This window comes from Salinivibrio sp. SS3 (genome assembly GCF_001722105.1).
Classification (GTDB): domain Bacteria; phylum Pseudomonadota; class Gammaproteobacteria; order Enterobacterales; family Vibrionaceae; genus Salinivibrio; species Salinivibrio kushneri.
In genome coordinates, this window is the sequence record NZ_MEBQ01000003.1 from 1 (window position 1) to 57671 (window position 57671).

The following is a 57671-nucleotide window of genomic DNA, read 5'->3' on the forward strand; positions in this document are numbered from 1 at the left end:
CCCTTGATCAAGCCAGCGTGCAGGATTTAGATGCCGGCGACCAGGTCACCGATACCATTACTCTCAATGCCTCTGACGGCACTCCGCAAGATATCGTGATCACCATTACCGGGACGGATGACGACCCCGACGTCACCGGTGAGTTCGTCGGTTCAGTGACCGAAGGTGACGTGGGCGATGCCGCGGTGACTGCCACCGGCACCATAGCGATCAGTGATATCGACGGTGACGATGCACCGAGCTTTGCGGATACCACCGAAGCGGGCGCCTATGGCTCGCTAGAACTGGTCAATGGCAGCTGGACTTACACCCTCGATCAGTCTGCCGTGCAGGATTTAGATGCCGGCGATCAAGTTACCGACACCATCACCCTGACGGCAAGCGATAACACCCAACAAGATATTGTTATCACCATTACGGGGACGGATGACGACCCCGACGTCAGCGGTGAGTTTGTCGGTTCAGTGACCGAAGGCAATGAAGGTGATGCACCTGTGACTGCCACTGGGTCGATTACGATTAGTGATGTTGATGGCGACGATGCGCCGACTTTTGCGGATACCACCGAAGCGGGCACCTATGGTTCGCTCGAGTTAGTGGATGGTACCTGGACCTACACCCTTGATCAGTCTGCCGTGCAGGATTTAGATGCCGGCGATCAAGTCACCGATACCATTACCCTGACCGCGAGCGATAACACCCAACAAGATATCGTGATCACCATTACCGGTAGCGAGGATGCGCCAGACGTCAGCGGTGAGTTTGTTGGTTCCGTCACCGAGGGTGATGTGGGCGATGCCGCGGTCACTGCCACCGGTACCCTTGCGATCAGTGATGTCGATGACGGCGATGCACCGAGCTTTGCCGATGTCACACAAGCAGGCAACTATGGCTCGCTAGAGCTGGTCAACGGTGATTGGACCTATACCCTCGATCAGACCAGCGTGCAGAACTTGGACGCCGGCGATCAAGTTACCGACACTATCACACTAACCGCTACTAACGGTGTACCACAGGACATTGCCATTACCATTACCGGTAGCAATGACGCGCCCACGTTGGCTCAGGCTGTTTCGACGCAAAATCTGCAAGAGGATTTTGTTAGCTACACCATTGATCTTAATACGGTATTTTCGGATATCGATAGCAACGATACGTTAAGCTTTGATGTGGCGAATGTACCTAGTGGTGTCTCCGTCTCTGTCGATGCGAGTGGCATCGCAACCATTTCTTCGGTCGCCGATTGGAGTGGGACAGAGACAGTGAGCTTCCGCGCCACCGATACCCAAAATGCGAGTCTCACGCACGATGTCACCTTCAACGTCGACGGAGTTGCTACCGCCCCCACACTCACGGTCAGTCGTGGCGATCAATCACTGACTTATATTGATAACACAGGACAAATCTCCGCCACTGACCCTGGAGCGGGCGGATCACGTGCCATTCTTTCGCCCTTAACAATCTCCGGCACCGCCAATGAAGCGGGCGAAACACTCACTTACCGAATCAGCGGCTTACCCGACGATGCGGTATTATCAGCGGGGACAAAAGAGGCAAGCACCGGCGATTGGCTGCTCACGGACGCGCAATTGAGTGGTCTTAATCTCGCCTCTCCCGCGGATATGACTGGCGTCACCCTATCCATTACGGCTATCAGTACCGACGGCACGGATCAGGCATCGACCACGGCCATGCTAAATCTAGAAAATGATAGCTTTGCGCTGACCGAAGGACAAACCACCAGCATTACCAGTGCCAATGGGCTGATTAGCAACGATACAGACACACAGGCCACGGTCACCCGCGTTGCCACCAATGCCAGCCAAGGAGAAAGTGGCAACAGTGAAGTTGTGATCGGCCCTGCCACCATCGCCACCGCACTGGGCGGCAGCATTACGGTCAGTGCCGATGGCAGCTTCACCTACACCGCACCAGCAGTGAATCATGCAGGCGGCGGTCAAGTCTATGACAGCTTCTCGTACCAAAGCAGCGAGAATGGCGAGTGGACAACCGTGACCTTTGATGTGAGCGACTCCGCGCCTGTCGCCCATGATGATAGCGACAGCGTGGCCTCTGCCGCCTCGACAGGGGGAAACGTGATCACTGCCGGCGCTGGCGCCGATACCCTTGGGGCGGATACCACCACGGTGACCGCGGTTAGCTTCAACGGTACCACCTATGCGGTTAACGGCAGTACTGTGATTGCCACATCGCAAGGGCAATTAACGATCCAGTCTGACGGTAGCTATGTTTACCAATCATTAGTCGCGTCGGCGACGGATGCCAGCACCCTGGATGATGAGGTATTCACTTATACCCTCACCGACAGCGATGGGGATATCAGTCAGGCACAGCTCACAGTCGGCCATGACAATAATACCCAGTTAAACGCCGATATCGCTTCAGTCAGCGAGCAAGGGTTAGTGAGCCACGATAATAGTCATTCCACCCAAGGCAACCTTTTGGATAATGACACCGGGATTGGTACCAATGTCGCTCTCGATCAAGTTAATGGACAAAGTTTTGGCAGTGACGGTGTCTTAACCCTCACGACCGCCAGTGGCACCTTGACTGTTTATAACCAAGACAACAACCAAGGTTATCGCGCGGGTGACTATACCTATACACTCAACAGCGCCACCAGCGGCGATAACGTGAGTGAAGCCTTCACCTACACGACTTATGATCCAACAGCGGCCACCGCTTATCGCTCATCGGCTTTAACTGTCAATGTGCAAGATGATACGCCGACCTCTGACAACATCGAAAGTGCCTTATATGCGACGGCAGAGAGTAGCGCGACCTTTAATCTGATTCTTACCGTTGACCTTTCGGGTAGTATGGCCGATCCGGTTGATCCGAATGACCCTGATTCACCCACTCGGATGGAAGTCACCAAAGCCGCACTAAAATCCATGGTAGAGGAATACGATAAGCTTGGCGATCTCAACATCCAAGTTGTGTCATTTTCGAGTGAAGCCCAGTCTTCAGGTTGGATACTTAACGATGTCAGCAGCGCATTAGACGCAATCGAGGGCCTATATGCCGGTGGTGCCACCCGCTACGATAACGCGCTAAACGAGATCATCAATACTGTCGATACCTCTGGGACCTCCGCAGATAAAACCGTCTCCTATTTTATCTCGGATGGGATACCCAATGATGACTTTGAAAATAACACCAGCCTGCAAAGTGCATGGCAAAATTATATCAGCGCGCAAGGCATTGATGAGTCCTTCAGTGTCGGGGTCGGGGATGGCATTACCACATCGCCACTGACTCCTATAGCAGCAAGTAGCTCAGGCAATACCAGTGACAATGTGTTGCTGGTGACCGATGAAAATGAACTCGCTTACTCACTGCTACAAACCATCAAGAGCGGACAAGTTTCGGGTGGCATGGTTCTGATGGATGATGAGGGTAATACTGTCTCCTTATTCGGCGCTGACGGTGGATACGTTTCTACGCTCACCCTAGATGGGCAAACGTACAACTATGATCCCGCCACGGACAGCGCGCAGCAGACCTTTGAAACCGCCAAGGGCGGGATCCTCACCATCAATTTTAATACCGGCGAGTACGACTACCGCGTGGCGGTCGACAGAGATATTCTCAACGAACAAGAACAAATCGCGCTGACGCTTACCGATAACGATGGCGATACCAGTGATGTGAATGTTGCCATTGACCTCTACTACGAGGCACGGCTCGATGCTAATCACGATATAGTGATCACCAATGTTCATGACGGTAGCCCAATCGTGATCCCCGGTTTGGCATTAACCCATAACGATATTCCGTCAATGGACAGTACGATCACGGCGACCAGCAACGGGGTACAAGGGTCAGTAACGGGCACGGATGACGTCACCTTCACACCCGATAGTGCGATGAATACGCAAGCTTTCCTTGACCCCATCGGTAACGACTCTAAATTTATCGCAGAATCCGAACTCGGTGATTACGCTGGTTCATTTGCTCAGGCACAGAGCCTAGACCGCGGTAAATTCGGGACCATGACCCAGGAGGTGTGGCCACACATTGATGTTGGTAACTTCGGTGCCAATGCCGCCCTGACGGGGACGGTACAAAACGGTACCGACAGTGACATGACAAAAATGGATCTCTACCAAAACGAAAGCTTACTCTTTGATGATGACAATTGGACGAATAATCTGAGCGTAAGAGTGTATGACGAAAACCAACAGCTATTGGACACTCTCAACCCAGATACGGGCAGTAATAGCTTTACGGCCGGTCAGCAAGGCACTTACTATTTTGAGGTCGTGTCCAACAATATATTAAATACGACCGAAAGCTACGATATTTATCTCACCCTGGATAGCGCTAATGCGGTGTTGCCAGAGCCTGAACATCAATTTGAATACACCTCCTCTAATGGCAGTTATATAGATAGTGCACTGGTCGATATTATTGCGATTGATGAGCAAACGCTGGAAGGTACTTATCAAAGTGAAGTTCTCGCGGCCGGTGCAGGTGACGATACCCTGATTGGCAACGCGGGCGATGATAGTTTACTCGGGAACCACGGCGACGACACGCTTGATGGCGGCCTTGGCGATGATCTGCTAGTTGGCGGGAAAGGTGACGATACACTGACCGGAGGGCTTGGCTCTGATACCTTCGCGTTTTTAAGCGGCGATCAAGGGTCGGTCGGCGCAGAAGCAGTTGATCGCATTACTGACTTTGATGTGCAAAAAGATACACTGGCTCTCTCCGAGCTGCTGATTGATGAAGACCAAGCCGGAGAGAGCCTTGAAGACTATTTGACGCTTGAGGACAACGACCAGGGTGAAGCCACTTTATACATCGCCTCTGCGGGCGATAATCAAATCGACCAGCACGTGGTGTTTGAAAACCTCAGTGTGGCAGACATGGCTAGCGCATACGAAATTGATATGAGTGGCCTCAGCAGCCAAGAGCTAAGCGCTTCCGTGATAGATGCCATGATCCAACAAAACAAATTGATGACAGACTAATCGGACACCTGACGCGTATATCTGATGCGTGGGAGTAAGTTTATGTTCTATTTTGCTTAACAAAGGGGCAGAATAGCGCCAAAACTTGCCAGAAGCATGATGGGAGTGATTTTGTTATCTGAGTTGAAAAATATCGCCCAACTGTTGGTCGAAAACAAACTATTGACCACCATTGGTGTTATCGTTTTTGTTAGCGTGATCCGCCGAATGATTTTACGTCATATTCGCGGCGACAGTAACTTCCTCAGTGAAGATCAACGCAAGTGGATCTCACGTACAAAAAACGGGGCATTTAGCCTGCTTTTACTGTTTTTGTTCTTATTTTGGAACACAGAAATTAGCGAGTTTGCCCTGTCGCTCACCGCCATTGCAGTCGCGGTGGTGGTGGCCTCCAAAGAGATCATCCTATGCTTTACCGGCTCAATTCAACGCGCCAGCTCACGGTCATTTCGTATCGGTGATTGGATTGAGGTCGGTAACTCTCGTGGCGAAGTGATCGAGCACAACTTAATGGCCACCAAAATTCAAGAGATTGATACCCACCATGGTCACTATTGCTATACCGGTAAAACAGCGACCTTACCGAATAGTCTGTTTTTCTCTACCACAGTGAAAAACCTGAACTTTATGAAGCGCTATGTCTATCACCATTTTCACTTGGTGATCCGGGGCGATATAAATTTATATCCCCATATTCCGGCGCTGCTGGCACGCATCGACGATCATAGTGAGGATTTTCTCGATATCGCTCGACGTTATAACCATGTGATTGAACGTCATGCGGGGGTGGATTTGCCTGGGCCTGAGCCTCATGTCTATTTGTCTCATACCGATACTGGAGAGCAACATGTCCACGTCCGCCTGTTCTGTCCGACCGAACGCGCCGCCGAACTCGAACAATTAATACGGGAAGACATTATGACGCTTTATTGCGAAAAGCTGCTCCCCGCAGCAGACGGCAAACTGAGCGAAAAAACCGAGTTGACAGCGGCCGAAACGACCGCGCCTTCAACACCCGCTTGAGAGAATAAAGCGCTCGTGAGGATCACGCGCGCTATCAAGCGATCAACTGAGTGACGACGCATCACGTCCAAGTAAAACTCACAGTAAAAACAACGTCCCTAAGCCCAAGAAAGCGACAAAGCCGACGATGTCCGTCACTGTGGTTAAAATCACTGAGCCTGACAGTGCCGGATCAATCTTCAGCTTCTCTAATAACACTGGCACAAAAATCCCCGCCAATGCCGCACTGATGATATTGGCGACAATCGCGGCACCGATAACCGCACCAAGTCCCCAGCTTTCAAACCAGTAACCCGCAATGGCACCAATCACAAGCGCCCAAAGCACACCATTAAGCAGCCCCACTTTAAATTCCTTGCTCAAAAGAGGCTTTAGGTTAGCTTTAGAGATTTGCCCGAGCGCGAGGCCTCGCACGATCAGCGTCAAGGTTTGACTACCGGCGATCCCCCCCATAGAAGCGACCACGGGCATGAGTACCGCCAGCGCGACAACCTGCTGCAACGTTGCTTCAAATAGACCGATAAACCATGACGCGAGAAAGGCTGTCATCAGGTTCACCCCAAGCCATAACGCACGGTTGCGCGCACTTTTCATTACCGGGGAGAATAAATCTTCATCTTCATCCAAGCCCGCGGTGGCCATAATTTGCGCTTCTGCCCGTTCCGCTTGCATCTCATAAGCCGTGCCCAAATCAAGTCGCCCAATCAACATATTACCGTCATCCAGCACGGGCAGTGCGATTTCTTCACTGCTCGCGACTTTGTCAGCGCTGGTATAAATATCATCACGTGCGTTCAAGCTGGGGAACTGTTCACGGACCAGCTCACTGATTTTTAGCACCCCGTCCGCGCCGAATAGCTTATGAATAGGGACAGCCCCGACCCAGATGCCTCGACTGTCGACAACGAAGACATGATCACAATATTTGGGCATCACACGGCGCAGTAAACGCAGTACCACATTGACTTTTGTTTTGGCGGGCACCACTAAGGGTTGATGATCACACCAATGCCCCACTTGGTTATCCGCATACTGTTGTGCCGAGGCATAGCGTTGCTTTTGCTCCGAGTCCATACGACCGAGCGCTTCTTCTAGCAGCGGTTCGGTCAACACATCTTGCAACTCCAACAAGGTGTCCGCGTCGAGATCAGCAAAAAGCGTATGGAGTTGTGCCTCATCAACGGCACGGATCACCGCCTCACCGGCGTCATCACGCATTTCCGCCAACACTGGCAGTTGTAACGAGGGAGAGAGTTGTTCCCAAAAGTCCACACGATCGTTGACGGGCAAGGCTTCCAACAACAGAGCGAGGCTATCCACACCGTGTGCTTGCTCTATCTCTTGTATCGTCTCGGGCGCATCTTGATCGACTTTTGATAGCAAATCGTCAATCACTTCTTGTCTATCACTCGTTTGCATGGTATTTCCTTCTCAACGGTCATCATGTGCACAGTAGTCCAGCGAACCGCCCCCGGCAGGGGCCCTCAGCTGTCTCCTATATGCGATGCTAGTGCCGTTTCCAGTGTGCGATGGTTATCACATATCATCGCCGATTTTTCAGATTCTTACCACGAATAACCGCTATCACTTCTATGGTGAAAGCAAGGCAGAGCACTAACGAGTAATGATAACAATGCCGGTTCAATCAACGGAAAAAGTGTGTGTAGGTTGGCGTGAGTGGATTAGCCTCCCCGACCTCAATATTGCGCGTATAAAAGCCAAAATTGATACGGGCGCGCGGACTTCATGCTTACATACCTTCAAAATCGAAGAGTTTGAGAAAGGAGACGTCACCTGGGTTCGTTTTTGGATCCATCCTCACCAAGGCGATGACGAGCATGTGATTCAAGCAGAAGCGCCCGTGCTTGCGCGTCGCGTCGTGCGCGACTCTGGCGGGCATGAGCAACTTCGCTATGTCATTCAGACCACACTTAAAGCCAGTGAACTGTGTTATCCCATAGAGATGACACTCACCGCACGCGATAACATGCGCTTTCGTATGCTGTTAGGTCGTACCGCAATGACGGGAAACGTCATTGTCGATCCTATGCATTCATTTCTGCTTGGCAAATAGGAGCCCTAACCATAATGAAAATCGGTATCCTTTCCCGGAATAAAAACCTCTATTCCACTCGGCGCCTGATTGAAGCGTGCGAACAACGTGGCCATGAGTATAAAATTATTGACGCACTACGCTGTTATATGAGCATTAACTCGACACAACCGTCGATTCACCTCGCTGGCGAGGAGTTAGAGGGGTTTGACGCCATCATTCCGCGTATCGGCTCCTCAGTCACCTTTTATGGCTGTGCCGTATTGCGCCAGTTTGAAATGATGGGGGTTTTTCCTGTTAATGAGTCTGTGGCCATCACCCGCTCTAGAGACAAGCTAAGGTCAATGCAATTGCTGTCGCGCAAAGGCATAGGTATGCCGCATACTGGGTTTGCCAGCAAGCCGGGTGATGTGGGTGATTTGCTGGAAATGGTGGGCGGTGTCCCTGTGGTCGTCAAGCTGCTGGAAGGCACCCAAGGCATTGGTGTCGTCCTCGCCGAAACCAAAAAAGCAGCTGAAAGTGTGATTGAAGCCTTTATGGGCTTAAAAGCCGATATTTTAGTGCAGGAGTACATTAAAGAATCCAGCGGTGCTGATATTCGCTGCTTTGTGATTGGTGACAAGGTGATTGCGGCAATGAAACGTCAAGCCCAGCCAGGCGAGTTTCGCTCTAATTTACACCGCGGAGGCTCAGCATCCTTGGTTCGGATCACGCCCGCAGAGCGACGCACAGCCATCGCAGCGGCCAAAGCTATGGGGCTCAATGTCGCCGGGGTTGATCTGCTGCGCTCAGAACGTGGCCCGCTTGTCATGGAAGTTAACTCCTCTCCAGGGCTAGAAGGCATTGAAAACGCGACCGGAAAAGATGTTGCTGGCATGGTCGTGGAATATATCGAAAAGAACGCTTACTCAAAAAGGACACGCACTCGTGGGAAGGGCTAAAAAAAACAAGGCCATCGAAATCGGTGGCGAGACCGTTAACCCAGGTGATCGTCTCAGCCTAGAGCTGGAAATCGCCAAGCTTTATACCCACGCACCGCTCAACGTGAGTATCGAGATCCTTAACGGCAAATTATCGGGCCCCACACTGTTAATATGTGCGGCGATTCACGGCGATGAGCTCAATGGTATCGAAATTGTTCGCCAAATCATGGCCAGAACCGATACAAAAAAATTGCGCGGAACCATAATTGCCATTCCTGTTGTGAACGTGTTTGGGTTTATTCATAAATCTCGCTATCTACCAGATAGGCGAGACTTGAATCGCTCTTTTCCAGGTTCAGAACGTGGCTCTATTGCCGGGCGCATGGCGTATCAGCTTTTTAATGAAGTGATCAGTCAATGCACCCACGTGATCGATCTCCATACCGCCGCCATCCACCGCACCAATCTACCGCAGATCAGAGTCAACCTGGAGAATCAAGAGGCGGCGGCGATGGCGACTGCATTTTCCGCCCCTGTGGTTGTCGACGCCGCATTAAGAGACGGATCCTTACGCGCAGAGGCAGAAGCGATTGGCATTCCGGTGATCACCTATGAGGCCGGCGAAGCACTACGCTTTGAGCCTTACGCCATTAACGCAGGTGTTAGGGGGATCATACGCGTGATGCGCCACTTAGGCATGCTGCGTCAATCGCGGCGGAAATTACCGTACAAACCTGTCACAGCCAGAACAAGCCGTTGGGTACGTGCCGATGCAGATGGCATATTCCGCAGCCATATTGCCCTGGGTGAGATGGTCTCCAAGCAACAAGTCATCGGTATCATTTCTGATCCAGCAGGCAGTCAAGAGGTCGAGGTCATCGCTCCCCAGAGCGGCATCCTCATTGGGCAGCAAACACTGCCCGTGGTCAATGAAGGTGACGCTATCTTTCATATTGCTTTTTTCTCACAGTCTGATGATTTGATTGAACAACACTTGGAAGGTTATCGAGATCAAGTCAAAGACGACCAAGATGATGAGCTAAAATGGGGAATTGGCACCCTATCAACATGATCGCGTCACGAGAAACAAACCGTACTACTTGCATCGAGCCATAAGATTCATAACACTACGCGTTTTGTAGCACGGGCAGCCGCCCGTTCAATAAGAGGAACGACATCATGCTGACATGGCAAGACATCGTCGCTCGCAGTGAAAACGGTAATCTCACGCCGCCGTCGCGGGTTGAGAAAACAGACCAAGAGTGGCAAGCACAGCTCAGTGAAGAGACCTTTCGTGTTACCCGCCAAAAAGGCACAGAGCGCGCGTTTAGCTCAGGGATGTGCACGCTCTTTGAACCAGGGCGTTATGGATGTACATGCTGCGGCACCTTGCTGTTTGATGCGCATGAAAAGTTTGATTCGGGGACAGGCTGGCCGTCGTTTACGCAACCTGCGCAAGATGATGCCATCGCCTATCATAAAGATGGCAGCCACGGAATGACGCGAATTGAAACCACCTGTGCCACCTGTGACGCTCACCTTGGCCATGTATTCCCAGATGGCCCCGAGCCATCTGGCTTACGCTTTTGTATGAACGCCGTCGCGTTGAAAAAGCTCGATTAACCGTACCTTCCCCACTAAAAAAGCAGAGTCCAACCGCGGCTCTGCTACACTTAGCCATAAGCGAACTGCCACTATCAACCACTTTTCCATCCTATTGCATCGCACGACGCAGAGGTGACATGCTACTGGGGAGTTCTTTACCTGCCGCTCGCCACATATTGTTGTGGAGCCTCATTTACGGGGCGATCGTCTGGCTGGATATGCGTTATTTATCCGCGATACTCGATATCAATACGGTCACCTTACTCAATATTTCCAGTGGCCTAGCCGTGGTATTGTTCCGGCATCTAGGGCTGGGTTTACTGCTCCCTCTTATCTTGGCCGGTTCGTTGGGTCATGGCCTGGCGGCGGTTACGCGGATCGAATCGCTGCATCTCGCTACTGGCCTGTTTTTTGGTATATTTCTGACCCTCACCTCCGCATTATCCGCTTGGCTATGGCAGAAATACTATCCACATTGCCTGGATACCGTGCGGGCTCTTTTTCGATTTGTGCTCGTCGGATGCCTGTTCCCCGCGATAGCAATGATGGCCATTGTCGCCATTCCTCTTTATATCGATGAGCAGTTAGTTCATGGGCGCCTACAATTCTTAACCATTGAATTTACCATGACTTACACCACATCAACGCTACTCTGGGTAAGCTTGTACACGGCTTGGCAAAGGCAGGGGTGTGACTGGCAAACACTCCGTTGGCAAAACGTAGCCTACGTCGCTGCCATTATGGCACTGACACTCATCAGCTTTTCCGTGTTTCCAGGCGCTATTTATATTGAGCTTGCTTTGCTGATTTATATCGCGTTCTCCGGCCATTGGCGTACGCTACTGGTTGGCCTTTGTGGCTTAATCATCGTGTCTATCTTAAGGGTACCATTCGATATGGGGGCATTCGCGATCCCTGACCTCTATGACGGCGTGTTAGCACTGCTTATTTTTATCTTCACCACCGTACTGGCCAGCATCAGTATTTCTATCCAAGTGATGGAATATAAAAATGCCGTTGCGGCAAGAGACAGCTGGCAACGAAAAGCCAGCCTGGATCCACTGACTGGCACCGTTAATCGCTACGGCCTATTGCCTGAATTAGCGATTGAGTACGAACGATCTCGGCGAACGCGATACACCTATACGGTCGCCGTCATCGATGTCGATAACTTTAAGCAATTTAACGATACATACGGTCACTCCGCCGGCGATCGCGTCTTGCAAGATGTTGCTGCTGAGATAACACGCGCCGTTCGCCAAACCGACTTGGTGGCTCGATATGGAGGGGAAGAATTTGTGATTATCTTTCGCAATACTGACAGCCACGATGCGTACTACGTGGCCGAGCGTATTCGCCAACGTATTGCGACGAATACCTCACAGTTTGATAACCAATCGCTCACCTATACGGTCAGCTGTGGCTTATCCGAAAGCTGCCCAAACGATAGCCATCCTGAGCAGGTATTTGATCGCGCTGATGATCACCTATATACCGCCAAAAGCCTTGGGCGCAATCGTGTGGTGGTTGCGCCCAAGGAGGACCCGTGAAGCGCATTACTCGGCGATGCCGCCTTTAGTGAGCTTGGTTGGATCAAGCAGCTGCGAAAGCTTCTCTCGACCCAGATCGGTCTCTTCTTCGGCAACGTCGAGAATCGGGCGTCCTTGTTGATACGCTTTTTTAGCGATTTCAGCCGCTTTCAAGTACCCAACAACAGGGTTGAGGGCGGTGACCAAGATAGGGTTACGAGACAACGCAGCTTGCAGGTTATCTTCTCTCACTTTAAAGCTGCGAATCGCTTTATCGGCAAGCAGTCGGCTTGCGCCAGCGAGCAAGTTGATACTTTGCAACACATTCGCGGCAATCACTGGCAACATCACGTTTAGCTCAAAATTCCCCGACTGACCCGCCACCGTCACCGTGGTGTCATTGCCCATCACCTGCGCGGACACCATCGCCGCCGACTCGGGAATAACGGGGTTGACCTTGCCTGGCATAATTGACGATCCTGGTTGCAATCCTTCCAGCTCGATCTCACCGAGTCCCGCAAGTGGCCCCGAGTTCATCCAGCGCAAATCATTGCTTAGTTTCATGGTTGCCACCGCGGTGGTTTTTAATTGACCATGAAGGGCCACCAGCGCATCTTGGCTGCCAATGGCAAAGAATGGGTTCTCACTGGCCGTAAAACCCGTCTTGCTCAGCGCGGCTACCGCTTCGGCAAAACGCTCAGCAAACAATGGGTGAGCATTGATCCCTGTGCCGACCGCTGTCCCTCCCTGAGCCAACGCGCGTACCGGCGACAAACTTTGGGTAATTTGTACCATGGCATGTTCAATTTGCTGCGACCAGGCATCCAGTTCTTGCGCCATGGTAACTGGCATGGCGTCCATTAAATGGGTACGCCCGGTTTTGACAATCTCGCCGACGGACTGTTTCTTTTCTTGCAAGGCATCACGCAAATGAGCGAGTGCAGGCAGCAGTTTTTGCTCGCAGCCTAACGTGGTACTGATCTGAATGGCCGTTGGTACGGCGTCATTGCTGCTTTGGCTCATGTTGACATGATCGTTGGGGCTAACCATCTCACCGGATTTCTCTGAGGCTAAGGTAGCAAGTACCTCGTTCATATTCATATTCGAACTGGTGCCCGACCCGGTTTGAAACACATCAACAGGAAACTGATCCAAGTGATTACCCGCCATGATTTCTTGTGCGCTCTCACAAATGGCATCGGCAATCTTACGCTCTAACAATCCCAGTGACTCATTTGCTTGTGCCGCACCGTATTTCACCATCGCCAGTGCGCGAATAAAGTCTTCGGGCATGGTCTGATCACTGACCGCAAAGTTATTCACCGCACGTTGCGTTTGTGCCTGATACAAAGCCTGCTCAGGCACTTCAACGTCACCCATACTGTCTGTTTCAATACGTGTTTTCGCCATGATCATATCCTTTTATGTCGCCATGCCATTTCGATAATGGTTATCATTAACACATTAAAGTAGCTAAATGAAGTCAGTCACTGCATCCGTTGATAAAAAATCCGTGCCTCTTCGTCGTGCATCTCCTAGTATGGCGTCATTGTCACCCATAACGAGCAACATCATGCAAGACGAAACCAATACCAGTATCGCTAACTTGATTGAAGTGGTTGAGAACCAGATTGCCGACCAAGAGCCTAAAAAGGTAGCAGAAACCTTGATGCGCCTACGTATGACCGGCTATTCACGCGATGAAGCTATCGAGTACATTGCCTGTGCATTAATGGTTGAGATCTACGACGTCAGCAATCACAACGGACAATTTACCCTGTCCCGCTATGAAGCCAACTTGGATACCCTGCCAGACATGCCATGGGCCGATGAAATTAATTTGGATATCGGTGAGTAACGCCTTCAGTTAAGCAATTACCCTAAAAGCCGCTCAGCGCGGCTTTAATTTTTAGAGTGGATAGACTTTCTCAAACTCTTCAAGCACCACATCCGAGTGCTCATCAAAATGCAGGCCGTGTGTTTTGGCGTACTGGGAGAAGTATCCCCAATGCGCTTCATGCCAACACTGGTAAGAACCATCGCCCTCCCCTTCTCGTGCCGCAAATTCGGCGCTGACTTGGTTAAATGGGCAATAACTCACTTTAGTGGTTTTCACAATACAAACGGGCCGTTGGTGACCATTTAGCACGATTTTGTATTGACCTTTCTGCGGGGCCACCGCATTTTTCTCTTCCAAAGAGCTGCGCAACCGGCAGTGCGCTTTCTTTTTATTCAAGCTTACCAAGGTCGCGACTTCATTCGCTCTCACCGTATGATGGCTTAAGGTGTCCACCACCACGTACTCATCGGCTGGCCGTTGGTCCGAGGGAAGGGTCGCAAGATATTGATGCCAAAAGGCGTTTTGTTCTTCAGTCATGGGTCTCGCCTTGATTCTTATTGGTTTCTTTTTAAATGATTTCTTTATGAACAGTTTCTTGGACAACACTAACAACGGTGATCATAACGTGCAGACGCGCATTCGCCTATGCGCTGGCTAACGTTTCTAAGTTGCTTTGTGAATAAATTACACTTAAACATCAATCAAAGCCAATTAAAACCCAAAAAAAGCGGCCCTTTTGGCCGCTTGAGACAATCATTCACCTTAATCGCTAATAAATGGCAATAAGGCTTGGTGTAGCCGATCAATTTCATCAACCGTGTTGTAATGCATCATACCGATGCGGATCACACCGCCCTTGTCTAAAACATCAAGCTGTTCACACAAGCCTTGCGCATAAAAGTGGCCGTTCCAGACACAAAAATTTTGCGCGCCGAGTGCTTGCGCAACCTCAGCTGGCTCAACCCCCTCTATACGTATCGCAAAGGTAGGGGTACGTTTATCGAGCAGATGATCGTCAGTAATGCCATAGATACGTACTTTGGGATAAGCGCGCATCAACTGAATAAAATGAGCAGACAGGGCCCGCTCATGTGCTTGATACTGCGCATAGCTTGCCGCTAGTCTTTCTCGTAGTGAAGACGTTGGGTCGCCCCATTGTGCAAGATACTCAACCGCGGCGATAAAGCCCGCAATGGCTTCAAAGCTTTGCGTGCCCGTTTCGAACCGGCCAGGGCCTTGATTAGTCGCAGGTTCTACTTTGTACGGTTTTAATGTCTGTACCCACTCAGGCGCGACATACACAAAACCAACATGGGGCCCAAAAAACTTATACGCCGAACAGGCAAGAAAGTCGCATCCGAGCGCTTGTACATCCACCAAGTGATGGGGCGCGTAATGCACCGCATCGACATACACTTTGGCGCCCACTTTTTTCGCCATCTCGACCACTTTTGCCACATCGACCAAACTGCCTGTGGTGTTTGAGGCGAGTGTCACCGCAACCAACTTGGTTTTATCGGTCATTAGGCTGGCAAGATGTGCCATATCGATAGAATACGTCGACTCGTCAACACGTACTTGTTTCACCGTCGCACCCTTATCGTGCGCCGCTTGCTGCCAGCTAGACACGTTTGAATAGTGGTCTAGCGCGGAGACAATCACCTCGTCCCCCGCCTGCCAGTCGCGACTGATTGCGCGACTCAACGAGAAAGTCAAGGTGGTCATATTAGGCCCGAATACCATGCTTTCTGACGATGAGGCATTCACAAAGGTGGCCGCCACATCCCGTGCCCGCTGCATAAGCTCGGTCGTGTAACGACCAGAGAAAAACTGGCCACCAAGGTTGGCGTTGTAGTGCCCTAAATAATCCACCATGGCATCAAGCACCGCACTCGGCACTTGTGCGCCGCCCGGACCATCGAAAAATGCAACGGGTTGACCGTTAATCAATTGCGCAAGCGCGGGAAAGTGTCCCCGAACAGCATGAGGTGAAAAGCCTGCTGGTGTCATCGTTACTTCCTTGTTGCTGTGAGTACAAATACATCCATCGTGCCCGGTTTCTGGTTATCCACGGGCGTAATTGGCTCAGCGTAATGCCACAGTGTACGGTCATCAAGTGCTGCCATTTGTCCCGGTGCCAGCGGCAAACTAAACAGCGGGGCGCTTGTTTTGTGACTAAATACCTGAAAGTCCCCGCCATCAATATTATCGCGGCCAATGCTCACAATGGCGATATGATCGAAGCCATCTTGGTGAACCCCCTCTGGGGCGACTTGTACCGACTGATTATCCGCCTGAATACGAATTTGGTGGATTTCAATATCGTTACCGTCGCTTAACTGATACATATCGCGGAAAGTGCGACACATGGCATGAAAGCCAGGCTTTTGCACGGTTTCTGATTCAATATCTTCAAATGTCCTCGCCACATCGCCTTGGAACTCGTTGATATCCGAGGTTTGCATAAACGGCCGTGGTGGTAGTTTTTCGACACCTTCATTGAAAACATGAACCACCGAGTAACGACGAAGTCGATAGCCGCCGTCTGCATGTGAAGTGCCAGGGAGATTATCAAACGAGGGTTGAAGCTGCTTGATGTCGTTATCATCCAGTTGATTGAGCTGCATGAGTAGTGAAGACGTAGTCATGGCGTTCTCCTTTTATCCGTACCGAAGCACGCATTGATGCCAGGGCCATTGCCAAGCACAATATTAACAAATGCGTTACATGTTATGTTTAACTAAATCCCCTACCATTTCCAGTTTCGACCCTAGATTTGTCGACTTTAAAACCATCAATCAGAATGATTACCTACTAATAACCCTTAAGCCATTGAAAACCTCCAACCCAAAAGTTAACAATTAGTAAACATTAGCATTAACCACCAATTAAAAGGCAATGATCAATATTTTAAGTCGCACTCTCGGCAGTTTACTGTCACGAAAAGTTGCCATATCCGATAAAACAGGATCTTATAGATAACGTTTTCGCGTGATTGCGACGGTCTATATCCGTTTTATCGCAAACGTCTAAACACATAATTCGCGCTATACTGATGAGATAGGCTCTGCAACGAGGGGAAATAATATGGCACGTCTTGCCATTCGGTGTTCATGTGGGCAAATGACAGGCGAGATCATTGATGCACAGCAAAGCCAACGTTGTGTGTGCTTTTGCAGTGATTGCCAGGCCTATGCGCAAACACTGGGCTACCATACTGAACTCGAGCCAGGCGGCGGCACAGAAGTGCTACAAATTACGCCATCGCAGCTCCGCATTTATCGCGGCCGAGATCAATTAACCTGTTTGAGACTGAGCGAACGAGGTCTATACCGCTGGTATACCCATTGTTGTCAAACGCCTATCGCCAATACCATTCATGCCGATATTCCTTTTGTTGGCGTGGTGAGCGCTTGCTATCAGATTGAAGGCGATAATGAAGAAGAAATCGGCCCGGTTCGCTGGTATGTGCAAGGACAAGATGCTCGCTCAACGCCTACAGCAAACAAGGTTCACGCAAGATTTCCATTGCGCCTGATGGTTATCACTGCCTTAAAGGGCTTGTGGGCACGGCTACTGGGTAAACATCGTCCGAATGTCTTTTTTGACCGTGAAGGGCGTCCGCGTGGCCTGATTCATCATGTGGAGCAATCAGCCCCCTCATCGAGAAGGAAACAGCCTCTGCCGTGACAAGATAAGGTAAGACCGATGGGAGTGATAGGTTGTAGCGTGATAACAACGCTTTAACTTCATCATCAGCCCATTTACAATAGAGCTGTTAAATCAAGCAATCCCCCGAGCGAGGCGACAGCCTTCTAGGCAAGGTCGCCTCTCTTATTCACAATAACGGACAAGGGGAGGCATCCGTGAGCAACCCATCTCAACACCCAGATAGTTTCAACACCCGACGTACTCTACATGTCAACGGTGAAACCTACGACTACTACCGCCTGGACGCACTGTCCGATAATTTCGAGATCAGTCGTTTACCCTACTGCTTAAAAGTCCTGCTAGAGAACTTGCTACGTAAAGAAGATGGCAAGAATGTCTCCGCAGACGACATTCGTACGCTTTGCCAATGGCAAGCCGATAAAGCTGGGCAAGATCAGGTAAACTTCACGCCTGCTCGTGTCGTGCTTCAAGACTTCACTGGCGTACCTGCGGTGGTTGATTTAGCGGCGATGCGTGCCGCCATGCGCGAATTGAAAGGAGATCCAGCCAAAATCAACCCGCTTGGTGCGGTTGATCTTGTCATCGACCACTCGGTCATGGTGGATGACTACGGCAACCCTGATTCCTTGCAGAAAAACACTGAGATTGAGTTTGAGCGTAACAGCGAGCGCTACCAGTTTTTGCGCTGGGGTCAGCAAGCCTTCTCTAACTTCCGTGTGGTGCCACCTGGCACTGGGATTGTGCACCAAGTAAACCTTGAGTATTTAGCCCCGGGTGTATTAGTGGAAGAGCAAGGCGGCAACAAGTTAGCCATGCCAGATACCCTGGTAGGTACAGACTCACATACCACCATGATCAACGGTTTAGGCGTGCTCGGTTGGGGCGTGGGGGGGATCGAAGCAGAAGCGGCGATGCTCGGCCAGCCTATCACCATGCTGATCCCAGAAGTGGTTGGTTTTGAGCTAAAAGGTGAGCTGCCTGCTTCCGCTACCGCCACTGATTTAGTACTCACCGTCACCCAGATGCTACGTGAACGCGGTGTGGTGGGTAAATTTGTTGAGTTTTATGGCCCCGGGCTCGCCAAATTACCGCTGGCTGACCGTGCGACCATTGCCAATATGGCGCCCGAGTATGGTGCAACCTGTGGCATCTTCCCGATTGATAATGAAACCCTCAACTATATGCGCCTGACAGGCCGTACTGATGAGCAAATCACACTGGTCGAAACCTACGCCAAAGCACAAGGCCTGTGGCGTGATGACGACGCACCCGTTGCCGATTACAGTGACACACTCCATCTCGACCTCGGCGATGTGGTACCAAGTCTTGCTGGCCCCAAACGCCCACAGGACAGAATTGCATTAACCGACGCCAAAGCCCAGTTCGATCAGCTGTTGGAAAAAGAGCAAGCGGCAGCCAATAACCTGATCGCCAGCTTTGCCAGTGAAGGCGGACAAACCGCGGTCGATAATCCTAGCCTTCGCGAACAAGGTAAAGTGGAGGTCGACTATAACGGTGAGCGATTTACGCTTGAGCATGGGGCCGTTGTGATTGCGGCGATCACCTCCTGCACCAACACCTCGAACCCGGCCGTATTGGTGGCTGCAGGGTTGGTGGCACAAAAAGCACGTGAGCGAGGCTTAAACACCAAGCCTTGGGTGAAAACCTCTCTCGCACCCGGTTCTCAGGTGGTGCCTGCCTATCTGGAAAATGTTGGCCTACTTGAACCACTTGCCGAACTTGGCTTTAACATTGTTGGCTTTGGCTGTACCACCTGTATTGGTAACTCAGGGCCGCTACCTGAGCCTATCACTGAAGCCATTCGCTCGGCGGATCTGCTTGCGACCAGCGTGCTTTCCGGTAATCGCAACTTTGAAGGCCGTATTCACCAAGATGTGAAAGCCAACTATCTCGCCTCACCACCGTTAGTGGTGGCCTATGCACTGGCGGGTAATATGAATGTCGATGTCCTTAAGGAGCCATTAGGACAAGATGAAAACGGTAAGCCTGTTTACCTCAAAGACATTTGGCCAACCCCGCAGGAAGTGGCGCAAACTATCCAATCCGCAATGACGGAAGGGCTGTACCAAGACAAATACGCGGATGTGTTTGCCGGCACAGACGCATGGCGTAAACTGCCGGTGCCTGAAGATGAGATTTATTCATGGCCTGACTCCACTTACGTTAAAAAACCAACCTACTTTGACGGCATGACCATGGCACTGCCGGAAATGAAACCGATTAAAGGCGCACGCTGTGTGGTCAAAGTCGGTGATTCGATCACGACCGACCACATCTCACCCGCCGGCGCAATTAAGCCAGATAGTCCAGCGGGCGAGTATTTGAAATCTAAAGGCGTTGAGCCAAAAGATTTCAACAGCTACGGCTCACGCCGAGGCAACCACGAGGTGATGGTACGTGGCACCTTTGCCAACGTGCGCTTGAAAAACCAAATGGCGCCGGGCACCGAGGGCGGTATGACTACCTATTTGCCCACCAATGAGCAAATGAGCATCTATGAAGCGGCCCAACGCTATCAAAAAGATAATACGCCATTAGTCGTGCTTGCGGGTAAAGAGTACGGGACAGGGTCGAGCCGTGACTGGGCCGCCAAGGGTACCAACTTGCTGGGTATCAAAGCCGTCATTGCTGAAAGCTTCGAGCGTATTCACCGCTCTAACTTAGTAGGCTTTGGCGCGTTGCCACTACAATTTAAAGAGGGTGATTCCGTCGAATCACTTGGGTTGGATGGGACAGAAGTGTTCGACTTTGACGAGATCAAGGGCGAACCCTCTACCCTCAAGGTACGTGCAGTTCGGGATGATAAAACCATGGAGTTTGACGTCAACGTCCGCATCGATACAGCCGTTGAATGGGATTACTACCGCCATGGCGGCATTCTCCACTACGTGCTGCGCCAACTCGCTAGCTAATACTGGCACCAATACCCAAAAGGCCCCGCGGGGCCTTTTTTATTGCGTCGCCATCATGGTTTCAAACGCGTCGATCACCTGCTGAGTGTCGATGGCGGCCATCACATGATCGCCTTTCACCCGTGTGCTCCATGCTAGCTGCTCAACGGGCTTGCCATGTTGCTGTTCAGCAAAAGTTTCGTAAACACTGACCACATCCGCGAGATTATTATAAGGGCCGGTGCGCTTCGGGTTGCTATGGCCATAAAGGCCTAAGACGGGCGTGCCTTGTGTGGTTGCCATGTGCGCGGGGCCGGAGTCGGGGGCCAGCACCGCATCGGCGCACGCGAGCACCGCAGCCAATTGTTTGAGACTGGTTTGTCCCACCAAGTTAACCAGTGGTACGTTGGCGTCGGCAATAATGCGCGCGGCCAGCGTTTTTTCACGCTCGGCCGGTGAACCACAGAGGGCCACCTGATACCCTTTACCGACCACGTAGTCGGCGAATTCAGCGTAGCGCTCTGGCAGCCAGTTGCGCTCATCTTTACTCGCGGCAGGACTGATCACGACAGTAGGCTTGTCACCCAGTTGCGCGTTGGCAAAGGCATGATCGTCTTCAGAAAGTGGTAGTTGCCACTGCGGCGGCGTAACCGGCACGCCCAAGTATTGAGTAAAGGCGAAAAAGCTGTCTAACACATGGCACGACTGGGTGTCGGGGATCCGTTTATTGGTAAACAGCCACTGCCCCTCTTTCGCTCGGTGACGATGAAACCCCACGCGATGGCGCGCGCCGATCCCCACAGTCAATAAGCTAGCGCGTAAAGCAAGCTGCATATGCACTAGCGCATCAAACCGGCGCCCTTTCAGCTGCTGCCAGACGTGACGCATGCCTGCCAAGCCTGCCTTTTTGTCAAACACCACCAGCTCCACTCCTTCAAGCCCGGCTAAAAGCTGTGCTTCGACTTTACCAACCACCCAAGTGATCTGCGTCTGTGGCCAATGACGCTGCACGGCTTGAATCGCTGCCACCGCATGGCAAACATCGCCAATCGCAGACAGGCGTAAAAAACACAGGGAGCGTGGGGCGTGAGTAAACAGAGGCATAACAAATTCCAATTAAGTTATCGCGCCGATTATGCAGTTGGCTCGGTTAAATGTAAAATGCCAGCCTATCAATCAAATTGTTACGAGAATGTATTTATGGGCGCTAATACATCCCCCTCAGAAAAGCCGCGAGGGATCATACGTATCATTAAAGCCACCGGCTATTCTTGGGCTGGATTAAAAGCGGCATATCACCATGAAGCGGCGATCCGTCAAGAAGTTGTATTATTGGCTGCGGCGCTAGTCGTATTACTCTGGCTGCAATTACCGCTGACGGAATCCTTGATGATGTTCGGCGTCATTGTGTTAGTGATTATCGTCGAATTACTTAACTCCGCCATTGAAGCCGTGGTCGACAGAGTGGGTGAAGAGCGTCATGAGCTAAGTGGCAGAGCCAAAGATATTGGTTCTGCGGCGGTATTTGTCAGTTTGCTTTTGGCGGGTGTAGTCTGGCTTGCCACCCTTTGGCATCACTTCGGCATGCCACTTATTCAGTCATACACCTAAATACACAACCCGGCAACGCGCCCAATACGTTGCCGATTGATTCACTCAACTGTGATGAGAAACCATGTCTTTTAAATCGCGACTTCAAACACATAGCTGGTTTATTGCCATTAACGCCCTTGTATTGATGGCAATAGCCAGCCGCTATTTTGCGTTTCTACCGAGTTTTCCCACTGAGCCACTTGGCATCACCTTTATCGTGGTCAGTATCTTTAGCCAAATGGCCTTACTCGCCGCCATTGTTGGCTTGGTGACACTTCCACTTTTACTCCTGCCAACCAAGTTGCGCCAACCATTGCTCGCCTTGATTGCCTCGGTGGGTGTGATCACGCTTTTCATTGATACCATCGTGTTTGCCCAATACCGATTCCATATTAATGCTATGGTGCTGGATCTGATCCTCGCCGGACAGATCGTTAGCTTCCCGCTCATTACTTGGCTGATGGTGATCGGGGGCGTGATTGCCTGCCTCGCGGCGCAATGGGGATTGCTCACTGGGTTGTCGCGGACACGTTTTTCCCAGCAGCGCAAAGTCGGCAAAAAATTCGCGCTGCTCACGTTTCTGACCTTGCTCGCCACCCACGGGATTCATATTTGGGCCGCGGCCTACGCGTACCAACCCGTGACAACGGTGAAACGTTATTTGCCACTTTTCTATCCAGCCACCGCCAACAGCATGATGCGCAAAAACGGCTGGATTGATGAACAAGCTCTAGCGCGCCAAAAAGCCATGGATGTGGATCGCGAAGCCGATCTTAACTATCCCCTTTCACCGCTGAACACGACCGAGGTTGAGCAACCGGTGAATATCATGTTTTTGGTGGTTGACTCATGGCGCGCAGATACCTTCAATGCCGACAACACGCCCAACCTTTGGGCACTGGCGCAAGATGGCCGTACCTATTCACATCATCTCGCGACGGGGAACGCCACTCGAACCGGCATTTTTGGCCTGTTTTATGGCATGCCTGGCACCTATTGGCACAGCTTTCTTGCCAATCAACAATCACCGATGCTGATGGATCGCCTACAGGCGCTCGATTATCAACTGGGTGTGTTCACCGCGACACAATTGGAAAAGCCGGAATTCAATCAAACCGTATTTGCTAAGGTGTCCGATTTACGTAACGGCTCTGAGGGCGACTCTCCCGCCGAGCTAGACGCGGATCTCACCCAAGATTGGATCCGTTGGCACCAGCAGCGTGACCCCAATCGTCCCACCTTCTCGTTTTTATTTTACGATGCGCCACATGGCTATGATTTTCCTGCGGACTTTACCCCCAAGTATCAGCCGATGTTGGATGAAATTAACTACCTCAAGTTGGACAACGAGACAGATCCGACACCGTTTTTTAATCGCTACAAGACCAGCGTACGTTACGTTGATAGCTTGGTGGCCAAAGTGGTTGAGGAGCTAAAACAAAGCGGAGAATTCGACAATACTCTGCTGGTGCTCACTGGCGATCATGGACAAGAGATGAATGACAACCAACTGAATTTTTGGGGCCACAACAGCAATTTTACTGACCCACAAATTCACGTGCCTTTCGCGATGATAGGCCCCGGCATCAATGCCAAACAGGTCGATACTGGCAAGCGGCTGACCAGCCACCAAGATGTAGCGCCCACCCTGATGAAGCATTATTTGGGCGTCACGTCCGATCCAGCCAGCTACGCAATCGGTCATGACTTGCTTGCACCCAACCCCGGTCAAGATTGGGTGTTATCGTCAAACTATAGCGGCTATGCGTTAGTCACCGACGATACTATTTTAGAAGTGGGTGCAGGGGGGCAATATCAATACATGGATAATACCAATCGACCCATAGAAAACGCGTCACCTGACTTTGCGCAAATGGAAAAAGCCCTCGAGCAAATTAGCCGTTTCCGCTAGTCCACTGTTTGCGCGTGACCCCCATTCGCGAGCCTCTGTCTTCCAGAGGCTCATCTATCCGTTTTTGCAGGCTAGACCCAGTCAAAAAACTGCACAAACGCTTGCCATTGCGCCGATGCATCCGCCAGCCTCGCCGGATAAAAACGCACGGCCTGACCGGGTCGCGTTTGCGCCAACATGCTCAAGCTGGCACGAGTTAAACAGCCAAGCTTAGGATAACCACCGAGTGTTTGCCGATCGTTGAGTAATACAATCGGCTGACCGTCAGGGGGCACTTGCACGGCCCCGAGCGCAATGCCTTCGGAGACAATACCCGGTTGCTTGCTCACGACGCTCGGTCCATTGAGCCGCACGCCCATACGATCACTGCGCTGATCGACCGTGTATTCGCCATCAAAAAATGCCGTTAGCGCCTCGGCGCTGAAGCTATCAAACTGATACCCCGGCACAAGCGCCAGTGGAGTCAGGGCATTGTAGTCAGGAATAAAACGTGTCGGTACACCGCGCCCCCTCGGCAACAGCGCATGCGGTCGGTAAGGCAATACATCTCCTTTGGTGAGCGCCATGCCTCCCGCCTGTTCACCTAATCCGGAATGCAGGCCGCCGAGTTGATTGCGCATCACCGTCGCCGCACTGCCAAATGCGCCATCGACCGTCCACCCGCCACGCACCGCGAGATAGGCCCGCAAGCCACGGCGCGCGTAGCGTAAACGCAATTCATCTCCCGCATTTAGCGTCAAGGTCTGCCACATACCCACGCGCTGACCATTAATACAAGGTTGCATGTCTGCGCCGGTAATAGCGATCGAAATAGCTTGCTCAGCACGAAAACGTGCTTGGCCCATGGTTATCTCGACCAGCGGCGTCTTTGCGGGGTTATCGAGTAAATAATTCGCCCAAGCAAATGCGTGGCAATCGACCGGCCCGCCTTGGCTTAAGCCAAGCTGGCCCACCCCATAGCGCCCTGTGTCTTGCACCAAACTCAATACGCCGGGATCAAGCACCGTTAATCCTGCCACCATTGACCTCCTGCCGCGCGGTAATCAGACTCTGACATCGGCTCAAAACGGACGGTATCACCTACATCAAACGACATCATGGGCGATTGACGGGGATTGAATAGCTCCTTGGGGCAGTTACCAATAATTTGCCAGCCTGCGGGTGACGCTGCCGGATACACCGCGGTTTGCTGTTGTGCAATGCCCACACTGCCGGCAGGGATCTGATGACGAGGCGTGGTATGACGGGGCATAGCTATCGTCTCATCCACCGACGCAAGAAAGGCAAAGCCGGGCGCGAAACCAATCGCACAAACGGTGTAAGTATGTTGACTGTGTCGCGCAATCACCTCTTGCTCACTCACGCCAGCAAACTCGGCGACCGCAGCCAGATCGGGCCCAACCGAGGGGTGATAATACACCGGCAACGTCACCTGTTTTCCGCTCCCTGAGTCACGGGTGACTCGCAGTGAGTCGCCTTGATTCATCACCCACGTTTTCAATCCTTCTGGTGAGAGTAAGCGAACATTCACTTCCACCAGAACGCTGGTGTAGGCGGGAATTAACTCAACCACACCACGACCAAAATGTTGCTGGATTCGCTCACATAGCGCAGATAACTGTGGGACTAAGGCAAGATCGATCTTATTGCCCAACCGGATCATTACCGTGGTTTCACTGACCTGCTCAACCCTGAGTGTCATGGTGTTAAGGCCTTTCTGAGTTGTTTTATCGCCTCGACCGATTGTGGGTTATCGCCATGCACACACACCGTATCCGGCGCAAGCGAGAGCGTTTGTCCCTCAAGGGTTGTCACCGAGCCATGCTGAGATAACTGCAACACTTGGGCAATCATCGCGTTGGCGTCATCTAACACAGCGCCCGGTCGACTGCGCGGCGCCAATTGTCCTGACGCCAGATAGGCTCTATCGGCAAAGGCCTCAAAAATCAGCGGTACACCGGCTTGTTGGGCAAGCTGGCGATGCGGACGGTTATCAGGCAGTGCCAGTACCATTAATGGTGTATTGGGCAGCGTATCAGCCACCGCAGCCAACACCGCTTCAAAGCAATCATTGTCCACCATCATGGTGTTATACAGCGCACCATGGGGCTTCACATAATCAAGGCTCGCATTAAAGTGTGCACAGATCCCTTGTAATGCGCCGATTTGATAGCGAACGAGGTGACTAATTTGTGCTGGGGTATGATCAATATGACGACGGCCAAAGCCCTGCTTATCGGCGTAGCCGGGATGAGCACCAATACTCACATTGTGCTGTACTGCGAGTGCCACCGTGGCCGCCATCACATCAGGATCAGAGGCATGAAAACCACACGCAATATTAGCCATATCAATCCACGGCATTAGCGTGCTATCCATTCCCATTGTCCACGCACCAAAGCTTTCACCCATGTCTGCGTTTAGTTTCATCATTCCCTCGATTTCAATGACTTTGCTTTACCTTACGGCTTTTTAACCCACGGATAAACCAACAAAATCGTCAGGGTGTGAGGCTTGTGTCGTACTCATAAGACTGATAGCTTAAACCACTATGAAAACGGTATCTGCTACACAAACTCTATTGATTTTTCGCACCCAGTGGTGGCGCGCGCTTTAGCGTGCCATTGAGTCTGGGTATTCATTGGCCGCCGGTAGGCAGTCAATGAATCGTTTTCAACTTCCCTGTCTCCGTCGGCTTTTATCCTCAAGGAGACACCAATGCACACCCCCTACTCTATCGACAAAAGCTCTATCGACAAAAACGACGTTATTCTGACCGGCGATCGCGCCACAGGGCGCTTACATCTTGGTCATTACAGTGGCTCACTCAGCCAGCGACTTGCCTTACAAGGACAGTGTGCTCAAACCATTCTAGTCGCAGATATGCAGGGGTTAACCGACAATGGCCATCAACCAGGTCACGTCGCAACGCATATTTTAGGCTTGGTCGCAGACTATCTCGCGGTTGGGCTTGACCCTGACAAGGTCACAATTTGTCAGCAGTCCCAACTTCCTGCGCTCGCAGAACTCACCATGTTTTATAGTAATTTAGTCAGTTACACGCGGCTGGTCCGCAACCCCACGGTAAAACACGAAATCAACGACAAACAGTTTGGACAGCAAGTACCCGTCGGTTTTTTAACCTACCCAATCAGTCAAGCTGCCGACATCACCGCATTTGGCGCTAACCTCGTGCCTGTAGGCGATGATCAACTTCCTATGATCGAGCAAACAAACGATATTGTGCGCAAATTTAATCACGTTGTCGGCGAGCCTGTATTACGCGAATGTCGCGCACTCACCAGCAAAGCCTCGCGCTTGCCGGGTGTTGATGGCAAAAGCAAGATGTCAAAATCTTTGGGTAACGCCATCTATCTTAGCGATGACAATGACACCATACGTGACGCGGTACGATCCATGTACACAGACCCTCAACACCTACGCGTCTCAGATCCCGGTCGAGTCGAAGGCAATGTCGTTTTTACCTATTTGGATGCTTTCCATCCTGACGCTCAACACGTCGCCGAACTCAAAGCACATTATCAGCGCGGAGGTCTGGGGGATATGACAGTGAAAAACGTGCTGACCGATAGCTTAGTCTCCCTGATATCACCCATTCGAGAACGGCGAAAAGCACTCATGAACGCTCCTGATTACTTGTCTGACGTCCTAAAAGATGGGCAGAAAAAGGCGCGTATACAGACAGACCAAACATGCCAGAACGTTAAGCGTGCGTTGGGCCTACTTGTCGGATAAAGAGGTAAGAGGTAAGAGGAGTGAGTGAAAAATAGCTTTTATTTACTTACCAGTGATGAATCAGATAGTTATCTCAACCTCTTATGCATAATAAGTTGGACAGATGTGATAGATTGCAGGATGTTTCCCAATCCACATCAAATAAAAGGGCTTTTTGCACGGCAAACGGAAAAAATGTCTTCCATACTTTAGCGAAATCGAAACCATCATTAACACAAGGTATCCGGTATGTTGAAGTTAATGCTGCGCGGAAAGCTCTTAGTGCTTGCCATCGTACCCTTGGTATTATCCATTCTCGTTACGTTGTTTATCACTACCTACTACGAGCGTGAGCTGGTCGACGAGAACATTGCCACTTTTCGAACCAAATTAATTGATGAGCGAAAAATGCAGCTTCGCGAAGCCACAGAAATTGCCGCGACTGTGGTAAAAAACGCACAGCAAGCGGGGGGCGATGCTACGCAAAATGTCAAAGACGCACTTCGCGAAGTGACCTTTGGTAAGGCGGGCTACTTTTATATTTACGATCGTCAGGGAACCAATATCTTTCACGCGCTGAAACCTGAAGTCGAAGGACAATCGTTAATTAACCTTACTGATCCCAAAGGCAACAAAATTATTGTGGGTCTGCTCGACGCGGCGCAAAGTGGCGATGGCTCCTTCACCTACCTCTATCAAAAACCGGGTACCGATGAACTGATCGAAAAGATTGGCTATGCCGACATGGTTAATAACGGCCAATGGATGTTGGGAACGGGGGCCTACATTGACGATATTGAGGCGCGCGTTGCCGATTTCCGGGAAAATGCAGAAGAGGCATTAGCGGCACAAACTGCTCGAATGATCATTGCAGGTATCATTATTCTGGTCATCACCTTCGTTGCCGTCGCTTTTGTTGCCCAACGGATGTCAACACCAGTGAAAGACATGCTGGACAACCTCAATGATATTGCCGACGGCGATGGCGATCTAACCCAACGCCTGAAAATTAAAGGCAGTGACGAAATTGCGCTGCTTGGGGATGCGTTTAATCGCTTTATCGACAAGCTGCAAACCACCATCCACAGCGTCGTCGAGGTCACTGAAAAAGTAAGCCAATCTGCCAATGATATAGATAGCCAAGCCGCACAGTTTGCTAGCCAATTACAAACGCATGATAACGAAACCGAGCAAGTAGTGACTGCGGTGACCGAAATGAGTTCTGCCGCACAAGAAGTCTCTCAAAGTGCCACACAAGTTGCAGATGCAACCAGTGCCGCCACCGGTGATGCACGTCAGGCACAAGACAAAGTCGAGTTTTCAATCAACTCCATGAAAACACTTGTGGAGCAAATGAATACATCGAGTAATAACGTTGATTCGCTCAACGAGCAGTCTCATAAAATCACCGGTGTGCTCTCTGTGATTGGTGACATTGCCGAACAAACCAATCTATTGGCATTGAATGCGGCGATTGAGGCTGCACGGGCAGGAGAACAAGGCCGAGGCTTTGCGGTGGTGGCTGACGAGGTGAGAACACTCGCGAGCCGTACGCAAAAGAGCACTCACGAAATACGCGAAATGCTGGATGAATTACAGTCTTATGTGAATCAGGCCGTAGAAGGCATGAAGCAAAGTAACGAGACCTGCCAGCAAACCTCAGAGGCATCCAACGAAATTGGTAGCGGCATTGATTCCGTGAGTAATGCGATCACCCAAATCAATGACATGACCACCCATATTGCCTCTGCTGCCGCAGAACAAACCACGGTTACCGAGGATATCCACCGTAATTTAATCTCTATCCGAGATATTGTTAGCCAATTACTTAGTGCCAGTAATGACTCCGCACACACTGCCTCAGACTTAAATAATTCAGGCGATGAGCTAAAACGCTTAGTCGGCCAGTTTAAGGTCTAGCAATGCATGTGTCCCGTCATAATAAAGGCGCTGTGTTTACGCAACGCCTTTTTTATTTAAAGGAGAAGCACTAAATAGTCATTTAGCGTTCGACTTCTGGGAGCATACGCGCCATATATGCCCCGAATAAGCCTAATACGGACAACACCGCAATCACCACCATTAACCCCCACTGGCTCAACCATGCCGTGACGCCGCCCATAAATAAGAGCACAAAACCAATCAAAGTATTGCTGACCGAGACATAATCGGTGCGCTGATTGCCCTCGGCCATGTTCACAATGTAGGTTTTACGCCCAAGGCGCACACCCTCGTGAGCAATGGTCAGGACAAAATAGACGCCAGGCAGTACCCACGCCAAAGAAAAAAGCGCGGGATACCATTGACTGATACTGACCACCACCAGCCCCAATAATGCCGTCACTACAGCTGCCATTATAATCACTTGGCGACTGGAGCGATCGGCAAACAGCCCCCAAAAAGGGGCCGACAACAAACTTGCGATACCGCTAATCGCGACAAAGCTTGCGGTTGTGATCGCCAACGCTTGGCTATGCTGACTGGCTAACAGCACATAATAGGGCGCGGATAGGGCCGAACACAGTAACAGTGAACGGGTGATCACAAAGTGGCGTAGGCGCCTATCATCCACCAATAAACGCAGTTTAGAAAGCGCATGCGTGAGCGCATTGGCTCCGCCTTCTGTGGCCCCTTCATATTCATCAACTTGGCTGTAAAACGCTGCGGCAACCCACCAAAGCACTGCACCGAACGCCAATAGCGCGCAATACACCCACACATGTTGCTGATCCGAGACACTGAATAATCCGATACCGGCGGCAATCGTCACCGCCCCCGCCAAGCTTGACGACCATCCATTCAAGCGTCCTCGTTGCGGCTTAGGAATGGTTTTCCCTAACACATCTTTCGAAGCGACCGAGCACAGGCCTCGTGCCAGACTAAATACCACCAGCAAGCCAACAATGCTCCAACCGGCTACTTGACCGGTTAAAAGCAATGCTGCGATCGCCATTGCTAGGATACACGTCCCTTGAATGACAGAGCCCGCCACCCATGCCCACTTACGTACCGCAAATTGACGGACATAACCGGCGATACCTAACTGAGGCACTAACGAACCCGCCTCTCGGATTGGCACCAATAAGCCAATTAACGCTAACGGGGCGCCCACTGCGGTGAGCAGCGCTGGCAAGACAATTTTCGGGTTAGACACCGCGTCGCCAATTTTGGTGAGTCCTTGGCTAACGATGATGCGGAAAAAATTGCCCGGAACCTCACGACACGCACTGCCATCAATGTCTTTACAGGCACGCGCATCTTCTTCATTAAAAAGTTTTTGGTGTAAGTCATCCGCGAGTTTGTGCACACTTTCTCCCAGTCTCTTTTGTTTTTAGTCTGGCCTTATTGGCAAGGCACCGCAAAATCAATGTGATAGTGTTCATCATGGCGAACCCAAGACCGCCGCGTTGAAAACTGAATATGTTGCTTTAAATACTGTATCCCCTACGTATCGTACTGGCGATTAATCAGCATGGTCTGCCTGCCAAGTGGCTTTTGATATCGCGTATAAGACATGCGTTGCGAGCGGATGATCTGCCGCCAAATGAGGATGCGAAAAGGTAAAGGGAGCAGCCGGTGTCATCCCGAGTTTTTTCATCACCGCTTGTGAGGGAAGGTTACTCTCGGTGGTAAATGCGTAAATCGCCGGGAGCTCAAAGTCCTCAAAGCCGATGGCAAGTGCTTCTTGTGCCGCTTCAGTGGCATAGCCTCGCCCCCAATGTGCCGACGCTAAACGCCAACCAATTTCAACAAACGGCTGATGGCCGAGGTCGAAGGTGGGCCGGTTTAACCCCACAAAGCCAATGAAATCCCGTGTCTCCGTCAGCTCTACCGCCCAAAAACCAAACCCGTTGTCCGCCAGTTTGGATTGAATATGCGCCGCCATCGCATCACTTTGGGCGCGTGAGAGCACGCTGGGAAAATAGCGCATAACGTCTGGGTCTTGATTGAGTGCCGCAAAAGGGGCCAAGTCGGACGCTTGCCATGCGCGTAGCGTCAGTCGCGCCGTTGAATACATCACCGATACCGTTCTTCGTTAAGGATCACACTGCACACCGCCGACCCCGTTACTGCAAATCTCTATGGCGCAAGCGCGTGAGCCAATATTCACGATAGCGAAAATAGCAATAGGTCGAGGCAAACAGGAAAAATAAATACGAAAGCGAAAAGACCAAAGGCGAGGTGATCAAGGCATGTTTTAACCCGAGCAATACACCCGCGGCCGTCACGGCAATTTTAGCGACCACCCCGAGCAACAACAAAAATAAAGCAAACTGCGGGTAATGGCTGCTACGAAACGTGATCCAATAGCAAGCCCCCACCGCTGTACTGGCGACGCCCAACCCAAGAAGATAAGAATGGAAATGCTCACCCGCCAACAATCCACCTAGAATGCTGAGCACAATAATCACAATAAACGTCATGAGTTCCCACCTTTTTTCTCAGTATGGCACTGACGCAAACCGCCAAGAACAAGCCTCTTAAGAGAGTGCGACCTTGCTTGCAGGCTCTATGCACGCGGTTGAAATCGACGACTGGACGTTTGCTATCAAAGCACCATAGCGGTGATTAAGCGCGTCGACAGTGACGATCTGCCCTTGCCGGCGGATACTCACTTTAGTGCCCAAATCCACCCCTGTGAAACGCATCTGCTCATTGCCGCCACTCACAAAGTGGAAGCAGTCAATCGCCAAGTCAACGAGCCGAAAGTCTCGGCGACGACAGTTCAATCGTGCTACCCAACGTTTCGCCGATAGAACTTGCGCGGGAGACAAGGCGCGCACTGCAAACTGCCAGCCTTCACTCTCGCCATAAAAATCCATCGGAAAATGCCGCTTAAATTTCTTCTTATCGTAGTAAGATTTCATTACATTATTTCATTTTATTCGCCATGGACTGGCACGCGAGTCTACACAGCTATGATGCCGTATAAGCTTTCGCTTGCCCAATAAAATTTATGTGTCAAGCAGCGGCAATCTAAACCAATGACAGACAATGATAAACCTACCGCAATCAAGCGTATACATATGCGCTATCCTTAACACAGATGGCAAATGGAGAGGAGCCTTCCCTACATGTGTAGAAGACTGGTTTTGTGGTGTGTTGTTTCTGTATACATGCTGTTCAGTATCCACGCTCACGCTGAACAGGCCCAGCCCCGTGTATTATTTATTAACCCTGGTTATGCAACGGAAAGCTTCTGGCAGGACGTGGATGAATATGCCAATGCCGCAGCCTCTGCATTGAATGTGGATCTAACGATTCGTCACGCCGATCGCAATCACTTCGCGGTGCGTCAAATCCTAGCCGCTACCTTGAGTAAACCGACCCACCCTGATTACATTATTATTGTGAATGAAAAGCTGGCGGCCAAAAACCTACTCCCCATACTGAGCAAATATCCCATTTATGTGCAACTTATCTTGAATGATGTCGATCAGCAGACCAAAACTAAACTCTATCAAGATCCACATTGGCAACAATACTTATTGCCAAGCATTATTCCTAATAATCATGCGATAGGCTATGCGATCGCCGAAGCCATGGTGCGAGCAGGCGATAACGCCCCTGGCGAAGCCGTCATGATTTCAGGTGATCTCACCACCCCCGCATCCGTAAAACGCGAAGCAGGCGGCAAACGCTTTTTCGTTGAACGCTCAGACATTACGTTACATCAAGTCGTTCATGGTCAGTGGGATGAGTCCATTAGCCAAGAGCAAATGCATACCTTATTGCAACGCTATCCCAATTTACGCTACGTGTGGACGGCTAACGACCATATGGCATTTGGTGCGATGAAAGCCGCACGACAAGCGGGAAAAACGCCTGGCGATGACATCTATTTTGCCACGGTCAATACCTCCGAGCGGGTGCTCTCTTTGCGAGAAAAAGGCGACATTTCCGCGCTTGGAGGCGGACACTTTAAAGCCGCTGGCCTTGCATTGAGCCGTATTTATGCTCACGATAAAGATTGGCCGTTACCACAGCAATGCGCTGGACAGTTATTTCACTTAATTGAACCTGGCTCCGCTTTTTTCCTACAGTTGCGCGAGCAGGCGTGGGATAAAATCTCGTTTTTGAACATGGCGAAAGGGATTGAAAGCCATTGTCATTCAACCACAAATCAAATGGATAACTAAGTGATAAAACGCGATCTAAACTTACGCGGTCTTCAAGCGCGCGTCGCCTTCGTTGTGCTCGCGATCAGCTTACTTTTTGCGGTAGGGAGTACATTGACGCAGATGTATATCAACTACCAACGCACACTGGCTGCTACCACGCAGCTGGTAGAGAGCCGGAGCCATAACTCGGCTCGCGTGATTAGCCACGCCTTGTGGGTCGTTGATTTAGAGCTTGTACGCCGCAGTGTAAAGGGGTTATCGATGCTCCCCACCATTTGTCGCGTTGAGGTAAAAGGTTTTGATGGCACACATATCACTGAAGTCAATAGTAGCAGTGAGGATTGTGACGCCAATCATCAGTCATTGTTGAGCGTTCAAGGAAACAATATTGGCACCCTGAACATTGTGCTCGATCGCAGTGCGATTAAACGCGATGCCTTCACGGGCACCGTGCCTGTCGCTCTCGTCCATTTTACTGAAACCTTGCTCATTACCCTGCTCATTCTGTGGGTCATCCATCGGCTGTGCTCGCGCCCCCTCCAACAACTATCAAATACGCTGGATTACTACCAAACTGACAAGACCAACCAAACGAGTGTGCCACTCTCGTTGATTCAACGTAATGACGAAATAGGCAAAGTGTCTCGCTCAATCAATGCGATGCAATCGCGTATCAGAGACGACTTTCTACAAAAACGCGTGACAGAGCGTGAACTTCGCCAACATCAAACTTTATTGAAAGAGCAAGTTGAGCAACGCACCAAGGCACTAAATTGGCAATCAAACGCTAGCTCGTTACTCGCTGATATTTCAATTCAATTCTTACGCGCAGACTCGCAATATATTACCGAAGACGTAGAGAAGATTTTTCCAGATATGGTGTCATTACTCGGCGTTGAGGCCATTGGTTGGTATGCCTTTGACGCATTCCGCGCTGAACGCCGTTGTTATTGGCCACAAGAGATTGATTTTGCGCCCCAGACCGTCGATTTAAGCGATATGCATATGATAAAACGGTGGCTGGCTGATACCGACGCACTGGTCGTGCCCCATGTCGGACAACTCGGCGATGATGCAACTAACGAGCGCTCTTGGTTGCGCCAACGGCATATTTTATCGTTTGCCGCTTTTCCGCTAACCGACGGTAGAAAAAGCTTTGGGATGATTACAGTGGCGAATCGCCGTTTACCCTTCATCTGGGATAACAATAAAACGTTGCTTTTAAAACGTTTCGCTACTGCCATCAGTGAAGTCATGATCCGCGAGCGGAACCATTACGCCATGGAAGAGCTGCAAGAAGAGCTGATTGTCGCCAATGAAAAATTGAAAGTCCAAGCAGAAACCGATGATCTAACTCGATTAAGTAATCGAAGACCGTTCAAGCGTGAGCTAAAAAATCATATCCAACATGGCATCGCCAGCCGATTACCTGTCGCCGTCATGATGATCGACGTCGATCACTTTAAAGCATATAACGATGAGTATGGTCACCTAAAAGGCGATGACGTTCTCACCCGAATCGCGCGCGTGCTACTCACACAAACCGAGCGCTATCAAGGCTCGGTTGCTAGGTTTGGAGGCGAAGAATTTGCGATTACGCTGTCCACACGCTATGCCGCCAAGTTAACTCAACTGGCCGAAACCATTCGCGCTGAAATTGCCAAGCTTGATATCGAGCATAAGAAAAACCCAGATGGTGACAGAATCACTGTCAGCATCGGTGGCATTATCACCCTACCGACTCGTGAGACCACTGACTCTTACCTGCTTGAGATGGCCGACCAACGTCTCTACCAAGCCAAAGAGGAAGGTCGCGACCAAACTAGGATCCTTGACCAAACAGCGGAAAAATAGCGAGCTTGCTCACGCCCTACTGTCAATGCCACACGTGAGTCATGACAGTCCGATGACGGTATGCTACAACCCTTGTCAGCGATATGTCGGCCTCCTGCCTAAGCGGGTGCCGCCTCATTATCCGGATAATAAAATGTCACTGACCCAAGCAGCAGCGCTTCAGACGCTGTAGACGCAGAAAAGGAAGCCCTATGAAAGTCGTCTTTGTCCGTCACGGAAAAACCGATTACTCATTGGCCGACGCTCGCCAAATGAGCCAACTGGAAAAAGACTATGCGCCACTCCAACGTGCGTGTATTCCGGCCATTCAATCGCTAGCCCATCACCCGAGTATACAACAAGCGGATATCATCCTCTCCTCGCCCTACACACGCGCCTTACAAACAGCAGAAATCCTCAACCGTCAATTGCAAAAAGAACTGTTTGTCGAGCATGATCTCCGCGAGTGGCAAGCGGATGTCAAAGGGAGCTATATCCCCCTTTCAGAACGTGATAGACGCTGGCTTGAGTATCGCGAGCTGTTTGCCAATGGAAATGAAGTGACCAATGCAGGTTATGAGTCCGCGACCGCGTTATATCGCCGGGTGACATCTGTGCTCGACACCTATCAAGACTACAATACGATTGCGGTTATCGCGCATTTTAACGTGATTGAGAGCTTAGTAGGTTATCGTGAGCAGGGGATTGAGTATGGAGAAGTGATTGAGGTCGACTACCAACCCAACCTCTAACGTCTCCCCCCCCTTCTTGGGCGAGGCTTGACGCGCTAAAAAGGTAAAAATCGCGTACCTCGATGCAATGACTTTACCGATAATTATAAAAGGGACGCAATAGGCGTCCCTTCTCGTCTTACTACGACTCGACCAAAGCCATCACTCGGTCAAGCCATTGTTATTAATCACATTTTTATACCAGTAAAAGCTCTTTTTACGATGACGAGAAAAGTCACCACTGCCGTCATCGTGACGGTCAACGTAGATGAAACCATAGCGCTTGCGGTATTCGCCCGTGGTAAAGGACACGCAATCGAGACAACCCCATGGCGTGTAACCAATCACCTCAACGCCATCTTGCCAAATGGCCTCTCCGAGTGCCTCGATATGTTGTGACAAATAGCTAATGCGATAATCATCATTGATTTCCCCTGAGGTTTCACGCTTATCTGTCGCGCCCAGCCCATTCTCCACCACAAAAATCGGTTTTTGGTAACGCTCATACAGTTCAGAAAGCGCAAAACGTAGACCTTTGGGATCAATTTGCCAGCCCCAGTCAGAAGCGGGTAGATGCGGATTCAATCGGCTTGCGCTAAACAAAGCATTTTCATCTTCTTCTGGCGGGTTGGCATCGACAATATTGGTCATGTAGTAGCTAATCGCCAAAAAGTCCGCACAGCCGTTTTTAAGAATCGTCGCATCCTCTTGATGCATGTTGACCTCAATCCCTTTGCTGGCCCATTGCGGCCAAATGTAGTGTGGATAGTGGCCTCGCAACTGCACATCGCTGCATAAATATTTGTCACGCATCGCTTGCTGTGACGCCAGCATATCATCAGGGTGACAACTTGCCGGATACAACGGCATCATGTGGATCATACTACCCACTTTGAAATCAGGATTAATCACATGCCCCAGAGACACCACTTTGGCACTGGCGACGAATTGGTGATGTAGCACCTGATAAAGCACCTGCTCGGGATGATCGTGCTCGGTAAAAACCACACCTGAATTACAATAGCCAAATAGCGGATAATCCCAGTTGAGCTGGTTGTTGATCTCGTTAAAGGTAATCCAATAAGTCACTTTGTCGCGATAGCGCGTCATTACTGTTTCGCAAAAACGCACGAAAAACTCAATCACATCTCGATGCGCCCAGCCTCCGTATTGCGTCACCAAATGCTGGGGCATCTCAAAATGAGAAAGCGTAATGACAGGTTCAATCCCCTTCTCTAATAGGTAGTCAATAAGGTCATCATAAAAGGCAAGGCCCGCTTCATTTGGCGTAAGCTCATCACCATGAGGAAATATTCTCGACCACGCAATAGACGTGCGAAAGCACTTAAAGCCCATTTCCGCAAAGAGATCAATATCGTCACGGTAGCGGTGATAAAAATCCACAGCATTATGGTTTGGATAGGCTTGATGTTCTTCCACCCGCTGGGTCATTTTGCGCGGGATACCATGGGCACCTTTGGTCAGCACATCCACAATGCTGACGCCTTTACCGTCGCAATCCCATCCTCCCTCAACTTGGTGAGCCGCCACCGCGCCACCCCATAAAAAATGCTCAGGAAATACCGTTTTCATTGTTCACCTCTTTGTCTCGTCTTCCGCTAGGCTAACGATTTCCACTCAGCTGAAGTGTGAACTGACTCGAAAAAGCATAGGAACATCACGGTCAAATTAGAGACTAAATGAATAGAAAAACACATATAACGAAAAATTATGCTATTAACCTATCGAGTAGTTAGTGCTAAGCTGTCTCAATAGGCAAGTCCATGCGATTATTCTTCACTTATCAGGAGCTTTCATGAGTCGGTTTAGTAACGTTGCTATTGTTGGTGGTACCCATGGTAACGAGTTTAGCGGTATTTACGCACTGAAACAGTGGCAATCCAACCCAGCAATCACAGCCCGCGATAGTTTTTCCACCGAACATGTGTTTGCGAATCCCTCTGCTTATAGCGCCAACAAACGCTATGTAGACTGCGATCTTAACCGTCAATTCGATCCTAAACTGCTGGCTGACTACAGCTTGGCAAACTACGAGCAAAGTCGCGCTAAAGCCCTTAACCAACAATTAGGCCCAAAAGGGGATCCGCGTGTCGATTTTATTATCGACCTGCATAACACCACCAGCAACATGGGCCCCACACTGATACTCTTGACACTTGATATGTTCAATAAGCAACTCGCCGCTTACATTAGCGAGCGTATGCCCGATGCCATCATCTTAGTCGAAGATCATATTGAACCTATTCAGCACGCGTTTTTATGCTCAGTCGGCAAGCAAGGTGTGATCGTTGAAGTGGGTCCACAGCCCCAATCGGTGCTACGTCATGATGTGATGGAATCGATGCAAGAAATGACAACACACATTTTGGACTTCGTGCATCTGTTTAATATTGATAAGGTGCCAGCGCTGCCTAGAAGCATCACCGCCTACCGTTACAAAGAGACACTGCATTTGCCACAAAATGCGCATGGAGAGCGAATTGGTATGGTGCACCAGCACGTTCAAGACAAAGACTTTCAGCCAATACAGCCCGGTGAACCCTTGTTTATGTGTTTTGATGGCACTGAATTAACATGGCAAGGCGACTACACGGCCTATCCGCACTTCATTAATGAAGCAGCCTATTACGATAACAATATTGCGATGTCGATGGCCAACGTGTTTACCTTGACAGTATAACCCGTTTCACAGCCTCACACGCTCAGCGAGCACGAGCTTCTGGGATTTGTACTACGCTTAAAGTAAACTAAACAGCCGTATAGAGTCCAGTAGTGAACCAGTCCAATGACCAATATATTACCGCCATACTGCCCTCGCTTTTTCGCCATCTCGATACGGCGGTTGTTATTGCCGACACAGATCGCCGTATCCAGTTTTTTAACCCACAAGCAGAAGCTCTGTTCGGTTGCAGCCTAGCCGATGTCAAAGGCGCTAGCACGCGCATTCTTTATGCCGAACAAGAAGACTTTACCGCGACGGGTAAAGATCGTTTTAATACACACTCAGTTCAAACATACTATGACGCTTATGTGGTGAGGTATAAAACCGCCGATGGCCATGTGTTTTTAGGTGAAACACATGGTGGGCCAGTATGCAATGAGCAGCAAGTTGTCACCATGTACGTGGCTTTTATTCAAGACATTAGCACCCGCGTAGAAGTAGAATCCGCTCTCAACCAGCTCCACTCAATCACTTCAGCACGCAATTTAGATTTTTGCCGCCGCGTGGAGCGCATTCTCTCTCTCGGGTGTAAACACTTTAATTTGCCTATTGGCATACTAAGCCAAATTAATGGCCAGCGTTATATCATAAAATACGCGCAGCATCCCGACAACGCCCTGCAGTCTGGGCAGGTGTTTGATCTGAAAGAAACATACTGTTATCACGTCTACGAGACTAATGAGGCGCAAGGTTTCCACCATGTTTCGCAAAGCGATATCAAAACCCATCCCTGCTACGAACACTTCGGCCTCGAAGCATATATCGGTGCCCCCATTTTTATTGATGGCGAACGCTATGGCACGTTAAATTTTTCAAGCCCAGAACCCACTCGCCCCTTTGTCTCACAAGACTACGAATTGGTGCGACTCTTTGCCGAGTGGGTCGGCCATGAACTGGCGCGTCTACGGGACTGGGAAGCACTCGAGCAGGCACAGCAATTGCTCGAGATACAAGCAAATACTGACTCGTTGACGCAACTTTATAACCGCCACTATCTCAGCAACGCACTCGTTCAGGAATTGGCACGCTGCAAACGGTACAACAATCCCTTAACGCTGGCGATCGTAGACTTCGATAATTTCAAACGCTTAAATGATACCTATGGTCATCGGGCAGGCGATATCGCCTTACAACGCTTTGGCAATATTGTACGGGAAGAATCACGGACCAATGACATATACGGCCGCTGGGGCGGAGAAGAGTTTCTCTGCTTGCTTCCTGAAACAGATTTAAGTGGTGCGGAAGTTGTACTAAAACGTTTGGTGGAGCGCGTACATGGTGAAGAAATTCACGTCGACGGACAAACCATACGCTGTACCATCAGTATCGGTTATACGGGCTTCTCGGCAGGTGATACACAAGACAGCATCATTCAACGTGCCGATACCGCACTCTATCTCGCCAAAGAAAACGGCCGCAATCGAATCGAAAAGCAATGATTCATCCTCGCTGTTTGCGTGCCCAGTGGATGTAGTCTTGGATCACAGGCTCAGCGAGTAAAAGGTCGAGGGTGTGTAATGCGCGACCCAGGTGTTTTTCACTGAATTGGCGATGGATAAAAGCGTGGCAAGGCCGGCATACCCAAATACCGTGTTCGCGCATGTAAGGTCGGGAAAAACGTTTAGTGAACCATTTGTTGTTGTGACAAGTTTTGGGGATCAAGTGATGGAAGGTCAGCGGCCTTAGATGCTGACACAGTGCACAGGGCGTTGAAGAAGGCGGAGAGGCAGGCATACAGGCAATAACACTTAAAAAGAAGGCCGCATCGATAACTGCGACCCTCGTAACCAGTATCTGGTTCAATTACGCGAAGTTGTCACGCAAGTATTCAATAATGTCGTCCGATTCATACATCCACTGGGTTTCGCCGCCTTGGTCAATACGCAAACAAGGCACCATGCCTTTGCCGCCTTCGGTCTGTAGGCGTTGCCATTCTTCGGCGTTAGCGTTCATATCCACCAGCGGAATATCTAACTTGAGCTCTGTCATGACTGCACGCACTTTATGGCAAAATGGGCAGTGCTCTTTGTGATACAAGCTTAATCCGTTCAAATCAGCCATTATGTTTCCTTCTAGGTCATCAGGCGGCTCTTCAAATACCACCAACTGTGTGAATTCACTCACGTAATGATGGCATTGAACTGGGTCCCAACGCTAGTCGTTAGCCTGTTTTATTGGCACTACATGAGCAACTAAGAGCTAAATGACAATTAATCTATCACCTCAAGGTATATTGCTCATCACTCAAACGCTGGATAATGTGTTGCGATAACAAAGACAGTCAATCAATTCGCCAGCCACGTGTGCCATGTTGAATTTTTTATCGCATAGGTTAAACCCGTTCCGCTCCAACACTGTTTGCGATGCCATGTTGGTCGTAGACGCCATGGCGTTAAGTGTCACAAGTCCGTATTCGCGCGCGATCTCTAACGCATACTTTACCGCTCGAGAGGCAACTCCATTCCCAGTGTGTTGCTCTGCAATGCGATACCCTAACGAACCTGATGCAGATACCGTATCAATTTGGCTGATATTAATCCGTCCCAAAAGCTGGCCCTCGGCATCCGTGATCAACATAGGTACGTGTTGTCCTTTCTGATGTAAGGCAAGTAATTCGCAGATGTGGTCATAAACGCCTGCTTGGCGATAAAACGCCTCACCGCGCGATTCAATATAGGTTTCAAAATAAGCACGGTTTTGTTGTTCAAACTGGAACACCAAGTCCGTATCAGCGAGGGTAAGGGGGCGGATCAGCAGATGCATAACGCGACCAAATTAATCCGGCCCATGTTCAAACTGTTTTAATGCCTCATTAGGCGTATGCCATGGTGCCTTCGACGCCGTGTGAATATGAAAATTTGGCGCCGATTGTGGAGCGGTATCCAAAATTCCCAGACGAATATTGAACACTCCCTTATTGATTTTATGAGAGAAAAGGCTCGACCCACATTGCCCACAAAAAGCAAGCACCGTTTCTGCGCTCTTCTCATAATAACGAATATGCGTTTGGCCAGCCGTGACCGAGACTTTGTCTGCCTCTATGCCGCCGACTGATGAATAGTCTGAACCAGTAAACTTTCGACATTCAGAGCAATGGCAGTTTCCCATATAAAGGAAAGTGTCAGGTAATGTAAGACGGACACCACCGCATAGGCAACGAGCAGAGAGTGTGGACATAGGCATACCTCTATCTAAAATATCAGACTTTATTGTCTACGCCTGTCTATCAAAACACAATTAAAATGTTGAATTTCATAGGTATAGCTATCTGCTCATTTTCGCCATTGATGTTTGCCACTTTCGCCCATTTTCTATTTACAGTGTAAATTTATTGACAACGCGTCGACCTAACGAGACGCCTGACGAACAAATGCTCACAATCCTGACGCCTCCCTGAACATATAGTGACATCGATCACATAAATTATTGCAGTTTAATGAAGCTCACCGTACTATCAATCCAAATGACATTTTTGGGATAAGGGTCACACATAGGGTGGTGACACCTGCTACGGACGGGCAGATCGTTTTATCGAATTGAGGATAATATGACATTACCACGGTCTTCATCTGCTGCGCGTACGGTGCTTAAAAGCGCCGGACAATTTTTTATAATCGCCCTTTACTTCGCTGGTATTGCAGGCATTGTTCATTACAGTGTGGCTTCTCACAACGTTGCTTCCGAATCATCATTGATTGAGCTGTCCCAGCTGGGGCTACTCGCCGCGACGGTATTTGCGTTTCGTCGTGTCGCTAAGTTCAGTCAATCCCTTCACCACGCTGCCGGGCTTATGAGTGCCTTTTTCTTGGTATTAATGATCCGAGAACTGGATGCCACACTTGATGTGGTGATGCATGGTTTTTGGAAAGTACCGGCACTCATTGTAACGGGGCTCGCCATTTGGCCCGCTTTGAAACACTGGCGAGAAACCCTCACTAGCCTTGCGCAAGCAGTTCATTCAAGGCACAGCACGGTTTTAATGATCGCCTTAGCGCTGTTACTCGTGTATTCGCGTTTGTTTGGTATGGGCGAGTTATGGGAACAAGCGATGGGCGCCAACTACGTGCGAGATGTGAAAAATATTGCGGAAGAAAGTACCGAATTAGTCGCTTACTCACTCATTTGGCTGTCGGCGCTGGGGTATCTTGCTGAGGCAAAGAAATGGCGTTTCGTAACAAAAACTCAGCCAAGCCCAACGACAATTGAAAGTGACATCTCTGCCTAATCCCCTCTTCCCCAAACACTTATCTTGTTTTGACGTCGCCAGTGGGCGACGTCGCGGCTTAATGCTAAGATTGAAACAAATAGCATAGGAAGTCAGAAGCATGACGAGAACATTTTTGGTCTTTACGCTCTTTATGAGTATTTTCGCTCACGCTAACACGGAAGATTCATCAAACGCCGAGCAGCTGGTGACGGGAAAGAACGAGGCTATTTGCAAATCGACGTTTGGACAAGAAATGATCAGCCAACAAATGACATTTAGCAATCAAGCTAACGCGCAAGACGTTAGACGCATTGCCGAGCGCAAAATTGCGGCAGCCCGAAAAACGTTTGCCGATACAGGCAGCTATTGTGATGCTGCCCAAGTACTGATGAATTTTGAGCCTAAGTCCCTCTCAGGCCAAGATGGCGATGCGCAATTTAAAGAGCAATAACGCACAGCCGGCCATTGGCCTAAATACTTTTATCGGACATTAACGATAATAAGCGGCCGTGTTCGACGCACACTTTTCCTCCTCCCGCCTGGGCTGTGATACACTCCTGCCACTGATCAATAAGGGCTCGAATAATGAAGAAAATACTATTCGTTGTTGCGCTTGCCGCGACACTCAGTGGCTGTGATAACGATGAAGTTGGCGACGTAAGCCTAGGGATGTTTACCATGAAAGACATCAAGCTTAACCATCTCGTCGATCCTGTGGTAAGCGGGGTGACGTGCCATGTTGCGTCTGTCGAGGCGGACTTAAGCTTTTCTGATCCCAGTGATAGCGCTATCTCTTGTCGTCAAACTGGGGAGATTACGCCCGAGATGATTGCCAATATTGATAAAAGCGCATCGGGCGAAGTGGTATTTAGAAAATCGAAAAGTATTTTCTTCAAGTCGATGAAGATTCGTCGGATCTTCGATGTGAAAAATCAGACCTTGATGTATCTCTCTTACTCAACCAAAGAAACATCTGGCAGCTTTAAGCATAGCTTGTCTACGGTTCCTCTTTGGGGCACCAAGGCGTACCAGTCACAACCACAACAATAATCACCGCCCCGCCTGCAGGCGACATTTAAACGAGAACTCGATGAACAAAGTCGAAACACAGATGAATACGTGGCTAGATGAGGTGGTGATTGGACTAAATCTTTGCCCTTTCGCCGCTAAGCCCCGTCGCAAACAACAAATTCAGCTCACTGTGTGCGACGCTCAGGATGATACCGAGATTTTAACTGCGATTTATCAGGCTTTAGTCCATCTTGATCACACCGAGCCTGCCATCACTGATACCACGGTGGTCGTGGTGCCCAACGCGCTCGCTGACTTTGATCACTACCTCGACGTGGTCGATGCTACCGAGGCGATGATTGACCACTACCAGTGGCGGGGAGTTTTCCAAGTCGCCAGTTTTCATCCCGACTATTGTTTTGAAGGGTGCGCGCCAGAAGATAGCGAGAACTTGACCAATCGCTCTCCCTATCCATGCTTTCACTTGATTCGTGAAGCCAGTATGTCACGCGCGCTGGCGCATTATGGCCAAGATCCAGAACAGATCCCCGCACGCAATATTGCGCGTGTTTCAGCACTCACCCATGAAGAGCGTCAAGCACTCTTTCCTTGGATAAAAGCCTCATCAGACTGAACCACTACCTGGGGTTGGGCAAGGTGCTGCCCCTCAAGCGACAAGGATAAAAGGTCGCCGTTTTCCAGCACACCAACCCCTTCGGGGGTGCCCGTTAGCACAATGTCGCCTGGGTTCAACCAGAATGTCTGGCTTATATGCTGAATAAGCGCGATCACAGGCATTAACATACTCGCGCTATTTCCCTGCTGCCGCCTCTCGCCATTGATGGACAATGCAAAGACGACCTCACGCCAATCATCAGGCACCGCGACAAAACGTCCAATCGCTGCGCTCCCCGCGAACGCTTTCGCCCGCTCCCAAGGCAGTCCTTTTTGTTTTAAGCGGCTTTGCGTTTCACGACGGGTCAAGTCCAGCGCCAGTGTCATTCCGCCCAAGGCGTCTTCAACGGCTTGCTTAGTGGCATGAAATAAAGGTTTGGTGATCAGCACCGCCAGCTCGGTTTCGTAATGAACGGGAGCGAATGACGCCACTATCGCTAGCTTGTCATCTAACGGTTGGATGGCACTCGGCGGTTTCATAAACAGCACCGGTTCGTCCGGAATAGGATTGTTAAGCTCCTGCGCATGGGCAGCATAATTACGCCCTACACACACCACCTGTCCAACGGGCAAATCGATCGCTCCACCCTCTAACCATTGATGTTGATAACGCATCGTTTTCTTCCTTGCTAATGAAAAGTCGATCCCTGACTAATTTTGATAACGAAAAAGGCAAGAATGCAAGACACAGTTAGCATTTCCCGTGTCACTAACTTGTTGATTTTTCTATCTCGTCCAAGGATACAAAGAGAGATTGAAGGGAGCACCTATGCTGCAACATCCACTTGATTCCCCCATCCATTGTGTCATCTTTGACTGCGAAGGGACCTTGGTTGACTCCGAGAAGCTATCTCACCAAGCCTTGGTAGAAACCTTCTCTACATTTGGTGTGCGTATTGATCTGCAAGACTCGCTCGATCATTTTGAGGGCGGAAAACTGACCGATGTCCTCCAGCAAACCTGCGAACGAAACGGGGCACATATTCCTATTGATCAACTCGAGCCACGTTTTCGGCACTTGTGTCGTCAGTATTTCGAGGCTGAATTAGCACCGGTAAAAGGCATTGAAACCGTCTTACAGGCGCTTGAACAGCAAGGCATTGATATTTGTGTGGCATCAAATAGCCCCGTAGAAAAAATGGCGCATGCTCTGCGACTCACCAAGCTGTTGCCCTACTTTGAGCATCGCCTATTCAGTGCCTTTGATACTAACAGCTGGAAGCCGGCTCCCGATCTGCTTCACTACGCCGCGATGAATATGGCCTGTCCTACCGGCCAATGTGTGTTCATCGATGACACCAACAAGGGCATACAAGCGGGGATCAATGCCGAGATGCGTACTATCCACTTTAACCCCAACCCCAATGTACCCACAACGGCGCACCCTTTGGTGACTCGGTTATTTAAAAGTGAAGACTTACTCTCGTTTTTTCACAGAGCCAGTCTGAGCATCACGCGCTGAGCCACCACAGAGTGTCACCGCATGTTGCCGCCACCACTCTGTATCAATGCGGATCGTCTGGCTCCCTTGGGCGGGCTGGATGCGCCACGCTCGCGTCACCATTAACACTGGCGTACCAGCAGGCACGGCCAATACACTAGCACGCTCACTGTCTAACGCTTCCCACGCGCTCGACCAAGACACATCCGCGTTCGCTGGCGTATTTAACAACGTTGCCTGGTCACCGGTTTGCCAGACACTGGGGAAATAATCAGGATGGAGAAACGTACGCACAAAGCCAACAGGTAACTGCGCGATCTGAATCAGTCCCTCACCCTCAAACACCTGCGCAAAGGGAGGCAGTTGCATTTGATCACTCACCGCCGCTGACGCCATGGGCGTCTTTTGCGCCAACCAAGAAAATTGACCACCGTGTTGAGAGAAATCATGCTGCCAATCGACGAGTTGGCTGGGATCATACGCACAAGGGATAGGCGCCACAAACCAGCCACGTCGCTCCCGCCGATATATGCGTCCCTCTGCCTCAAGCACCGCAAGTGCTTCACGCAAGGTGACACGGGTAGTGGAAAAGGTGTCTGCAAGCTGACGCTCACCCGGGAGTTTTTTGTCCGGCGCCAGTAAACCGCGATCAATTTGCGCTAATAATTGCTGGCGAATCGCCATAAATTGCATCATGAGCTGTCAGGCCTGCGTGATCTTTGTATCGCTAGTGTGATCTTTCTCAATTTGCTGTCAAAACCTGACCATTATGTCCAAGAAATAAACAGTGATTAAGATAGAATCGCCAGTCTACGCGGAATCGGAGCAAAGAACAAAAGATGCACCTAAGGAACACACTGAGACATTTCCCATTACAACTAAGCCGACGTCTTGTGTGTCTCACGCTTTTGTGTTGGTTAGGTTTGTCAGGACATATCACGCCCAGTTATGCCAAAGATAATCAATTATCTGATTATTTTATTGAAACCTGGACCTCTGCCAACGGATTGCCCCATAACAGCATTAATGCCATCGCCCAAACTTCGGATGGCTATTTGTGGTTTGCCACTTGGGAGGGCGTGGCACGTTATAACGGTTTAGAGTTTGTGCGCTTTGACCGCGGCCCTGACACACAAATGCAAGACTCAGGCACGCGCGCCCTGGCGACCGGACCGAACAATCAACTTTATGCCGGCGGGGCGCGAGGCAGCTTAGTGATGCGCCAAGGCTTTTCGTGGCAGGGCCTTCCCACCGCTCCCAGCCTCATTAATGATGCGCTCCATGACCAAACAGGCGGCTTATGGCTCGCGGTTGAGGGAAAGGGGATTGCTTACTACGCCCCCGAGCAGCTCTCGCAACCCGACCCCACCCCACAGACATTTATCGATACTGTTAGCAGCTATCACCTGACCCAAACCGCCGATGGGCAAGTCTACGCAGCCACCGAAAAAGGGGTCTATCAACTATCGTTACAACATGGCGCGACGCCTCTCTCTTTTCATAATCTGTTTCGTAAAGCCTTTTATGTCTCGAGTGGTCAGGATGGGAGCCTCCTCGTCGGCTCCGAAAATGGCGCTTGGCGCTATAAAAACAGTCGCTGGACACCACTGGCGAGTGAGCTACTCCACCAAGCGATTACCATGGTTGAACAAGACAGTCGTGGTGCCTATTGGTTCGGCACGCTCAACAACGGGATTGCCCACATGAGAGGCCAACATGTCGATTTTCTTGACGATCACCGCGGACTGTCTAACAACCGGATATTATCCTGGTTTGAAGACAATGAAGGCAGTATTTGGATAGGCACCAATGGCGGGGCAATGCGGCTTAGATACGCGCCGTTTGTAACGCTGACTAAAGATAATGGACTAGCCGGTGACTATGTGCGCACCGTACTTGCGGGCGATAAAAATACGGTGTGGGCAGGGGCCAGTGAAGGGTTAAGCCAAATTGATATCGTACAAGGTAATGCCAAAATATTAGCCGACGACATATCGGTGCTCAGTCTCGCGCCTCGAGCACAAGGTGGCGTCTGGGTGGGCACCTATCAACAAGGTCTCTATTATTGGGAGCAAGGCTCGCTCACCCCCGCCACAACACTGAACGATCAATTACCTGACCATGAAGTCAGGGCGATTGTCGAACGTGAGGGCACATTATGGGTGGGCACACCACGTGGCTTGGTCAAGTTTTCGTCCCCGCCAAGCAACCAACCCGCGCGCGCGTCAGTCTTTTATCAAAAGCGTGCACGCTACACCAGCCAGAATAGTGCCCTCCCCGGCAACTATATTATGTCGTTAACGTTCGACGATACAGGCAAGCTATGGATAGGAACGGGTAGCGGCGCCGGGTATCTGCACAAACAGACCATCATTCCTCTCGATTTCAGCGAGCAAGAGCAGGCGCAGTATGTGTTTGGCTTTTTTCACGAACCGGGTTACGTATGGATGGCCACTGATCGAGGAATTATCCGTTATCGGCAGGCGGATGGCCAACTCGCCTTGGTCGGCCGACCCCATGGCCTACCGATTGATAAATTCTTTCAAATCGTTAAAGGCGATGACCAAAGTTTTTGGTTGTCCAGCAACCGAGGGATCTGGCGGGTCAACTATTATCATGCCCATCAAGTAGCGGATAACACCCGCACGCGTATTGACTTTGAGCACTATGATCAAAGCGATGGCATGAGAAATAGTCAGGCCAATGGCGGCTCTAATCCTGCGGCGACCAAAACCGCAGAGGGCGATATTGTCTTCGCCACCGCCAAAGGGGTGACTAGCGTAAAGCCGACCCGGCTAGCGCAATTACTTAGCCAGCCGTTACCGATTGTGATGCAACAAGTGCGATTTGATGGCCAAGCGATTAATCCTGAGGCAAGTAACACCGCACCGGCGGGCACCAATCGCGTATCTTTCTCCTATGCGGCGCTCGGCTATACGATGCCAGAGCAAATCCAGTACCGCACCCAGCTAGAGGGCTTTGAGTCTGAATGGGCCTATCGCCACGAAAACCATATTGCCGAATATACGAATTTACCACCGGGTGACTACACCTTTAAAGTGAGTGCACGCTACCCCTATAGCGATTGGAGTGATGATGTGCTTAGCTATCGCTTCAGTGTGACCCCCTCACTTTGGCAACGGTCAGATATACGTGCGCTAGGTTTTTTGGCCTTAGTCGCCCTCGCCTACGGCGCCTTTATGTGGCGGATCCGCCGGATGCAACAAAAAGAAGCGCAGCTCAAAGCGCTAGTGAAAGAGAAAACGCAAGCGCTGCAAGCGCAAGCTGACGATTTTGAACGTATGTCGAAAGAGGATGCATTAACGGGTCTGGCTAACCGGCGTGCGTTTGACGAGTACTGGCACCTCGCCTTTGATGACGCCAACCAGTCGGGTCAGCCCTTACAAGTGGCCATTTTAGATATTGATCATTTTAAGCGCATTAACGATCAGCATTCGCATCTGGTGGGCGATCAAATTATCCAGCGTATTGGGCGCTTTTTGCATAACGAACGCCAACAGTTAAGCCATGTTGCCCGCTGGGGTGGCGAGGAGTTTACGTTACTGTTTGCAGGTACCCCGGCGGATGGCTACACCTACTTTGACGGCTTACGTCGCCGTATCGCGGCACTGACCCTCGACGACATTGCGCCGTCAGTAAAAGTGACGGTAAGCATTGGTGTGGCTGGCAACCATCAGGCCACGGATTATGTTGATGGCCTCAAGCAAGCCGATCAAGCCTTGTACCGTGCCAAGCGCGATGGGCGCAATTGTGTTCGTCAACGTAGTGGTCAATCGTCATACGCGGATGCGTAACAAAGGTAAAAAAAGGAGCGCCAGCGCGCTCCTTCTTGTTAGATCTGATGAAAAAGAACATTTGTCACCAACGCTTACGCCATGGTTTCTAAACTCTTTTCATAAGACTCATATTGCTTGGCTACCGACTCGCTTGGGCCACCGGTTGCTTTACTTACCACAATCGCGCCCAGTCCCGCGAAGATAAAGCCAGGAACAATTTCATACAGATCGAAAATGCCGCCTGAAAGCTGTTTCCATACCACAACTGTCACGCCGCCGACGAGAATCGCAGTCAGTGCACCATTTCGGTTCATGTCACGCCAGAACAGACTTAACAGTAGTGCTGGACCAAAGGCTGCACCAAAGCCTGCCCATGCATACGACACCAGGCCAAGGACTGAGCTTTCTGGATCCATCGCTAAGCCAAGCGCAATCGCCGAGAGCAAGATCACTGCACCACGACCGACCATGACCACCTCTTGCGTGGAGGCATCGGGACGGAACACTTGCTTATAGAAATCTTCTGCTAACGCAGACGACGACACCAGTAGCTGTGAATCCGCGGTACTCATGATCGCGGCCAAAATGGCGGCGAGCAGGATACCGGCGATGACAGGATGGAAGGCCGCGTTAACGAGAAGCATGAAGATTTTCTCGCCATCCTTCAGGTCACCGGTCATGTCGTTTTGCACGTACAAAATACCCACCAGCCCGATAAGCACCGCACCAAACATTGAAAGCGCAGACCAGCCAACCGCAATACGACGCGCGGTGGTAATGTCTTTGTTTGAACGGGTCGCTTGGAAACGTGCCAAGATGTGTGGCTGTCCAAAGTAACCCAGCCCCCATGCGGCCAGCGATGCAATGCCGATCCAAGACAGAGGCTCGCCCTCAACATCACGCCAGATCGTCATCAATTCAGGGTTAATCGCCGCTACGTCGCCACCCAATTTGAAGATGCTACCGTCCATGATAACGAAGGGCACGACCAACAGGGCTGCCGCCATCAACAAACCTTGTACCAAGTCAGTCCAAGATACCGCTAAGAAACCACCGAACAAGGTATAAGACACAACACAAATGGTGCCAATGACCACCGCAGTGGTGTAATCAAACCCAAACACCGTGGTGAAGAGTTTGCCCCCTGCAACCAAACCTGAACTGGTATAGAAAAGGAAGAAAAGCAAAATGAAGAAAGCAGAGATGGTTTGCAGCAGTTTTGATTTGTCTTCAAAACGACGGGCAAAAAACTCCGGTAACGTCAATGCGTTATCTGCTTCAATACTGTAAGTACGCAGGCGCTTGGCACAAATCAACCAGTTCAGGTAAGTCCCTAGCAGCAAACCGCCTGCTAACCAAAGTGATTCCATTCCCGCAGCGTAGGCATAGCCAGGCAGGCCAAGCAGCAACCAACCACTCATGTCTGATGCACCCGCTGACAAGGCGGCGGGCCATGGGCCTAACGAACGCCCCCCGAGGAAGTAGTCTTCGGAGTTGGATGTGCGTTTGTAGGCATATACACCAATGGCAAGCATCATGATGAGATATGCCAGAAAGGTTGCACTGATGGCATAGCTATTGTCTATCATATCTGTCCCTCAATTACATGGCCCCAGTCGGGGCCATCTCTGGAAAGTTAATGTTCACCACTGCCGAGTTCCAGAAGCGTGGCATTACCACCTACAGCAGTGATATTTATGGTTCGGGTGCATTCGGTCACAAAACGCAACACATAGTCGGGCGAACCAATCACGGGATAATGCGCCGTGTCAGTTTCCGCAACCAGTGTGGCGATCACACCCTGTCGTTGTGCAAGTTGGCGATTGACATGCCGCACATGTGCGTCTTCCCCTGTCGTTGCCAACCCGACGATATGCGGATGAACCAGCAGATCGCTAAGCGCGTCAATACTCACGCGCACGGCCACACGGTCTGGGCATCCGGCTTTAATGAGGTCGGCCAGTACAGCGTCGACCATATCAGCGTGAGTGCCCTCAACACTCACTACCACACAATTACCAGCGACCAAGGCGGCGGCTAACTGGCCACATAAGGCAACGGACGTCAGCGAGGCATCGCCTGTCACCACGACGGTGCCACGCCCGGCGGTATAGAGCTCGTTAGTCTCCCCCGTTGGCCCTGGTAATTCATGTACTTTGTTGAGCAGTCGGTCTGCGCTGTCGCACTGAAAACGGATCATGCTCGCCGCTTGGGCAAAGTCATCGCCCCGTGCGGCAACGGTTTCAGACCACCGCTGTAATAAAATGATGCGGCCAGCAACGGCTTGATCGTTCCAGTCTTCCCATACCGCGTCACACTGCTCTAAAACGTTATTTAATTGCTCCATCACGCTTCTCCTGATCTTGATACCAACCGATTTATTGAACGTTTACTGACGCTTGTGTAAAGCGGTAGAGATAATGGGGACCACCTGCTTTCGGGCCAGTGCCTGACAGGCCACGGCCACCAAAAGGCTGAACCCCAACCACGGCACCGACTTGATCACGGTTCACATAGCAGTTACCGACGCGCGCGCGGTGCTCGATGTGGGCACACGTGGTTTCATTACGGCTATGCACACCCATTGTCAGGCCGAAACCAGTACGGTTGATATCATCAATCACTTTGTCGAGTTCGTTGGCGCGATAGCGAACAATGTGCAAAATCGGGCCAAAGTGCTCTTCGCTCAGTTGGTCAATGCTGCGAATTTCAAAAGCTGTCGGTGGGACAAAGGTACCTTTGTCGCACTCAGCCGAAAGCGGTACCTGGGTGACTAATTTGCCACTGCGCTTCATTTGTTCAATGTGAGCAAGCAATTTGTCTTTCGCGGTTTGATCAATCACCGGCCCCACATCAGTAGAAAGCCGCTCTGGTCGCCCCACCGACAACTCAGCCATTGCGCCTTTAATCAGGCTAATCACACGGTCTGCGATATCTTCTTGAATGTATAAAACGCGCAGAGCTGAACAACGCTGCCCCGCCGAGGCAAACGCGGAACGCAATACATCACGCACCACTTGCTCAGGTAACGCGGTACTGTCTACCAGCATGGCGTTTTGTCCGCCAGTTTCTGCCACCACAGGCACAGGATCAGCGTCGCGCTCGGCTAACGTGCGTGTAATACGTTGTGCGGTCGGGGTAGACCCTGTAAACGCCACACCGGCAATGCGGCTATCTTCGGTTAATGGCGCCCCTACCACAGGCCCACTGCCTGGAAGCAGTTGGATAACGCCAGTTGGGATCCCGGTTTCAAGTAGCAACTCAATCGCGCGATAAGCGATAATGGATGTTTGCTCTGCCGGTTTTGCCACCACGGTATTACCAGCTACCAGCGCCGCGCTGACTTGCCCCAAAAAGATAGCTAATGGGAAGTTCCACGGGCTAATACAGGTAAAGACACCACGACCTTGATAGCTCACGGACTGCATCTGGCCGTCAAACCCTGTGTATGAAAGCGGCTCGCCCTGCAATGCTTTGGCCTGCTCGGGGTAGTAGCGCAAAAAGTCGACCGCTTCACGCACTTCATCAATGCTGTCGTGAATCGTTTTACCGGCTTCGCGATGACAAATCGCCACCAGCTCACCTAAATTCGCTTCAAGTTTATCAGCCAAGTCAAGTAAGTACTTACCACGCTCACTGACCGCTGTTTTCGACCACTCTGGGTAAGCATTCGCGGCAATATCGAGTGCATTGTTGACTTGGTCAGACGTCGCCCAGTCAACGTGACCGACTGGCTCTTCGCGATCATAAGGCGCAGCAATAGGATGCGTGTCACCGGCTAGGCGCTGACCATTGACAATGGGGCCGGCCTGCCATTGGTGCGCGCCCATAAAAGGCGCAACGCTTGCGGTGAAAGGCTGCCATTCTGAGTCGATATCAGTGGCTACGCCTTGAGAGTTCTTACGCGACGCGCCAAAGATATCTAACGGCAAGGGGATACGATCGTTATGCAGTGTTGGGTTAGCGCGCAGTGTATCGACAGGATCCGCAATCAGATCGTCAATCGGGCAACGTGCATCAACCAAGCGGTGAACAAAAGAGCTGTTTGCGCCATTTTCCAGTAAGCGGCGCACCAAATAAGGGAGCAAGTCTTTGTGGCTGCCCACTGGGGCATAAATGCGCACTTCAGTGTTAAACAAGGCTTTCGCATGGTTATACAGCGCGTCGCCCATGCCATGAAGGCGCTGAAATTCAAAGTCTTGATGGGTCGCCATCGAGGCTATCGCGGCTATGGTATGGGCGTTGTGACTGGCAAATTGCGGATAAATCAGACCGCGTATATGCTCGCTCAACAGAAAACGGGCACAGGCGAGATAAGAGACATCAGTCGCCTCTTTACGGGTGAATACCGGATAACCATGGTGCCCACCTTGCTGGCACAGTTTAATCTCGCTATCCCAGTACGCCCCTTTTACCAAGCGCATTGGGATCACATCGCCTTGCTCTTTCGCTAAAGCCGCTAGCCAAGTAATCACAGGGAGCGCACGTTTTGAGTAGGCTTGCACCACCAGCCCAAATTTCCCCCAGCCTTTAACCACAGGATCGCGGTATAGCTTTTCAAACAGTGCCAGTGATAGCTCTAGACGATCCGCTTCTTCAGCATCAATGGTGATCGCGACATCTTTTTCACGGGCGCGCTTGAGCAGAACGAGCACCGTCTCGAACATTTCGTCCATCATGCGATCGTAGTTAGCCGCTTCATAGCGGGGATGCAAAGCCGACAGCTTGATAGAGACCGATGGCGATGGGCCTTGATAGCTTGCTTTGGCATCGCCCACCGACTCAATCGCTTGTAAGTAATCCTCTAAGTAGGCTTTGGCATCTTCTTGCGTAAGTGCCGCCTCCCCTAACATATCGAATGAGTAGGTAAAGCCGTTATTGCGTGGGCCCTCACCGTTCTTCTGCGCTTCATCAATATCACGGCCAAGCACGAACTGGTGACCCATGATTTTCATCGCTTGGTGCATGGCTTGACGAATCACCGGCTCGGACATTTTGTTCACGAGGCGGTTGATCACCGACGTCGGCTTGCCCTCCGTGCTTTCATCCAAGGTCACCACTTTTCCAGTGAGCATCAGCCCCCAGGTTGAGGCATTCACAAACAAGGAATCGGAATGGCGCAAGTGCGCTTTCCAATCTGCAACACTCAGTTTGTCACGGATAAGGGCATCGGCGGTGTGCGAATCAGGGATCCGCATCAGCGCTTCAGCCAGACACATCAACAAAATCCCCTCACGCGTATCCAGGCTGTACTCCAGCAAGAGCGCATCAATCATTTGGACCGCTTTTTTATCCGCCCGCACTTGCTCAATTAACTGCGTGGCTTGACGACGAGTTTGCTCACGCTCACTGTCAGTGGCTTCCGCTAGGGGAATTAACTGTTGAAGCCATAGGCTTTCGTCAACGCAATACAGCGGCGAGATTTCAGACCAGAGCTGCGCCAGTGGGCGCTCGATAAACGAGGGCTGCATAGCATCGATGGCTTTAAACATAGTGGTATCCTCACTCACGTCCTCCCAAACTCGGGCAGGAAAAATGTTACGTCATTGTTACTTTGCGATCGATTCTATGCGTGGTCTATCAGTAGGGTCTTACAAAATACACCGGCATTATTGCAAAATCCTCCGATGATTAACAAATAAAGCGGTCGATCGCCATAATGGCATAACAAAAGACGTGCATATTATTGATGCCGGAGACGGCGACAGCACATCGGGCCACGCTTAAACCGAGCCCTTAAACCTGGCAGGAGAGAGGCCAAAATAGCGAGAAAACGCATTGGTGAAACCACTCTGGCTAGAGAAACCGCAACTATCGGCAATTTGTGCCATGGTCAACTCACTTTCTTTAATCAGTTGTTTCGCTAAAGCAAAGCGTTTTTCAAGCACATATTGATGCGGCGTGGTGCCCACCTGCTCTTTAAATAACTGGTGGAATTGGCTTTCAGCCAGAAACACACTGCCTGCTAGCTGCGCCACCGTAATCTTGCGGCTGATGTGCTGGTGAATATAACGGTCAATGATATCCATGTTTAAGCGATGGCCATCTCGTCGCGGCGAAACATGATCACGGAAATGGCGATGTAATACACACATCAGCGTATCAGCACATGCGCGGCTCAGCAGTAAATCAGATGGGTTGGCGATCATCTCGGCTGTCAGCGCCTTGATCAGCGTTTGTGCATGGGTGTCGAGCTGGAAGTAAGGCTCGCGACTAAATAAACGCGCAATGTTGTCATGCATGGATGCATGCCCCACCCATTCTTGGTATGGAAGGTTAATCACCAGAATTTCATTACGTCCCACCCCGGTAAAAGCATGCTCTTGTGATTCCCCCACCAAACAGCCTTGGCCTGGGCCAACCAGACTACCTCGCCCATCAACATCGAATTCCGTTTGCCCTTGCAGACCAATCACGACCTGCTTGTACTCATGGCTATGGTGAAGCTGTTGTCGAGGTAAGGCGATCACTTCAGAGACTTTGGGTGTTTTTGTCACCATGGCTCTCCCTCTCGGTGCGGATTACGGGTTTGCCGTCAACCATTCAACTTCCTCTTTCATTATTCTGGCACGCTTGTCACCCGTGTGCGACTGGATTCTCTATGCTTATTCTCAACGTTGCGGAACAATGATCAAGTAGTGTATTTTTTACGGCCTATGTCATTTTGACGCTAAAAATGCGAAGGATCCCTCATGTATTGCACGTTGATCGGGGTAATATCGAGAACAATGCGATAAAAAAACCACCTCTGATATATGTAAATAACATAAAATTCAATAATTTACTTTTTATTCGATGGAAATATCACTTACTTGATCATTGTTTCGAGGCGATCAAAGGGGATCAACACCTTGATCATTCTTCCGTTTTATTGTGCCGTCACGCAATCTTATTTGAAGCAAGCCACCGCTTAAGGTAATCTCGCATAAACATAAAAACCATGAGCACAGTTGCACCGATCACGTCGCAGAATGCTGACTGCCGTCAAATAATTAGCACGGTTTGCGTGGCAACGCGGGTTTCCGTGATAGTCTACTTTTTGGACATAGGTATTATTATTGCGACATGCGTAAGCAAGGGAACTATGACAACGAAATATATAAAAGCGTTATGCTTAGCGCTCCCTCCCCTACTGCTAACCGAGTTGGCGTTCGCTGAAAACGCGTCTTCCGCTGATAATCTCGATCCGGTCAGTGAGTTGGTTGAGAAGCTCCGCGATAAAGAAGAAACGTTGGAGACTCGAAACGATGAACTGGCTCTGCAGCAGGCGAAATTGGATGACCTTTTGGTCAAGCGCGCGACGTTAGAAGATGA

Annotated in this window: 49 protein-coding genes (1 of these 49 running past the window's edge); 26 read left to right on the forward strand and 23 right to left on the reverse strand. The window is 50.5% G+C overall.

Annotation, left to right across the window (positions count from 1 at the left end):
- Positions 1-5000 (forward strand): VCBS domain-containing protein (locus tag BGL48_RS16315; protein ID WP_218089786.1); only part of this gene is annotated, 5000 nt, incomplete at its 5' end.
- 111 nt (positions 5001-5111) lie between these two features.
- Complete coding sequence (locus BGL48_RS00590; RefSeq protein WP_244904103.1) at positions 5112-6023, forward strand: mechanosensitive ion channel family protein; 912 nt, start codon at positions 5112-5114, stop codon at positions 6021-6023.
- A 78-nt stretch (positions 6024-6101) separates the two neighbouring features.
- Here BGL48_RS00590 and BGL48_RS00595 read toward each other — a convergent pair whose 3' ends face one another.
- Positions 6102-7442, reverse strand: a complete 1341-nt coding sequence (locus BGL48_RS00595) for a magnesium transporter (protein WP_069360825.1) — start codon at positions 7440-7442, stop codon at positions 6102-6104.
- A gap of 214 nt (positions 7443-7656) precedes the next feature.
- Here BGL48_RS00595 and BGL48_RS00600 point away from each other — a divergent pair, with 214 nt between their 5' ends.
- From BGL48_RS00600 to BGL48_RS00620, 5 genes are all read left to right on the forward strand, one after another.
- Complete coding sequence (locus BGL48_RS00600; protein ID WP_069360826.1) at positions 7657-8097, forward strand: ATP-dependent zinc protease family protein; 441 nt, start codon at positions 7657-7659, stop codon at positions 8095-8097.
- 14 nt (positions 8098-8111) lie between these two features.
- The gene (gene rimK, locus BGL48_RS00605) at positions 8112-9017 is read left to right on the forward strand and encodes a 30S ribosomal protein S6--L-glutamate ligase (RefSeq protein WP_069360827.1); all 906 of its coding nucleotides are present in this window, start codon (positions 8112-8114) and stop codon (positions 9015-9017) included.
- On the forward strand, positions 9004-10071 hold the full coding sequence (locus tag BGL48_RS00610; protein ID WP_069360828.1) for a succinylglutamate desuccinylase/aspartoacylase family protein: 1068 nt from the start codon (positions 9004-9006) through the stop codon (positions 10069-10071). Before rimK ends, BGL48_RS00610 begins: the two co-directional genes overlap by 14 nt.
- 107 nt (positions 10072-10178) lie before the next feature.
- On the forward strand, positions 10179-10622 hold the full coding sequence (gene msrB / locus BGL48_RS00615; RefSeq protein ID WP_069360829.1) for a peptide-methionine (R)-S-oxide reductase MsrB: 444 nt from the start codon (positions 10179-10181) through the stop codon (positions 10620-10622).
- Between the two features lie 119 nt (positions 10623-10741).
- Positions 10742-12154 carry a GGDEF domain-containing protein gene (locus BGL48_RS00620; RefSeq protein ID WP_069360830.1) on the forward strand — a complete coding sequence of 471 codons (1413 nt, stop codon included), beginning with the start codon at positions 10742-10744 and terminating at the stop codon, positions 12152-12154.
- Between the two features lie 6 nt (positions 12155-12160).
- Here the strand turns inward: BGL48_RS00620 and BGL48_RS00625 are convergent, their stop codons facing one another.
- Complete coding sequence (locus tag BGL48_RS00625) at positions 12161-13546, reverse strand: class II fumarate hydratase (protein ID WP_106407243.1); 1386 nt, start codon at positions 13544-13546, stop codon at positions 12161-12163.
- A gap of 160 nt (positions 13547-13706) precedes the next feature.
- On the opposite strand from BGL48_RS00625, the gene BGL48_RS00630 reads away from it, so the two are divergent.
- A complete protein-coding gene (locus BGL48_RS00630; RefSeq protein WP_069360832.1) occupies positions 13707-13991 on the forward strand; it encodes a hypothetical protein in 285 nt (94 codons plus the stop codon).
- 51 nt (positions 13992-14042) lie between these two features.
- Here BGL48_RS00630 and BGL48_RS00635 read toward each other — a convergent pair whose 3' ends face one another.
- The 3 genes from BGL48_RS00635 to BGL48_RS00645 all read right to left on the reverse strand — a co-directional run bounded on the left by BGL48_RS00635 (position 14043) and on the right by BGL48_RS00645 (position 16621).
- A complete protein-coding gene (locus BGL48_RS00635) occupies positions 14043-14510 on the reverse strand; it encodes an ASCH domain-containing protein (protein ID WP_069360833.1) in 468 nt (155 codons plus the stop codon).
- Positions 14511-14735: 225 nt separating this feature from the next.
- The gene (locus BGL48_RS00640) at positions 14736-15983 is read right to left on the reverse strand and encodes a cysteine desulfurase-like protein (protein WP_069360834.1); all 1248 of its coding nucleotides are present in this window, start codon (positions 15981-15983) and stop codon (positions 14736-14738) included.
- A gap of 2 nt (positions 15984-15985) precedes the next feature.
- Positions 15986-16621, reverse strand: coding sequence for a 2OG-Fe dioxygenase family protein (locus BGL48_RS00645; RefSeq protein ID WP_069360835.1), 636 nt, complete (start codon positions 16619-16621; stop codon positions 15986-15988).
- A gap of 439 nt (positions 16622-17060) precedes the next feature.
- On the opposite strand from BGL48_RS00645, the gene BGL48_RS00650 reads away from it, so the two are divergent.
- Positions 17061-17663 carry a DUF6151 family protein gene (locus BGL48_RS00650; RefSeq protein ID WP_069360836.1) on the forward strand — a complete coding sequence of 201 codons (603 nt, stop codon included), beginning with the start codon at positions 17061-17063 and terminating at the stop codon, positions 17661-17663.
- Positions 17664-17839: 176 nt separating this feature from the next.
- Positions 17840-20578, forward strand: coding sequence for an aconitate hydratase AcnA (acnA, locus tag BGL48_RS00655; RefSeq protein WP_069360837.1), 2739 nt, complete (start codon positions 17840-17842; stop codon positions 20576-20578).
- A gap of 39 nt (positions 20579-20617) precedes the next feature.
- On the opposite strand, the gene BGL48_RS00660 is transcribed toward acnA, so the two are convergent.
- On the reverse strand, positions 20618-21661 hold the full coding sequence (locus BGL48_RS00660) for a glycosyltransferase family 9 protein (RefSeq protein WP_069360838.1): 1044 nt from the start codon (positions 21659-21661) through the stop codon (positions 20618-20620).
- A 96-nt stretch (positions 21662-21757) separates the two neighbouring features.
- Here BGL48_RS00660 and BGL48_RS00665 point away from each other — a divergent pair, with 96 nt between their 5' ends.
- Together BGL48_RS00665 and BGL48_RS00670 are read left to right on the forward strand one after the other, a co-directional pair.
- Positions 21758-22168, forward strand: a complete 411-nt coding sequence (locus tag BGL48_RS00665) for a diacylglycerol kinase (RefSeq protein ID WP_069360839.1) — start codon at positions 21758-21760, stop codon at positions 22166-22168.
- Positions 22169-22232: 64 nt separating this feature from the next.
- Positions 22233-24062: a DUF3413 domain-containing protein gene (locus BGL48_RS00670; protein ID WP_069360840.1), complete on the forward strand. Its 1830-nt coding sequence runs from the start codon at positions 22233-22235 to the stop codon at positions 24060-24062.
- 71 nt (positions 24063-24133) lie between these two features.
- Here BGL48_RS00670 and BGL48_RS00675 read toward each other — a convergent pair whose 3' ends face one another.
- From BGL48_RS00675 to BGL48_RS00685, 3 genes are read right to left on the reverse strand one after another with little or no spacing between them, the layout of a single operon-like run.
- Positions 24134-25084 carry a biotin-dependent carboxyltransferase family protein gene (locus BGL48_RS00675; RefSeq protein WP_069360841.1) on the reverse strand — a complete coding sequence of 317 codons (951 nt, stop codon included), beginning with the start codon at positions 25082-25084 and terminating at the stop codon, positions 24134-24136.
- The gene (gene pxpB, locus BGL48_RS00680) at positions 25069-25764 is read right to left on the reverse strand and encodes a 5-oxoprolinase subunit PxpB (protein WP_069360842.1); all 696 of its coding nucleotides are present in this window, start codon (positions 25762-25764) and stop codon (positions 25069-25071) included. Before pxpB ends, BGL48_RS00675 begins: the two co-directional genes overlap by 16 nt.
- Positions 25761-26492, reverse strand: a complete 732-nt coding sequence (locus BGL48_RS00685) for a 5-oxoprolinase subunit PxpA (RefSeq protein ID WP_069360843.1) — start codon at positions 26490-26492, stop codon at positions 25761-25763. Before BGL48_RS00685 ends, pxpB begins: the two co-directional genes overlap by 4 nt.
- 288 nt (positions 26493-26780) lie before the next feature.
- On the opposite strand from BGL48_RS00685, the gene trpS reads away from it, so the two are divergent.
- Positions 26781-27818, forward strand: coding sequence for a tryptophan--tRNA ligase (gene trpS / locus BGL48_RS00690; RefSeq protein WP_069360844.1), 1038 nt, complete (start codon positions 26781-26783; stop codon positions 27816-27818).
- A gap of 228 nt (positions 27819-28046) precedes the next feature.
- Entirely contained in the window at positions 28047-29717 is a 1671-nt protein-coding gene (locus BGL48_RS00695; RefSeq protein WP_069360845.1) for a methyl-accepting chemotaxis protein, read from the forward strand.
- Between the two features lie 82 nt (positions 29718-29799).
- On the opposite strand, the gene BGL48_RS00700 is transcribed toward BGL48_RS00695, so the two are convergent.
- From BGL48_RS00700 to BGL48_RS00715, 4 genes are all read right to left on the reverse strand, one after another.
- On the reverse strand, positions 29800-31104 hold the full coding sequence (locus BGL48_RS00700; protein WP_069360846.1) for an MFS transporter: 1305 nt from the start codon (positions 31102-31104) through the stop codon (positions 29800-29802).
- A gap of 156 nt (positions 31105-31260) precedes the next feature.
- The gene (locus tag BGL48_RS00705; protein WP_069360847.1) at positions 31261-31815 is read right to left on the reverse strand and encodes a GNAT family N-acetyltransferase; all 555 of its coding nucleotides are present in this window, start codon (positions 31813-31815) and stop codon (positions 31261-31263) included.
- Positions 31816-31864: 49 nt separating this feature from the next.
- Positions 31865-32221 (reverse strand): NADH:ubiquinone oxidoreductase, encoded by a 357-nt coding sequence (locus BGL48_RS00710; protein ID WP_069360848.1) that lies wholly within the window; start codon positions 32219-32221, stop codon positions 31865-31867.
- A gap of 57 nt (positions 32222-32278) precedes the next feature.
- A complete protein-coding gene (locus tag BGL48_RS00715) occupies positions 32279-32665 on the reverse strand; it encodes a hypothetical protein (RefSeq protein WP_069360849.1) in 387 nt (128 codons plus the stop codon).
- Positions 32666-32872: 207 nt separating this feature from the next.
- Between BGL48_RS00715 and BGL48_RS00720 the strand changes: the two genes are divergently transcribed.
- The 3 genes from BGL48_RS00720 (at position 32873) to BGL48_RS00730 (ending at position 36504) form a co-directional block, all read left to right on the forward strand.
- On the forward strand, positions 32873-33937 hold the full coding sequence (locus BGL48_RS00720) for an ABC transporter substrate-binding protein (protein ID WP_176719622.1): 1065 nt from the start codon (positions 32873-32875) through the stop codon (positions 33935-33937).
- A complete protein-coding gene (locus BGL48_RS00725; RefSeq protein ID WP_069360851.1) occupies positions 33938-35773 on the forward strand; it encodes a GGDEF domain-containing protein in 1836 nt (611 codons plus the stop codon).
- Positions 35774-35964: 191 nt separating this feature from the next.
- Positions 35965-36504 carry a histidine phosphatase family protein gene (locus BGL48_RS00730; protein WP_069360852.1) on the forward strand — a complete coding sequence of 180 codons (540 nt, stop codon included), beginning with the start codon at positions 35965-35967 and terminating at the stop codon, positions 36502-36504.
- A gap of 141 nt (positions 36505-36645) precedes the next feature.
- Here BGL48_RS00730 and BGL48_RS00735 read toward each other — a convergent pair whose 3' ends face one another.
- Positions 36646-38076 (reverse strand): 6-phospho-beta-glucosidase, encoded by a 1431-nt coding sequence (locus BGL48_RS00735; RefSeq protein WP_069360853.1) that lies wholly within the window; start codon positions 38074-38076, stop codon positions 36646-36648.
- Between the two features lie 223 nt (positions 38077-38299).
- Here BGL48_RS00735 and BGL48_RS00740 point away from each other — a divergent pair, with 223 nt between their 5' ends.
- Positions 38300-39184: an aspartoacylase gene (locus BGL48_RS00740; RefSeq protein ID WP_069360854.1), complete on the forward strand. Its 885-nt coding sequence runs from the start codon at positions 38300-38302 to the stop codon at positions 39182-39184.
- Positions 39185-39276: 92 nt separating this feature from the next.
- Complete coding sequence (locus BGL48_RS00745; RefSeq protein WP_069360855.1) at positions 39277-40665, forward strand: sensor domain-containing diguanylate cyclase; 1389 nt, start codon at positions 39277-39279, stop codon at positions 40663-40665.
- A gap of 364 nt (positions 40666-41029) precedes the next feature.
- On the opposite strand, the gene BGL48_RS00750 is transcribed toward BGL48_RS00745, so the two are convergent.
- The 3 genes from BGL48_RS00750 to BGL48_RS15940 all read right to left on the reverse strand — a co-directional run bounded on the left by BGL48_RS00750 (position 41030) and on the right by BGL48_RS15940 (position 42403).
- Positions 41030-41287 carry a glutathione S-transferase N-terminal domain-containing protein gene (locus BGL48_RS00750; protein WP_025744429.1) on the reverse strand — a complete coding sequence of 86 codons (258 nt, stop codon included), beginning with the start codon at positions 41285-41287 and terminating at the stop codon, positions 41030-41032.
- Between the two features lie 183 nt (positions 41288-41470).
- Positions 41471-41989, reverse strand: coding sequence for a GNAT family N-acetyltransferase (locus BGL48_RS00755; RefSeq protein WP_069360857.1), 519 nt, complete (start codon positions 41987-41989; stop codon positions 41471-41473).
- Positions 41990-42001: 12 nt separating this feature from the next.
- Complete coding sequence (locus tag BGL48_RS15940; protein ID WP_077520382.1) at positions 42002-42403, reverse strand: GFA family protein; 402 nt, start codon at positions 42401-42403, stop codon at positions 42002-42004.
- Between the two features lie 370 nt (positions 42404-42773).
- On the opposite strand from BGL48_RS15940, the gene BGL48_RS00760 reads away from it, so the two are divergent.
- From BGL48_RS00760 to BGL48_RS00775, 4 genes are all read left to right on the forward strand, one after another.
- Positions 42774-43451: a hypothetical protein gene (locus BGL48_RS00760; RefSeq protein ID WP_069360858.1), complete on the forward strand. Its 678-nt coding sequence runs from the start codon at positions 42774-42776 to the stop codon at positions 43449-43451.
- Positions 43452-43551: 100 nt separating this feature from the next.
- A complete protein-coding gene (locus BGL48_RS00765) occupies positions 43552-43884 on the forward strand; it encodes a hypothetical protein (protein WP_069360859.1) in 333 nt (110 codons plus the stop codon).
- Positions 43885-44018: 134 nt separating this feature from the next.
- Entirely contained in the window at positions 44019-44483 is a 465-nt protein-coding gene (locus BGL48_RS00770; protein ID WP_069360860.1) for a CreA family protein, read from the forward strand.
- 40 nt (positions 44484-44523) lie between these two features.
- The gene (locus BGL48_RS00775; RefSeq protein ID WP_069360861.1) at positions 44524-45078 is read left to right on the forward strand and encodes a DUF1415 domain-containing protein; all 555 of its coding nucleotides are present in this window, start codon (positions 44524-44526) and stop codon (positions 45076-45078) included.
- Here BGL48_RS00775 and BGL48_RS00780 read toward each other — a convergent pair.
- Positions 45039-45734: a fumarylacetoacetate hydrolase family protein gene (locus BGL48_RS00780; protein ID WP_069360862.1), complete on the reverse strand. Its 696-nt coding sequence runs from the start codon at positions 45732-45734 to the stop codon at positions 45039-45041. The two genes, BGL48_RS00775 and BGL48_RS00780, sit on opposite strands and share 40 nt — an antisense overlap.
- Before the next feature lie 154 nt (positions 45735-45888).
- Between BGL48_RS00780 and BGL48_RS00785 the strand changes: the two genes are divergently transcribed.
- Positions 45889-46581, forward strand: a complete 693-nt coding sequence (locus BGL48_RS00785) for an HAD-IA family hydrolase (RefSeq protein WP_069360863.1) — start codon at positions 45889-45891, stop codon at positions 46579-46581.
- Here BGL48_RS00785 and BGL48_RS00790 read toward each other — a convergent pair.
- Positions 46537-47256: a GntR family transcriptional regulator gene (locus BGL48_RS00790; RefSeq protein WP_069360864.1), complete on the reverse strand. Its 720-nt coding sequence runs from the start codon at positions 47254-47256 to the stop codon at positions 46537-46539. The two genes, BGL48_RS00785 and BGL48_RS00790, sit on opposite strands and share 45 nt — an antisense overlap.
- A gap of 227 nt (positions 47257-47483) precedes the next feature.
- On the opposite strand from BGL48_RS00790, the gene BGL48_RS00795 reads away from it, so the two are divergent.
- Positions 47484-50375, forward strand: coding sequence for a ligand-binding sensor domain-containing protein (locus BGL48_RS00795; protein WP_176719623.1), 2892 nt, complete (start codon positions 47484-47486; stop codon positions 50373-50375).
- Positions 50376-50449: 74 nt separating this feature from the next.
- On the opposite strand, the gene putP is transcribed toward BGL48_RS00795, so the two are convergent.
- From putP to BGL48_RS00815, 4 genes are all read right to left on the reverse strand, one after another.
- A complete protein-coding gene (gene putP, locus BGL48_RS00800) occupies positions 50450-51946 on the reverse strand; it encodes a sodium/proline symporter PutP (RefSeq protein ID WP_069360866.1) in 1497 nt (498 codons plus the stop codon).
- Positions 51947-51993: 47 nt separating this feature from the next.
- Positions 51994-52704, reverse strand: a complete 711-nt coding sequence (locus tag BGL48_RS00805; protein WP_069360867.1) for an aldehyde dehydrogenase family protein — start codon at positions 52702-52704, stop codon at positions 51994-51996.
- A gap of 31 nt (positions 52705-52735) precedes the next feature.
- The gene (gene putA / locus BGL48_RS00810; RefSeq protein ID WP_069360868.1) at positions 52736-55849 is read right to left on the reverse strand and encodes a bifunctional proline dehydrogenase/L-glutamate gamma-semialdehyde dehydrogenase PutA; all 3114 of its coding nucleotides are present in this window, start codon (positions 55847-55849) and stop codon (positions 52736-52738) included.
- A gap of 231 nt (positions 55850-56080) precedes the next feature.
- Positions 56081-56857 carry a helix-turn-helix transcriptional regulator gene (locus tag BGL48_RS00815; protein ID WP_069360869.1) on the reverse strand — a complete coding sequence of 259 codons (777 nt, stop codon included), beginning with the start codon at positions 56855-56857 and terminating at the stop codon, positions 56081-56083.
- Positions 56858-57441: 584 nt separating this feature from the next.
- On the opposite strand from BGL48_RS00815, the gene BGL48_RS00820 reads away from it, so the two are divergent.
- Positions 57442-57671, forward strand: partial view of an SUMF1/EgtB/PvdO family nonheme iron enzyme gene (locus tag BGL48_RS00820; RefSeq protein WP_069360870.1) — the beginning only. It continues 1624 nt past the right edge of the window; 230 of the gene's 1854 nt are visible here — the first part of the coding sequence; it begins with the start codon at positions 57442-57444; the stop codon falls past the right edge of the window.

Excerpts from the sequence above, each read along its gene's own strand:
- BGL48_RS00595 (WP_069360825.1), bottom strand. The coding sequence starts at position 7,442 with ATGCAAACGAGTGATAGACAAGAAGTGATTGACGATTTGCTATCAAAA.
- BGL48_RS00785 (WP_069360863.1), top strand. The coding sequence starts at position 45,889 with ATGCTGCAACATCCACTTGATTCCCCCATCCATTGTGTCATCTTTGAC.
- BGL48_RS00735 (WP_069360853.1), bottom strand. The coding sequence starts at position 38,076 with ATGAAAACGGTATTTCCTGAGCATTTTTTATGGGGTGGCGCGGTGGCG.
- BGL48_RS00665 (WP_069360839.1), top strand. The coding sequence starts at position 21,758 with ATGGGCGCTAATACATCCCCCTCAGAAAAGCCGCGAGGGATCATACGT.
- BGL48_RS00760 (WP_069360858.1), top strand. The coding sequence starts at position 42,774 with ATGACATTACCACGGTCTTCATCTGCTGCGCGTACGGTGCTTAAAAGC.
- BGL48_RS00685 (WP_069360843.1), bottom strand. The coding sequence starts at position 26,492 with ATGAAACTAAACGCAGACATGGGTGAAAGCTTTGGTGCGTGGACAATG.
- BGL48_RS00730 (WP_069360852.1), top strand. The coding sequence starts at position 35,965 with ATGAAAGTCGTCTTTGTCCGTCACGGAAAAACCGATTACTCATTGGCC.
- BGL48_RS00600 (WP_069360826.1), top strand. The coding sequence starts at position 7,657 with ATGCCGGTTCAATCAACGGAAAAAGTGTGTGTAGGTTGGCGTGAGTGG.
- putA (WP_069360868.1), bottom strand. The coding sequence starts at position 55,849 with ATGTTTAAAGCCATCGATGCTATGCAGCCCTCGTTTATCGAGCGCCCA.
- BGL48_RS15940 (WP_077520382.1), bottom strand. The coding sequence starts at position 42,403 with ATGTCCACACTCTCTGCTCGTTGCCTATGCGGTGGTGTCCGTCTTACA.
- BGL48_RS00620 (WP_069360830.1), top strand. The coding sequence starts at position 10,742 with ATGCTACTGGGGAGTTCTTTACCTGCCGCTCGCCACATATTGTTGTGG.
- BGL48_RS00780 (WP_069360862.1), bottom strand. The coding sequence starts at position 45,734 with ATGCGTTATCAACATCAATGGTTAGAGGGTGGAGCGATCGATTTGCCC.
- BGL48_RS00775 (WP_069360861.1), top strand. The coding sequence starts at position 44,524 with ATGAACAAAGTCGAAACACAGATGAATACGTGGCTAGATGAGGTGGTG.
- BGL48_RS00710 (WP_069360848.1), bottom strand. The coding sequence starts at position 32,221 with ATGACGTTTATTGTGATTATTGTGCTCAGCATTCTAGGTGGATTGTTG.
- BGL48_RS00645 (WP_069360835.1), bottom strand. The coding sequence starts at position 16,621 with ATGACTACGTCTTCACTACTCATGCAGCTCAATCAACTGGATGATAAC.
- trpS (WP_069360844.1), top strand. The coding sequence starts at position 26,781 with ATGCACACCCCCTACTCTATCGACAAAAGCTCTATCGACAAAAACGAC.
- putP (WP_069360866.1), bottom strand. The coding sequence starts at position 51,946 with ATGATAGACAATAGCTATGCCATCAGTGCAACCTTTCTGGCATATCTC.
- pxpB (WP_069360842.1), bottom strand. The coding sequence starts at position 25,764 with ATGACACTCAGGGTTGAGCAGGTCAGTGAAACCACGGTAATGATCCGG.
- BGL48_RS00805 (WP_069360867.1), bottom strand. The coding sequence starts at position 52,704 with ATGGAGCAATTAAATAACGTTTTAGAGCAGTGTGACGCGGTATGGGAA.
- BGL48_RS00740 (WP_069360854.1), top strand. The coding sequence starts at position 38,300 with ATGAGTCGGTTTAGTAACGTTGCTATTGTTGGTGGTACCCATGGTAAC.
- BGL48_RS00790 (WP_069360864.1), bottom strand. The coding sequence starts at position 47,256 with ATGATGCAATTTATGGCGATTCGCCAGCAATTATTAGCGCAAATTGAT.
- rimK (WP_069360827.1), top strand. The coding sequence starts at position 8,112 with ATGAAAATCGGTATCCTTTCCCGGAATAAAAACCTCTATTCCACTCGG.
- BGL48_RS00670 (WP_069360840.1), top strand. The coding sequence starts at position 22,233 with ATGTCTTTTAAATCGCGACTTCAAACACATAGCTGGTTTATTGCCATT.
- BGL48_RS00660 (WP_069360838.1), bottom strand. The coding sequence starts at position 21,661 with ATGCCTCTGTTTACTCACGCCCCACGCTCCCTGTGTTTTTTACGCCTG.
- BGL48_RS00755 (WP_069360857.1), bottom strand. The coding sequence starts at position 41,989 with ATGCATCTGCTGATCCGCCCCCTTACCCTCGCTGATACGGACTTGGTG.
- BGL48_RS00765 (WP_069360859.1), top strand. The coding sequence starts at position 43,552 with ATGACGAGAACATTTTTGGTCTTTACGCTCTTTATGAGTATTTTCGCT.
- BGL48_RS00815 (WP_069360869.1), bottom strand. The coding sequence starts at position 56,857 with ATGGTGACAAAAACACCCAAAGTCTCTGAAGTGATCGCCTTACCTCGA.
- BGL48_RS00705 (WP_069360847.1), bottom strand. The coding sequence starts at position 31,815 with ATGTATTCAACGGCGCGACTGACGCTACGCGCATGGCAAGCGTCCGAC.
- BGL48_RS00650 (WP_069360836.1), top strand. The coding sequence starts at position 17,061 with ATGGCACGTCTTGCCATTCGGTGTTCATGTGGGCAAATGACAGGCGAG.
- BGL48_RS00770 (WP_069360860.1), top strand. The coding sequence starts at position 44,019 with ATGAAGAAAATACTATTCGTTGTTGCGCTTGCCGCGACACTCAGTGGC.
- BGL48_RS00630 (WP_069360832.1), top strand. The coding sequence starts at position 13,707 with ATGCAAGACGAAACCAATACCAGTATCGCTAACTTGATTGAAGTGGTT.
- BGL48_RS00695 (WP_069360845.1), top strand. The coding sequence starts at position 28,047 with ATGTTGAAGTTAATGCTGCGCGGAAAGCTCTTAGTGCTTGCCATCGTA.
- BGL48_RS00750 (WP_025744429.1), bottom strand. The coding sequence starts at position 41,287 with ATGGCTGATTTGAACGGATTAAGCTTGTATCACAAAGAGCACTGCCCA.
- BGL48_RS00635 (WP_069360833.1), bottom strand. The coding sequence starts at position 14,510 with ATGACTGAAGAACAAAACGCCTTTTGGCATCAATATCTTGCGACCCTT.
- BGL48_RS00720 (WP_176719622.1), top strand. The coding sequence starts at position 32,873 with ATGTGTAGAAGACTGGTTTTGTGGTGTGTTGTTTCTGTATACATGCTG.
- BGL48_RS00640 (WP_069360834.1), bottom strand. The coding sequence starts at position 15,983 with ATGACACCAGCAGGCTTTTCACCTCATGCTGTTCGGGGACACTTTCCC.
- BGL48_RS00715 (WP_069360849.1), bottom strand. The coding sequence starts at position 32,665 with ATGAAATCTTACTACGATAAGAAGAAATTTAAGCGGCATTTTCCGATG.
- msrB (WP_069360829.1), top strand. The coding sequence starts at position 10,179 with ATGCTGACATGGCAAGACATCGTCGCTCGCAGTGAAAACGGTAATCTC.
- BGL48_RS00675 (WP_069360841.1), bottom strand. The coding sequence starts at position 25,084 with ATGGTGGCAGGATTAACGGTGCTTGATCCCGGCGTATTGAGTTTGGTG.